The sequence below is a fragment of the Flavobacterium cellulosilyticum genome (assembly GCF_004349355.1).
In the GTDB taxonomy this organism is placed as follows: Bacteria; Bacteroidota; Bacteroidia; order Flavobacteriales; family Flavobacteriaceae; genus Flavobacterium; species Flavobacterium cellulosilyticum.
In genome coordinates this window covers 57672-113727 of record NZ_SMFK01000004.1, presented here as the reverse complement: position 1 = coordinate 113727, position 56056 = coordinate 57672, and the positions used below count along the sequence as shown (strand labels likewise).

Genomic DNA, 56056 nt, shown 5'->3' with positions numbered 1-56056 from the left:
ACTATCGAAGACGTTTCCATTACTATCTATTGCTGTAAATTTTGGGATTCTATCCCCTACTTGCAATGCCATTATTCTCCTTTATAGCTAACAAAATTTCGTGGGGTTTCATATAGCACCACTTCTAAATCAAATTCTGGATTAATTCTTTTTTTCATTTTATTCCAAATCACAACTACTATATTTTCGGCGGTAGGATTCAGATTTTCGAATTCAGGAACATCAAGGTTTAGGTTTTTATGATCAAAAGGTTTTTCTACTTCCTCTAAAATCAAATCGCTTAAATCTTTAATATCCATTACATAACCTGTTTCTGGGTCAATTTTTCCTGTTACACTTACAATTAATTCGTAATTATGTCCGTGGAAATTCGGATTATTACATTTCCCAAAAACAGCATCATTTTGCTCAAAAGTCCAATCTTTTCTGTACAATCGATGTGCTGCGTTGAAATGTGCTTTTCTTGAAATGGTTACTCTCATATTGATTAATGATTTTAGAATTTGGAGTTTGGATTTTAGATTTCTTTATTCTAAAATCTTAAATTGTATGTTCTTCTATAAAATGATAAAATTGATCAAAAATAATTTTAAACCAAACCGTATAAAATTCTGGATTTACAATCATATCTTTTTTGACTTCTTCAATATCCATCCATTTCCAACTTTCGACTTCATCAGGATTTATTTTTGGATCTTCATTATAATAACCTATCATAACATGGTCTAATTCATGTTCGGTCAATCCATTGTCAAAAGGCGCTTTGTATATAAAATGAAACAATTCTTTTAGTGGAGTTTTAAAGCCCATTTCTTCAAATAATCGTCGGCTTCCCGCTTGAATATTTGTTTCTCCATCACGCTGGTGACTACAACAAGTGTTGGTCCACAATAAAGGTGAATGGTATTTATGTTTTGCCCGTTGCTGGAGCATAATTTCATTTTTGTTATTTAACACAAAAACAGAAAAAGCTCGGTGCAAAGCGGCTTTTTCATGTGCCTCCAGTTTAGGCATCAAACCGATTTGTTCGTCTTTAGTATTAACCAATATTACACTCTCTTCTCTCATAATTTGTTTAGCTGGTCAAAAATACAAAAAAAGGAATTGATTTTAAGCCTTGAAAAAGTTTGTGAAAAGTTTAACGGCTGTTTAAATGCCAAATTGTTTAATTTTATACCTTTAAATTGAACTGTTTATTTTTAGATTTTATGTTTAAAATTATTCTTTATAATGTATCACTTTAGTTAAAACTCCCTTAAATAACCATTTGATGTAAAGTAAATGACATTTCGACAATCAAGCTCGAAATACATTTGTGGTATATAAAAATGACAATTATGAAAACGACAATTCAATTTCGAAGATTACTATTTATACTTGTATTATTTATGTTACAAGCTTGTGGGCAAACACCCAAAAAAATAAACGACACTCAAAATTCAACTACTATGGAAAACATCATCAACAAACCCGAGAATCCTTATTATTCCAATACAGACACCACTAAATTAAATGTTTCAGACGCTGAATGGAAAAAAGTATTGTCTCCGGATTTATACGCCGTTTCAAGAAATGCAGATACAGAAAGAGCATTCACAGGCAAACTTTGGGATTCAAACACTAAAGGAACTTATTATTGTGCTGCCTGTGGCAATAAATTATTTAAATCCGATCAAAAATTTGCAAGTAGTTGCGGCTGGCCTAGTTTTTTTGAACAAGACAACAAAAACAGCGTGGTATATAAAGAAGATAATTCCTATGGTATGAAAAGAATCGAAGCTCTTTGCGGAAGGTGTGACGGTCACTTAGGTCACCTTTTTGATGATGGACCAAAACCAACTGGAAAAAGATATTGTATGAATTCTATAGCAATGGATTTTGTACCGGATAAAATAATTTCAAAAAACAGCAGTGGCAATACCTTAGAAAAAATAACACTTGGTGGCGGTTGTTATTGGTGTGTTGAAGCCGTTTACGAGAAACTAGATGGCGTAAAATCAGTTGTTTCTGGTTTTGCTGGAGGAAAAAATGCAAATCCAACGTATGAGGAAGTGTGTACAGGGAGAACAGGACATGCTGAAGTAGTCGAAATTACTTATGACAATACTAAAACGAACCTCGACGAAATTTTCAAAGTATTTTTCACTGTACATGACCCAACGACGCTAAACCGTCAAGGCGCAGATGTAGGAACCCAGTACCGTTCTGCAATTTTTTATGCAAATGAAACTCAAAAACTAGCCGCTCAATCGATAATTAATCAATTAAATTCCGAAAAAGTATACGAAAATCCAATTGTCACCACATTGGAACCCTTAACTCAATTTTATAAAGCGGAAGATTACCACCAAAATTACTATCAGAACAATAAAAACCAACAGTATTGCCAAATGGTAATTCAACCTAAATTAGAAAAATTCGAAAAGGTTTTTAAAGCCAGATTGAAAGAATAATTTTCTCTTTTTTTTACATAATCAACAAACCGCGTATTGAAAAATAGGCGGTTTTTTTTATAGCCAAACTTTTTAAAAATCACCGCTTTCAGAGTGTAAAAGGTTAAAGAAATTTATTATATTTGGAATATTGATATCCAAATTTGGCATAGCAAGACACATCTAATTGTACTAAAAACTAAAAAAAAATTTCAAAAATGAAAATAGCTCTTTTTTCCAATGAATTTCCACCTAATATTTACGGTGGTGCTGGTGTACATATCGATTTTTTAAGTAAGGAACTGGCTAAATTAGGTAAAGTTGAAGTGCGTTGTTTTGGCGACCAATCTGTAAATAACGGAAACATGAATGTGCAAGGAATCACTTCTTCCTTAACGAAAATGGTTGACGACACCAATCCGCACATTAAGATGTTTCATAACCTGAGCAAAAATGTCGAATTATCACAAGCTACTCCACAAGCAGATGTAATACATTGCCATACTTGGTATACCCACCTTGCAGGTATTTTTACCCGTGAATTGCTGCAGGTTCCGCTTATTTTGACGACACATAGTTTAGAAACGCACCGACCTTGGAAAGTGGAACAATTGGGTAATGGTTATTTCCTGTCCCGTTGGATTGAAGATAGAGCCTACAATACCGCTGACGGAATAATTGCCGTGAGCAAAAAAATGAAAGATGATGTTATAGAAGCGTACGGTGTTGCTCCTGAAAAAGTAACGGTGATTCATAACGGTATTGATCCTGAATTTTACAAACCTACTTTCGATACTGATTTATTAGCCCAGTATAATATTGATCCAGCAATTCCTTTTGTACTTTTTGTAGGTCGAATTACGCGCCAAAAGGGAATTTCTCAATTGATTGCAGCAGCCAAATATTTCAATAAAAATTGCCAAATCGTACTTTGTGCTGGGGCTCCGGACACTAAAGAAATCGAACTAGAAACCGAAGCTTTGATTGCCGATTTGAAAAAAGATAGAGATGGTGTGATTTTGATTTCGGAAATGCTACCACGCGATAAAGTAAAAGTGTTGTACAGTCACGCCCGAGTTTTTGCCTGTCCTTCCTTATACGAACCTTTTGGAATCATTAATTTAGAAGCTATGGCTTGCGAAACTCCAGTTGTAGGAAGCCACGTAGGTGGAATTCCAGAAATTATAGTAGAAGGCGAATCGGGATATTTAGTTCCGCTTGAAAGTGTGTCCAGAACCGATTTTAATCCTGCCAATCCTGAAGCATTCCAGAAAGCTTTTGCAGCCAAAATAAACATCCTTTTAGATGACGAAGCCTTGGCAACAAAGATGGGAAAATCAGGAAGAGAACGCGTTTTGCGAATATTCAGTTGGGAATCTATCGCCAAAACCACCTTTGATTATTACCAAAAAGTGATTGATGAATTTGTGAAGGAGAAGGCATAAAATAAGAGTTAAAGAAAGAAATAAATATTTCATTTCAAAATTTAAAAAAACTGTTCGAAAATTACTTTTCGGACAGTTTTTTTTTATAAAATTACAACTAGTACTTAGCACCTCTACTCCATAATTATTAGTAATTAAAACACACTTGTGTAACTAAAGTTACAGTACAACTCTAAATGATCCCTTATTTTTGTCCTATACAAATCGAAATTCAGACTATTAAAAGTGTGACATAGATAGAAAAATTACAAAATGAATATAGCAACTTTAATCAAAGAAAATCAAGGAGTCATCGTCGACGTTCGATCTTACGGAGAATTCCAAGGAGGAAGTGTCGTTGACTCCATCAATATTCCATTAAATGAAATCCCAGAAAGAATAGAAGAAATAAAAAGACTTAAAACTCCATTAATTCTTTGTTGTGCTTCTGGAAACCGAAGCGGACAAGCGCAACATTTTCTTTCACAATATGGAATCGAATGTTACAATGGAGGTTCGTGGTTAGACGTAAATTATTATAAATCCCAAAACATTTAACATGATTAACTTACTCAAGAAATTATTCGGAATTGGACCAGCAGTAGACTATGCAACATTAGTAAAACAAGGAGCTACAATAGTAGATGTTCGTTCCAAAGGAGAATTCAATGGTGGTCATATTAAAGGTTCTGTCAATATATCTGTTGAAACATTAAGGAACAACTTAGACAAACTCAAAGACAAAAACAAACCCATCATCACTTGTTGTGCATCAGGAATGCGAAGCGCTTCGGCAAAATCTATTTTGAAAGCAAATGGATATACACAAATATATAATGGAGGTGGTTGGAACTCACTTCAAAATAAATTAACATAAAATGGAAGTACATAATTATAACGTAAATCTAAAATGGATATTAGGAAGAAAAGGGGGAATTTCGTCTCCAGAATTAGACAATTCCATCAAAGTAGCAACACCTCCACAATTTCCGAAAGGCATAGAAGGAATTTGGTCTCCTGAACATTTATTAACCGCTTCAGTAGTTAGCTGTTATATGACCACTTTTTTATCTATTGCAGAAAATTCCAAACTTGAATTTGATGAATTTACTTGTGCTGCAAAAGGAAAGTTAGAAAATATTGATGGTAAATACCTCATGACTGAAATTATTCTTGAACCAACATTAAGTATCTATAAAGAGGCTAATACCGCTAGAGCTGAAAGAATACTTCAAAAATCAGAAGCTGCTTGCTTGATTTCGAATTCAATAAAATCGAAAGTAACAATGACACCAACAATAAAAATTTCGGAAGTAACGTATTAAAAATCACTGATTCAAAATATTTTTTTTGAGCCCTTAATTGGGCTTTTTTTATTGGAAATCAATCCTAATAACTATTTATAAAATCATTTGTCTTACGCCAAAATAAAAATTACATTTGCAACAGTTTAACTTTTACACATAAAATGAAGCCTAACACACAACAATTAAGTGATTTAACTATCCAAGTAAGGAGAGATATTCTTCGAATGGTACATGCCGTAAATTCAGGTCATCCCGGAGGTTCTCTTGGCTGTACTGAGTTTTTAGTAACATTATACCAAAATATAATGGATAGAAAAGAAGGATTTGACATGGACGGAATTGGAGAAGATATTTTCTTTCTTTCAAACGGTCATATTTCTCCAGTATTTTACAGCGTCTTAGCCAGAAGTGGTTATTTTCCAGTTTCTGAATTAGCGACTTTTCGTTTAATTAACACGAGACTTCAAGGACACCCAACAACTCATGACAATTTACCAGGAGTACGAATTGCTTCCGGTTCATTAGGTCAAGGATTATCCGTTGCCATTGGAGCTGCTCAAGCAAAAAAATTAAATAATGACACCAATTTAGTTTTCACACTTCACGGTGATGGAGAACTACAAGAAGGTCAAAACTGGGAAGCTATCATGTATGCTTCAGCCAAAAAAGTCGACAATCTAATTGCTACCGTAGATTTAAACGGAAAACAAATCGACGGAACAACTGACGAAGTTTTATATATGGGAAGCATCCGTGCTAAATTTGAAGCTTTTGATTGGGATGTTTTAGAAATTACTGATGGAAACAGCATCGACGCTATCATTGCTGGTATGAATGATGCCAAATCAAGAACAGGAAAAGGGAAACCAGTTTGTGTTTTATTGCATACAGAAATGGGTAATGGAGTTGATTATATGATGTACAGTCATGCTTGGCATGGTAAAGCACCAAATGATGCTCAACTTGAAAACGCATTGACTCAAAATTATAATGTTGGAGGGAACTCAGATTACTAAATCAGATTGCAGATTTTAGATTGCAGATTTCAGATTTAAAACTAAATCCTTCAATTTTAAAATCATTTAATCTTTCAATTAAGAAAAATGAAAAAATATATAAATACAGGAAGTAAAGATACTCGCTCCGGTTTTGGAGTGGGAATGACTGAACTAGGTCAAAAAAACGAAAAAGTTGTGGCACTTTGTGCTGATTTAATTGGATCATTAAAATTTGATGATTTCAAGAAAAATCACCCAGAGCGTTTTTTCCAAATTGGAATTGCTGAAGCGAACATGATTGGAATTGCTGCAGGTTTAACCATTGGAGGAAAAATTCCTTTCACAGGAACTTTTGCTAATTTCTCTACAGGTCGAGTTTACGATCAAATTCGTCAATCCGTTGCTTATTCTGATAAAAACGTAAAAATTTGTGCCTCACACGCTGGATTAACGCTAGGAGAAGATGGAGCAACACACCAAATTTTAGAAGACATTGGATTAATGAAAATGTTACCAGGAATGACTGTAATTAATACTTGCGATCACAATCAAACTAAAGCAGCTACAATAGCATTGGCAGATCATCATGGTCCAGCTTATTTGCGTTTTGGACGTCCGGTAGTACCTAACTTTATGCCTGCTGACGAACCATTTGTAATTGGAAAAGCAATATTATTAAACGAAGGTACCGACGTAACTATTATAGCAACTGGACATTTAGTTTGGGAAGCATTGGTTGCTGCTGAAGCATTGGAAGCCAAAGGAATTTCTGCCGAAGTAATCAACATTCACACTATCAAACCTTTAGATGAAGAAGCTATTTTGAAATCTATTGCAAAAACCAAATGTGTGGTGACTGCAGAAGAGCACAATATGCTTGGAGGTTTAGGAGAAAGTGTTTCTAGAGTTTTGGCTTTAAACAATCCATCTCCTCAAGAATATGTTGCAGTAAACGATAGTTTTGGTGAATCTGGAACTCCTGAGCAATTAATGGAGAAATACAAATTGAACAATCAAGCCATTGTTGCAGCTGTAGAAAAAGTAATTAAAAGAAAATAAAATTTAGCTTGTACAATTATTTTCAACATTGTAAATAGTTACTTTTTAAAATAAAAAAATCCCGTCATGAATTTATTTTCAAGACGGGATTTTTATTGAACACTAATTTACTAATGGCAATTCTTATCTAAATACTTTTTGATTCTAGTTGGATTAGTTGTGTTACCACTACAATCTGGAATTAGAGCAAACGGATATTGCGATCCCGTTGTAGTATTTTTGAGTTCCAAAATAGTACTATATAAATCGCCATCATCATCAACATCAACAAAATCAGGAATTCCATCTTTATCTGTATCATCTGCATAACGGATAGCATCAGTAGGAGTAGTCGGATAGCTTATAGTATTCACATAACTGCGCACATATCCATCTCCATTGATATCTTCTAGATAAGAAGGTACACCGTCATTGTCTTGATCTAATCTTTGTATGTCATATAATTTAAAACTAAATACCAAAGGAGAATAACCTGGTATTAATCCTGAACCAGAATTATAATACGCCAAACCTGATGGAATAAACATTACACCCGCTCCAAAATTGTTATAAGTTGTTGTTCCATCGGGATTAGAAGAAAAGGTTCCAGTTTTAAATTGAGGGAAAATTTCAGACCAACCAGTAATTGTAGTTAACAAACTTAAATAAGACTGTGGGTATATCGACTCATCAAATTTAGTAGCAGTAAGCTCTGAATTAGTTGTAGTTGTTGCAACACTTCTATATAAATAATCCCCTCTATAGGATGCTAAAACACCATCTACATTACAAGGTGACGCACCAGTACCTGGTCTTAAGACCAAATAATACATTTCATAATCAACATCGTGTAGCTTTACATGATGAATTAAAAGCTTTGGAAAAGTTACTGCATCTAAGTAGGACATTATTGAAGGCTGATTTCCCCCAACAGGTATTTTTGTTATTGTAACATCTTGGTCATTTGGAAAACCAGGATTATTGTTAACTGTAATATAATTTGCTGTAAGATAATCTTTAATTAATGCAATATCAGTAACGTATTGTTCAGAATAAACTCGTGCTGGTTCAGCTACTATACTCGTATCATTTTTTGAACATGAAGATAATAGTAATGTTGTAATTGATAAAATAAAATAAAAGGTAACTTTGTTCATTATAGCAGATTTTTAGGTGCGCAAGATACAATTTTGATTTATTTTTGTAAACTATTTAACTTCGATTTTGGAAAAATTATGAGAATAGATAAATATTTATGGTGTGTTCGATATTACAAAACTCGCAACATGGTAACAGAGGCTTGTAAAAAGAATCACATTACCGTAAACGGCCTAGTTGCTAAGCCATCAAAGGAAGTTTTTCCTACAGACAAAATAACGTTTAGAAAAGATCAAATTACTCAAATAATAACCGTTTTAGACATTCCAGACAATCGTGTAGGAGCCAAATTGGTTGATATTTATCGTAAAAACGAAACTCCAGCCGAAGTTTATGCTCATTTAGAATTACTAAAATTATCTAAAGAGCATTATCGTAAAAACGGAACCGGTAGACCAACCAAAAAAGACCGACGCGATATTGACGAATTTGGCAATGAAATTAAAACTGACACTGAAGAAACTGAATAACTTAGTATTCTTTTTTTTATGGCAAGATACAGAAAGTTAAAAATAACATCTCCGTATAAAAAAACATGCTACTTTTAATTGATAAAAAACATAAAATAGAAAGAACTCTTTTTAACTTTGAAAAAAAAAATCCCAATGGACAAAAACAGTATCCTAACGAGTCAAGAAATTGAGCACACTATAAAAAGAATCGCTTACCAAATCTATGAGACTTTTGTAGAAGAAGAAGAAATTGTAATCGCCGGAATTGCATCCAATGGATATGTTTTTGCTAAAAAAATTGCAGAAGCATTAAAAAGTATATCCACTTTAAAAGTTTCATTATGCGAAGTTCATGTCAATAAACAAAATCCAGAATCAGCTATACGAACTTCTTTAACAAAGGATGAGTACAGCAACAAAGGATTAGTGCTTGTTGACGATGTTTTAAATTCTGGCACCACATTAATCTATGCAGTAAGACATTTTCTTGATGTTCCTCTCAAAAAATTTAAAACCGCTGTTTTAGTAAACAGAAATCATAAAAAATATCCTGTAAAAGCAGACTTTAAAGGAATATCTCTGTCCACCTCATCCTTAGAACACGTAAAAGTAGTTTTTGATGACAACGGTAACGATTATGCTTGTTTAAGCTAATAAATTTAGTATCTCATTTACGGTTTGTTCAATTGATCTACCATCAACATTAACTTTATGTTGTGCTTGATTGTAGTAATAACTTCTGTCAAAAAGATGTTTAGCTATAAATTCTTTCATTTCTTCCTCGCTTTTATCTGCTATTAGCGGACGCTTACTTTTATTAGCCACAAGCCTATCAAACAAGGTCGCTACCGATGCCTTTAAATAAATAGACAAAACAGCATCACCATTTAGTAATTCATGATTATTGGCATAACATGGAGTACCTCCGCCCAAACCGATAATTAAATCCTCAGGAGAGTTCAATAATTCAATAAAAATATCATGCTCTAGTTTTCTAAAATAGATCTCTCCATCTTGCTCAAAAATTTCATTTACAGTCAAATTAGCTCTTTCTTCGATACTTTTATCTAAATCTACAAATGGAATTTTGGTCGTATTTGATAATGTTTTGGCGATAGTAGACTTGCCACAACCCATATAACCTAATAAAATAATTTTTCTCATAAAAATAAAACCCTATATATTAAGGCATTAAGTGGTTTTGTTAAAAAAAGACAAATTTATAATAAAATACCTTTGAAAAATCAAAAATAACATCTTATATTTGCACCCGCATTCAAGGAACGAAATGACTCGATAGCTCAGTTGGTAGAGCACATCACTTTTAATGATGGGGTCCTGGGTTCGAGCCCCAGTCGGGTCACAAATTTGTGATCAACACATACGTTTCTTGAAGCATTGACTCGATAGCTCAGTTGGTAGAGCACATCACTTTTAATGATGGGGTCCTGGGTTCGAGCCCCAGTCGGGTCACTAAAAAGTCGAGCTTAACGCTTGACTTTTTTAATTTTAGGCCACGTGGAGAAACGGTAGACTTGCCAGCTTGAGGGGCTGGTGCTCGCAAGGGCGTGCGGGTTCAAATCCCGCCGTGGTCACTTTTAGAACAAAAATAAAATCATAACTACTTAATTTATAAGTAATTAGGATTTTTTAGTTTTAAATCTGTATTATTTCTTTATTCTAACTATTCAGTTCTCTAAAAAACTATCTTAATTCCAAACCGTTGACTGAATTCAACTATAATTGACTTTATTTCATTTCAGCAAATTAAATGATAATTGAGAAAAGAACTAAATTCCCCTTTTTAGATCTTACAATTTTAAATAATTAAAATTATTTCTTCTGTTTTTTTCTTAATATCATTTAAATTATAGTAAAAACAATTAATATCTGTAAAAAAAATTTGATTTTTAATTTCTAAATGATACATTAGCACCCCCCAAATATTAAATACCTATAATGTGAAAAACAAACATGACATATTACATATGAAAGCTTCAAGATTAATTATCTTGAATTTTTCATTATTGAGTATGTTCACTGCAAAATCACAAACGGTATATTACGATTCGATTAATAAACAAAAATATGCACTTGTAGAAATTCACAAGACTTATGAAAGAGTTATTGCAAAAGGATATGATTCAGTAGAAATGTTTGAATACCTTGGAAACTACTATTATGCCAATAGTGATTTTAAAAAATCCAAACAATATTTCGACTTATTATTCAAAAAATATAAAACATCACAAATTTCATCAAGAAGCAAAGAATTGTACAGCACTTTGTAGTGTTGCCAAATTACAAAATCAATTCACTAACTATATTATCCACAAATTATTTAATTCAAATTAAATGCCCCGAAATTCTTTTACGAGGCATTTTTTTATTTAGCTGAAGTGTTGTATCAAGATTTTTATTTTTTTTAGTTTTTGCAAATGCGTCTTTTTTTCTCCAATCTACAAGGTTATTGTCAATAGTTTGAAACTCGTGGATAACTCTTGTTTTGATTGCAGAACTTACAGCGTTTTGAATTTTACCACTTCCAATATTTTCAGGTTTCCACCATTTTTGTCCAAGGTTTTCTCTTGCTTCGTCATAAAAAGAATATTTGTAATTTTCGGCTGTGTCAATATATTTAGAACCGTTAAATTCTGTAAATGTCTTTTTGTCCTTTGTTGAAACAAATTTTGTGAATTTTTCAAAAAGTAATTCTAAATTTTCAGTCGATATTGTCATTTTTTGGTGTGTGTCGTTTTACAGTTACCACTAACTTATTAATATTCGAATAATCTCAACCACTTTAGTTTTGAAATGGCCTGTTATACGCAAGTGTATGATTGCATTCCTGCGTCCAATTTTTAATCGTGCATCACAAATATATAGATAATTATTTACAAAAATTAAATAGCAGATTGAAATAGTAAGACATCAATTTCTTAATATAAAGTATTCAGACATCGTCATTTTGAAAACAAAAAAGCTCTAAAATAGCCCTGATGGAAATGGAAATCCTCCCGCTGTCGCTACGAGGGACGAAGCAATGATGCGGGAGATTGTAATAAACAGCAGGACGAGAAGTTATTATGAAAACCAATTATTCTGCTCCTAAAAAAACTAAAAATCTATTGCATTACAAAATACCAAAAAATCAATGTAACAAAGGAAATGGGGATTCCGAAACCAATCATCATACTGCATAATTTTGGTTTCAAACCATAGGAAGACGCAATGATACTGGCGGAAATCATGGGTGCCATCGCGGCTTCCATTACGGATACTTGAATCATTTTGGAGTGTTGGTCCAGAATGACCACATACAAAAGATAGATTAAAGCCGGTGTGAACAGTAGTTTATAGGCCAGTCCCAAACGCAAGAATTTCCAATGTTGGCTCTTTTTGTCAAAATGCAATTGCAAACCTACAGAAAGCATGGCCAAAGGGGTCATTAGACTGCCTACTTTTAGCAAACCAAACTGAATGTAGTGATGGAAATCGAAATGGAAAACATTCATAAAACACGCCAATAAAAATGCAATAAACGGAGGGAAAAGAATGATTTTTTTAGCAATATAAAATCCGTTTGGGTTTCCGGTCGAATACAGGGTCGCCACTATAACTCCTAAAGTAGAAAGTACGACAAAGGTGCCCGGTTGATCCACAAGAATGGCCATTTTCAATCCTTCTTCTCCATATAAGGCTTGAATGATTGGAAAACCTAGAAACGATGTGTTTCCAAAACCAGCAGTTAAAATCAAACATCCCGTAAGTTTTTTGGACCATTTGAATCGCGCTCTCAAAAAACTAAAAAACAAAATCGCAGTGGTAAAACTTATCCATGTTACCCCTATTGGATACAATAAATGAGTATCTAGTTTGATTTTTGGAATGTAATAGAGTGCTAATGCGGGAAGACAAAAATAAATTACAATATTGTTTATTACTTTATAAATGTCCGACGGAAATCGTTTGACCTTTTGCAATACAATTCCAAGTAGCAAGAAAACAAAAATGAGAATAAGGTTGTACATAGTGCCGAATTGAGTGCAAAAATACCATTTAAATTGATGTTGAAAATAGTAAACCCCATATTTATCTCCAATAAATAAGTAAAAAACATTTGCATGTACATTTTAGTTACACATTTGTAACATATTTTATTACAGTATGGTTTCAGGTAAATTTGCAATTACGATTCATATCCTCACTTTACTCTCTAAATTTGCAGATGACTAATTATCTTCGGAATTTATTGCAGGAAGCTTGAACTTGCACCTTGCTTTTGTAAGAAAAGAGATAGCCAACCTGAAGAAAAACAATATTGTAGAAAGCCAAGAAGGCAAAAATGGCGGGACTAAATTAATGATCCCATCATCAAATATCACTTTAGACGGCATATACAAAATGACTTTTGAAACGATAACATTGGGTTTTTCAAAAAACACGCCGAACCCCAATTGCCCTGTAGGAAAAAAAATAAATGAAAATCTAGCAAATTTATACCATGACATCAACGAAAAAATTAGTGTGCAATTGAACAACATTTCACTCGAAGATTTTTCGAACCAATTTTAAATCTATTTTTTTATATTAAACTGTAACATTTTTTAGTACTCTTAAATACATACTATTCTGAAAATCGCAATTATTGGAGCCACAGGATTTATAGGTTCAACCATTCTGAACTAATTAGCAGGATGCAATCACGAAATAACTGCCATGGCCAGAAATCCGAAAACGAAGGAAACATCCAATATTAAATGGCAAAAAGCAGATGTTAGCAATATCGAAGCACTGGCAAAAATCATTTCTGGAAATGATGCCGTGATAAGTGCGTACAACGCTGGATGGACGAATCCAAACCTTTACGAAGATTCTATCAAGGGTTCCAAAACCATTCAAGAAGCAGCGAAGCAATCCGGGGTAAAACGATTTATTTTATTGGCGGAGCAGGAAGTTTGTTTGTCGCCCCCAATGTACAAGCGGCGGACACTCCTGATTTTCCAAAAGAATACCATTCCGTTGCATCTGCAGCACGAGATTACTTGAACTTCATCAATGAAGAAAAAGCATTGGATTGGGCTTTCTTTAGTCCTGCTTTCGAAATGCATCAAGGGATTACAACTGGGAGAACTGGAAAATACCGTCTTGGATTAGAAAACCCTGTTTTTGAGGAAAATCAAAGAAGCATTTTATCTGTAGAAGATTTGACCGTTGTCATCGCTGATGATATAGAAACACCCAAACACCATCAAGTTCGTTTTACGGTGGCTTATTAAAAAACAATTAAATTATTTGAAAAACAGTTTCATCAAGCCGTTGCTTTTTGAAACTGTTTTTGTTTTCACTACTTTTACTATTCAAATAAAACATTTTGAACCCAAAGAAGCAACATACAAAAAGCCTACATGAAATAGCTGGAATTTCTCTACCAGAAATTATCAATTCCAAAAGTGCGAACCAAGTCCAAAAGTGGCGAAAAAAACAAACTTCTTCAAAAGAATTGATTGACGGGATTTTGACTGGTGACATCGCAGTTTTGAGTCGGGCCATTACTTTAATTGAAAGCACCAATGTGAGCCATTTGGCGCAAGCCAATGAAGTAATTACGGCTTGCTTGCTGCACGCTAATAAATCAGTTCGAATTGGAGTTACAGGTGTTCCTGGAGTTGGGAAAAGCACTTTTATTGAAGCTTTTGGAAAACACCTAACCGCTTGCGGGAAAAAAGTGGCGGTACTTGCTGTTGATCCAAGTAGTACTATTTCGCATGGAAGTATTCTGGGTGACAAAACTAGAATGGAGGAATTAGTAAAAGATGCAAATGCGTACATTCGTCCTTCAGCTTCTGGGGAGACTTTAGGCGGGGTTGCCCGAAAAACTAGAGAAACCATTATCCTTTGTGAAGCTGCTGGATTCGACACCATTATTATAGAAACAGTTGGTGTAGGCCAAAGTGAAACTGCTGTTCATAGTATGGTCGATTTCTTTCTTTTGTTAAAAATTGCGGGAGCCGGAGATGAACTCCAAGGCATCAAACGGGGCATCATGGAAATGGCCGATGCTATTGTTATTAATAAAGCCGATGGTGATAATATCAAAAAAGCAAATTTGGCCAAAGTAGCATTCAACCGAGCCTTGCATTTATTTCCTGCAAAAAAATCAGATTGGACACCAACAACAGCAACTTGTAGTTCGATAACAGGCGAAGGAATTCCAGAAGTTTGGCAAACAATCGAAAAGTTTCTGGAACTCACCAATGAAAATAATTCTTTTGTTGAAAAACGGGCTGAACAAAACAACTATTGGTTATTAGAAACCATCAATGACCAACTGAGAAGCCATTTTTATAATCATCCTGAAATCGAAAATCTTTTGGCATCAACTCAGAAAGCGGTGCAAAAAAATGAAATATCCCCTTTTGCAGCCGCTCAAAAATTATTGAAAAAGTATTTTAAAGATTAATTTCTACTTACAAATGAAGTTAACGAATGTTTCCTACTGAATTTTTGGCTGTATCGTGTTTCGTTTTCAAAACACCATTTTCGACAGAAAAGCCAATACGAACTTGAGTTTTTAAGGTGTCTTTTAATCCAGAGGTAGAATTTTCTACAATTACAAAAGCTAATTCATATTCGCCATCTTGCAATTCTAATTTAGCATCATTTTCATCATCCTGTATCTTAAAAACCTGTTTTTCTGTCCTTGCATACGAGGCTGCAGCCGCTCCACCTCCAGCACCAGCTAAGCTGCCAACGCTAGAAACTGCCGCCGAAATAACAGCTCCTCCCGGTAAAGCTCCCCCTAATAATGATGCACCTGATGCCAATGCACCACCAGCAGCGTGTAAGCCATGATTTACTTTCTCTCCAAAAGCATGACTCTCACTTGGAGACAGTGTTTTGATGCTTAACCGAGATGTATTAACGTCATACCCTTCATTAGAAGGAAATAAAACCACACAACCACCATTTATAAGTGTAACATTTATTTTACCAGCACTTACTTTTTCGCCAAAAGTTGCGCCTTGAGTCTGTTTAGCTACAGTAACATTCATCGAAATTCTATTTGGCATAGTACTATTGATGTTATTGATGCTTTTATGAGAGGATTCTGTTTCCGTTTTACTCCCTCCTTTTACGGTTCCATCCCAGCCTTTTCTTTCTGCTGTAAGCGCTTGTGCTTGTACTAATGTAAAACTACAGCTAGTTAGAATTACAATCCCTATTGATTTTTTCATATTTTTCATTTTGATAAAATTATTGGTTTATGGTACTATATAAAGTTATGATGTTTTTTGTTACCCTTCATTCTTTTTTATTGAATAAAAGTTACTTTTCACCATATTAAAATTACACTATAAATCATTTGAAAGTATAGTTATTTTGAAAAAAAATAAAAAAACAATACGCATAAAAAAAGCGGCTGCAAAAGGTAGAAATTTCACCTTTTGCAGCCGCTTACAATTTATTAGAAAAGTAATAAAAGAGAAACTTACTCTTTCTCATAACGTTCCATTTCTCTATCGTAAAAGGCATTTGCTTGTTCTATCAAACCTTCCATTTCTACATTCAATTCGCCTTCATCAAGATCTTCGGCTTCTTCCATAAACTCCACCTCATCATCTTTAAGATTGATAATAAACCGTGGATAATCAAGATGAATGATGAAAATATCTTCCGGAAAATCCGTGTTGTCACCTAGTAAAAATTTTGGTAATTCCATTTTTGTTTGTTTAATTGATTATTTGTTTAATTGGTTAACTGGTTATTTGGTTAACTGAGTTAGTATCATCTTTTAGATTAAACTTTTATTAACCTTTCCTTAACCGATTAACAGAAAAAAAACTATTTATCGGAAAGAATCACTGGCGCACTCCCTTTTCCCATAAAGATAACTTTAGCATTGGCAGAAGTAGCGATTTCCTTTTGAGCTTTAATTTGTTCGTATTGCAATTGTTTATCTGTTAAACCAGTTGAAATAATTTTTTGATAATCCGCGATACCTTGGGCTTCCACTCTTTTTCGTTCTGCTTCTTGTTTTTCTTTTTGAAGTACGAAAGTCATTTTTTGGGCATCCTGTTCGGCATTAATTTTACTTTCGATAGATGCTTTTACTGACGTAGGCAGATTAATATTTCTAATCAATAATTGCTCTAAAATCAACCCTCTTGATTTGAAATCTGCTTCAATATTTTTAAAAATTCGATCTTGAAATTCATTTCTTTTGGTTGAATACAAAGCCACGGCATCATAATAAACAGCGTTGTCACGAATACGGGTTCTTGTTACAGGTCGAACAATTTTATCAGTATAATTTAAACCAATTTGTTTGAAAATTGTAGGTGCATCCATAGGGGAAATTTTATACAAAACAGTCAAATCTATAACTACTTCCAATCCGTCATTAGACAAAACTCGAATAGCATCATCTCCTTGTTGTGCACCTTCACTTTTATCAGCAGACATAGTGTAGTTTTGCGTTTGAATATCAAAATCAGTTACTTCCAAAAGTGGATTTATAATATGCAAACCGCTTTCTAAAACATCAGACTGCACACTTCCATATAAAGCTTTAACTCCAACTTTCCCAGCATCTATTTGCTTGAACATCGAAGAAAAAATACCTAATGCAATGATTAAAATTCCAACTATTTTAAAAATATTCGAAAATTTAGCAAGCGGATTTCTAACATCACTTTTTAATGTAAAACTCACAATCAGTAAAATAACCCCAATAATAATTAATAATATCATTTTTTATAATTTAATTTATTTACAGATTAAACGTTTGATTGTATTGGAAGTTTACAATTAAACAGGTCACACACTATTTTTGGACGTTTTCTAATATCAATTTTTTTGTTAATCTCGTGAAGCGAAGGTACAAAAATAAAGCGGAAGCAGTAAGTCCCGCCAAAAGTCCTATCCAAATTCCTACTGCACCTAGTTCTGTTTGACGACCTAAATAAAAAGATACTGGAAAACCAATAAGCCAATACGCCACAAAAGTAATATACATTGGAATTTTCACATCCTGTAAGCCTCGCAAAGCGCCTAAAACGACTACTTGAATTCCATCTGAAATTTGGAAAACCGCTGCTACTAAAAGCAATTGTGCCGTAATCCTAATGATTTCCTGATTGTCCACTGCTTGTGAAGCATCTGTCATATTCAAAAATAAATGAGGTAAGTAATTATGAAAAATCACAAAGAACAACCCAAAAAACGCTTCGAGTATAATGGCTAATAAAAATATCGATCGGGCCACAAGAATTAGTTTTTTATAATCTCGTAAGCCTTTCTGATTACTCACCCGTATCATCGATGTCACACTCAATCCCATAGCAAACATAAAAGTGGTAGAAGCCATTGTCAAAGCTATTTGATTTGCCGCCTGACTGTTTTTTCCCAGTGATCCTGACAACCAAATGGCCGCTGTAAACAAAGTTACCTCAAACAACATTTGCATGGCTGAGGGAAATCCAAGACTTACTATTTTTTTTAATATTGATTTTCGAATTTCTTGAAAACTAAAATCTTGAAAATATTTATTGATTTTTGGGTCCATTTTTAAAATAAAGTGCAGAAAAACCAGCATCATTATTCTGGAAATTACGGTTCCTAATGCCGCTCCTAGAATTCCTAATTTAGGGAAACCCCAAACTCCATAAATCAATACATAATTAAAAAATACATGTACCACATTGGCCAAATAAATCGCATACATCGAAGGTTTAGTTTGCGATAATCCATCAGCAAATTGTTTATAGCCTTGAAAAATTATTACCGGAATCAAGGAAAAGGCAACCCAATCAATATATGGTGTTGCCATTGCAACAACCGCTTCTGGTTGGTCCATTAAATTCATTAAAGGCTTTGCCAAAACAATCGAAAAGAAAACCGCTATTCCTAAAATAACACACAACAACAAGCCGTGATGAAAAGTAGTTCGAATAGTTGCATCGTCTTTTTCAGCATCTGCTTCAGCAATTAAAGGGGTAATCGCAGTCGAAAAACCAATTCCTAAAGACAATCCTATGAATATAAAACTATTACCTAATGAAACCGCAGCTAGTTCTGTAGAACCCAAATTCCCAACCATAAAATTGTCTACAATGCCTATTAAAGTATGTCCCAGCATGCCTAACATTACGGGATAAGCCAATCGCAGATTATAGGAGAACTCTTTTGTGTAAGCAGCTAATTTCAATTTATTTTTTTTGAGTGGGCAAAGGTATGCAATGGCAATGGCAATGGCAATGAAAAAAAAATAGCAATTTCAATGGCAAAGAAAATGAAAGAAAAGAAAGAAAAAGCACTACAATACCGATTTAGGATTCAAGATGGATTTAAAATTTGGTTCGGACGGATAAGTTGTGAACATATTTTTTTTAAAACATTACGTTATTTAAGAGGAATTAAGAAAAATCAAAACTTATTTTTCTCAACTAACTTAATGGTTTAATTTTTTTTATACTAAATTGTTTTAGCTCTTCTACACAAATACTTGTAAAACCAAAAATTTAAATTTGATATTTACATTAAAATATGCCATTTTCATTGTTATTGCCATTGAAATTGCCATTGAAATTGATATTGAATTTTGCCATTGCCTTTAATTATATAACAATCTCAAATAATTCTATAACAAATCAGCAAAGGCTCGGCGATACATTTGTCCAGGATGTTATGATAGTAATTACACATCATAAAAAAATCAAATAACCAAATTTAAACGATTATGAGAACTACAGGAAAAATTAAAATGGTCTTTCTATTTGCAATTGCACTATTATTTGCAAATAATTCAAATGCTCAAGAAGTTCAAAACGCCAAAAACTACGATCAAGGATTCAAAATGGGATTTGGCCTCAATGCTGGATACGCATTTGACGATCCCTACAAATTAGCTCTAGGTGCTGATGCGAGATTACAGTATGACCTTTCAAAAAGATACTCTCTTACCTTGACAACTGGATTCACTAATCTATTTGTAAGTAAAGCTGATGGATCTGATTTGGGATTTATTCCGGCAAAAGCAGGATTCAAAGCGTTTGTTTGGAATGATCAATTTTACCTAATGGGTGAAGCGGGTGCAGCATTTGCAGTAACGAACGGTTACCATGGCACTTCTTTAATCTTAGCACCAAGTATTGGCTATGCTACAAAATACGTCGATATCTCCTTGCGATATGAACATTATAATGACTTTGCACGTGTAAATAATGACGGTTCTCAAGGTAAAGGTGTTGGCCAATTAGGAGTTCGTCTAGCCTACGGATTCGATTTGTAAAAATTAAAAATATATTTAAAATGCGCTGAACTTCAGCGCATTTTTTTTAGCATTTTTTTGTCATTGCAATTGCTATTGAATCTTTCCATTGATATTGTTATTCCCATTGACATTGATATTGCCATTGACATTGCCATTGCCATTGAGTTTTCCGCATCCTCACTCCTTTTCCAATTGTTTTTTATAATCCTCAATATTAGCTTTCACTTTATCGTCTAATTCAGGTTCTTTAATATCGTCGTGTTTTTGCATTTCTTCCCATATAATTTTCGCTACAATATAACGCGCCATCTCTTTATCGTCAGAAGGAATAATATACCAAGGCGCAATTTCTGTCGAGGTATTATTGATTGCTTCCTCATAGTATTTCATATATTCATCCCAATACGCCCGTTCTTTCAGGTCACCAGGCGAAAATTTCCAGTTGTGATCTTCCTCTTTCAATCGTCTTAATAATCGTTTGCGTTGTTCCTCTTTACTCAAATGAAAGTAAAATTTCATCACAATCGTTCCGTTTTGCGAAATGTGACGTTCAAAATTATTAATCTGTTCCATCCTATTTTGCCAAAATTCAGGAGTAATATCTGCCACTTTTTCAATCCCAGGCAAATTTTCATTTAGGATATATTCGGGATGGACTCGGGTAACCAAAACATTTTCGTAATGTGTTCTATTAAAAACAGCAAATTTCCCTTTTTCTGGCAAAGCCAAATAATGCCGCCACAAATAATCGTGTTCTAGTTCATTCGAATTGGGCGTTTTAAAACTATGTACCACCACCCCACGAGAATTAAATTCCTTAAAAACTTCCCGAATCAAACTGTCTTTCCCCGAGGTATCCATGCCTTGCAAACAAATCAAAACCCCGTAGCGGTTGTGCGCATACATCACATCTTGCAATTTGCTCAACTTCACTTGCACCTTGCCTAGCTTCTTCTCCTTATCGTCATCACTCGCCTCATTAAACAAATTGGTTGAAATTTTCGACAATTCAATTTTGCCTGTAACTCTAAAATTATCTGGATTTATAGACTTCATACTGGGTTGGTATTAATTTATATATTATTTTCTAGGAGCAATCTCCTGCTATCCGCTGTATTTTTATGTTCTTAAAGAAAGAACATAAAAGATGCCGCTACTATCAGGGCTATCTGCTAATTTATGAAATTAAATCTAAAAAGAATTTCCTAAAACAGGAACTTACTACTTCTGCAAAAAAAAGGCTTTCAAATAGCAATAATTTGAAAGCCTTCCATGAGTATATTTTGTAATTATTTTAAACTTCCACCTTCAAAAAAGCCATTCGAACACTTCCATCTTCATCAATTTTAGTCAAATTAATATCGTGCAAACTGTTCACTAATTCTGGGTTCCAAGGCGTTTTTACACGAACATAATTTTCGGTAAATCCATGAATATAACCTTCTTTATTTTCACCTTCAAAAAGAACCGTTCTGTTCGTTCCAATCTGGCTTTCATAAAAAGCTCGGCGTTTTTTTACAGACAAACTGCGCAACATTTTACTTCTTTTGGCGCGAACATTAGCCGGAACTACACCTTCCATTCCAGCAGCTTCGGTATTATCACGCTCGGAATACGTGAAAACGTGCAAATAAGAAATATTCATATCATTCAAGAAATGATAGGTTTCCAAGAAATGTTCGTCGGTTTCACCAGGAAAACCAACAATTACATCTACACCAATGCAAGCATCAGGCATTACTTCTCGAATTTTATTCACTCTTTCGGTATATATTTCACGTTGGTAACGGCGTTTCATCAACTTCAGAATTTCATTGCTTCCGGATTGCAAAGGAATATGAAAATGAGGTACAAAAGTGCGACTTTTCGACACAAATTCTATGGTTTCATTTTTCAATAAATTGGGTTCAATAGAGGAAATTCGCAATCTTTCGATGCCTTCCACCGTATCTAAAGCTTGAACCAATTCCAAAAAAGTGTGTTCGTGTTTTTTGTTTCCAAATTCCCCTTTTCCATAATCCCCAATGTTCACACCTGTCAAGACAATTTCCTTGATGTTTTGGGCAGAGATATCTTTGGCATTTTTCAAGACATTTTCGAGCTCATCACTTCTCGAAATTCCTCTTGCCAAAGGAATCGTACAATAGGTACATTTATAATCGCAACCGTCTTGTACTTTCAAGAAAGCACGAGTTCTGTCGCCAATAGAATAACTGCCTACATAAAAATCGGCTTCTGCAATTTCGCAAGAATGCACTTCGCCAAAATCATTTTTGGACAAATCATTAATATAATCGGTGATTTTAAACTTTTCAGTGGCACCAAGAACTAAATCAACTCCATCAACATTGGCTAATTCTTCGGGTTTTAATTGGGCATAACAACCAATGGCAGCAACAAAAGCTTTGTTATTGAGTTTCATTGCTTTTTTTACAACTTGCTTGAATTGTTTGTCGGCATTTTCAGTTACCGAACAAGTGTTGATAACATACATATCGGCCACTTCTTCAAAATCGACGCGGTCAAAACCTTCGTCTTCAAAATTTCGGGCAATGGTAGAAGTTTCCGAAAAATTCAATTTGCAGCCTAGCGTGTAGAACGCTACTTTTTTTCTGTTTTCCATAAAAATAGCTCAATTAATGAAATCGTTGTCAAAAAATTGAGTGTGCAAATTTACATATATTTTACAAGATTTAAAATTGGAATAGCATTATATTTGTAAATAGCTTTTAAAATTAAAAAAGATGCAATCCACTAATTTACAAAAAGATAAACTAGACTTAATTGACAAAATCCTCCACACCGAAGATCAAAGCACTTTGGATTTTTTGAAAAGCATCTTAATTGATGAAAATCAAGAGTTTCAATTAAGTGACGAACAGAAAACGATTTTAGAAAAAGCCACAGAAAAATACTATTCAGGAGAAGAGCCTTCATTCACTTGGGAACAAGTAAAAATCAATGCTAGAAAAAGCCATAATGAAAAGAAATCTTAAATTTACTTTTCGAGCTAATGTTGATGCAATTGTTGCCTACGAATTTTATGAATCTAGGCGCAAAAATCTTGGAGAACGATTTCTAGACGAATTAAAAAATTACTACAAGTCAATCGTTTTGAATTACACAACCTATAAAGTTGTTCATAAAATATACAGACAAGCAGTAGTTAAAAAATTTCCATTTGTTATTTTAAATAGTGTTGACGAGAAATACATCATTAGTACTGCCATTTTCAATACCAGCAAAAACCCTGATGAAAAGTTTAAATAAATATGGATTGAAGTTTTGTGAAATTAGAATAGCTACAAAAAGAAACTATTTACTTTCTTCCTTTTGTTGCCTTCTTTAGATCAGCTGCACCAGGGATTTTCATTTTGTCAGTTAGAATTGAAATTTCATTTAAATCAAAATCACCCGTAAGCGACATTAATACCGTTTCATTTTGTTTCGTTCCATCTTCAATGAACATCAAAAGTTCTTTTACCTGACTATTATTTGTTCCCGATTTCACCATTATCCTTACATATTTCCCATTATCATTAACTCGCATCAATTCTTCTAAACCGGCACTTTTTATGTATTTTTCTGCAGACAGCTTCATATCTGCAGAAAACTTGTCACTTGAAGTTGTAAAAACCTTTAGATTATCGAGTTTTCGTATCAAATTTAAATATTGTTGCGTTTCTTTATCATTAGCATCTACTTTTACGCTTCCCATCATTTGAAACATTTTCTTGTTGACAATTATAGACGTAACTCCGTCTTGGCCATCAAATTTATCAAAAGCAGACTGGGCAAAAAATACATTTGAAACTAAAGCCAAAATTATTGTCAATATCATTTTTTCACTCACTCGTATCTGATTCTTAATTTTAGTATTGTACATCGTTGATTTCATGTTCTTAGTGATTAGTCTTGTTTAAAAATTAAGTTTTTTGAATACTCGTATTCGTTTATAAATAGCATGCTTTCATAACCTGTATTTATTTGGGTTGACAACATTAATAATGCTTTTTGCGTAGCTTTGAAAGCCACTTCAGGCTTATCGAAAGTTCCTAAATCTTGATTTTGGTTTTTAGTGTCAAAATTAAAATATCCGTAAGTTCCTATCCCTAACAAAATGAGAATCGAAGCTGCAATAGACTGCCATTTCAAGTTTCGGCTATTGGATTGAATTTGAATTTCTGGTTTAAATATTTTCGTTTCTTCATTCGAGAAATAAACAAATAGCGATTGATACTGTTCTAGCTCTGGCGAAATCTCCGATGATGAAAAATAATCCTTCAATTCTATTTCTTCTGCAATACTGGTATCGCCCAGAAAGTATTTATCTAATAGTAGTTTTATTTTATTTAATTCCATAATTGTTTGTCTTTATCATAAACTCCCTAACTGTTTTTCTTGCTCTGGAAAGCGCTACTCGAATAGCGGTTTCATTCATATTCAAAACTTTTGCTATTTCTTCAAATTCGTATTGTTCTACATCTCGCAACTGGATAATTATCCTTTGTTGTTCTGGCAATTTATTTATTATTTTTTCGACCCATTTTAAACTGTCAAAATTTTCCATTTTCTTATCCAAACTTGCATTGCTATCCTCATAATTCGTATGTGTAATTTTAAGATTTCCCGCTCTTTTTGATTTCAATTGATCCAAGCAATAATTTTTTGTTATTGTCATGGCAAAAGCTTCTAAATTTCTATAATCATCCAAAACATTTTTATTGTTCCACAATTTCACAATAACTTCTTGAGTGGCATCTTCAGCTTCATCAGTACTTAAGAGCAATCTTCTTGCCAATCTAAATACTTTGTCTTTAAAAGGCGTGATTAATTTCACAAACTCATTTTGACCCATATACGTTTTTTGTAAAAAGGTTACATTATAAAGACGAATCTCATTTATTTTTGTTACAAAGTATATAAAATAAAACTAAAGTGGCTATTTTTACGTTTATATTTTTAAAACCATAAAGATGTTCCCAAAAATAAAATACATTATTATTTTTTTTATAGCTGCATTAAGTTTTCAAAGTTGCCAAGACAATGACGATGTAGCAGCTCCAACTAACCTAGAAGTTCAAAATTTTATTTGGAAAGGACTAAATCTATATTATCTGTGGCAGGCAGATGTCCCTAATTTATCGGATACTAGATTTGCAAACCAAGCAGCTTTAAATACTTTTCTATCAGGTTATCCTGTCCCAGAAAATTTATTCAACGCCCTTAGAGTGAATAGTACTATAGACAGATTTAGTTGGATTGTAAGTGATTATTTAACTTTAGAAGGACAACTTCAAGGAAACACCAATAATAATGGAGTAGAGTTTGAATTAAATCTTAAATCCTCTGGTTCTGAAGAAGTAATTGGTTGGGTACGTTATGTAGTTCCAAACTCTGATGCATCAACTAAAGACATTCATCGCGGCGATGTTTTTTATGGTGTAAATGGAATCCAACTCACCAAAAGCAATTACAAAGAATTGTTATTTGGCTCTAATGACAATTACACATTAAGTCTAGCGGATATTAACGGAGGAGCTTTTACCCCAAATGGAAAATCAGTTGCATTAACAAAAAGGGTTTTATCTGAAAATCCAATATTAATAAACAAAGTTATTGTTTCTGGATCTCATAAAATTGGGTATTTGATGTATAACGGTTTTTATTCCGATTATGATACCCAATTAAACGATGCTTTTGGTGCATTAAAAACACAAGTAATAACGGATTTAGTTTTAGATTTAAGATATAACGGTGGTGGTTCAGTACAAACTGCAACTCGATTGGCCAGTATGATTACAGGTTCTTTTACAGGGCAAATTTTTGCAAAAGAAAAATGGAATGACAAAATACAATCCTATTTCGAAACTAACAATCCCGAGTCATTAAATAATTACTTTACTGATAAAATGGGAACAAATACAATAAATAGTGTTGGAATGAATAAAATTTACATTCTAACTTCAAAAAATACAGCATCGGCAAGTGAATTAGTGATAAACGGATTAAAACCTTACATAAGTGTTGTTCAAATAGGAGGCAAAACTGTTGGGAAAAATGTAGGTTCGGTTACTATATATGACTCTCCTACTTTTGGAAAAGACAACCGAAACCCCAATCATCGTTATGCCATGCAACCAATTGTTCTGAAAATTGTCAATTCAGTTGGCTTTGGAGATTATCAAAGTGGCTTAGAACCAACTTATTTACAAACCGAATTTATAAACTCTTTAGGCGTTCTTGGAAATTCAGACGAACCATTGTTAAGTTTGGCCATTGCCAAAATTACAGGAACGGGAAAATTAGCTAAACCTATTCCAGGAATTGAATTCGACTATTGGAATGATTCAAAATCAATAAATGGCATCCAAAACCAAATGTATCTTGAAAATGCTCCTGAAGGATTATTGAAATCTTTAGAATAGCAATCAAATAGGTTTAACACAAAAAAGCGAGGTTTTCAAATGATGAAAGCCTCGCTTTTTTATCTTAAATTCTACTTGTATTTTCCTAGCTTTGATTTAAAAAATGTGTGCTTAAATAAATTAATCAATGTAATCTAGTTAAAATAAAATCCAGCTGGAATCACTCCTACAGTGTAATCATGCTCTAATTGTCCAGATGATGAATAAACATATATTTTTCCATTAGAATTATAATCCCCTGCGTCACCAACATAAAATTTATTATTATTCACTGCAAAACTATACACACCATAAACTCCTTGTGCAGTAGTTGTAAACAATGGAGTTGTAGGCAATACCGTTGCTGATAAACTGGATTTAAAAATAGAAGAACCTACTGTATAAAAAACAGCATCATCATTAATTACCAAATTAGATGGGTGTGTCGCTGTTGCAAAATTAATAGTATTAGAAACAACATTATCAGCTACATTTATTTTCACAAGACTTCCTGCTGTTTGAACAGGAGCATAACTTGGTTTTCCTCCACAAATAACATACAATGAACCACTATTAATTGTTAAAGAATTAGGAACATCTCCAACATTTATAGTAGTAGACAACGTATTTGTTATAGCGTTTATTACAGAAATTGTTTTTCCGTAACCATATCCACCTTGATGCGCAACATATAATTTATTATTAGTTTCAACTATTTTTTCTGGTCCTTCGGCAACAGGAATAGTACTTGAAACAGCGTAGGTAGAAAGATTTAAAACGGCAACATAATCATCCGTTGCACTTCCTCCGTCGCCCCAGTTGGTCACAAAGCCTTTTCCATTAGAAAAAGCAATATATCTTGGATTTTTCAATCCTGTAGAAACAGTAGCAACATGCTCCATAGTATAGCGATTAACTACTTCTATTTTATTAGACCCATTTAATACTATGAATGCAAAATTTTGATACAAACCTACGTCTTGACCTGTGTCTCCAAGTGTAATTGTTGGATTTACGAGCGAAAAAATATTGTTTTGTTGTGTTAAAACATCTTCCGACAAATATGAAACCGAAGCGTTTCCTTTCAAAAAACCTCCTTGGTTCAAAATCAAAGTTCCATTGTCATAACTACCTAAAGGCATATCGTTATTGTCATTATTATCACTACAAGAGAATAAAAACACCGAACTTACAAAAGCGACTAAAACTAATTTACTGAATTTCATTGTATTAAAAATTAAAGATTAAATTTATTGAGTAATTTCTTCCTGGCAGTGGTCGCATACTTACACTTTGATAGTTTTCATTAAAAAGATTAAGGATATCAAAACCAACTTGCAGGAATTTCTTTTTTCCAACTTGATAATTAATTCCTAGATTTGAAACTAAATAATCATTCAGGGAATAAAAATTATCGGACGAAGTAAAAACTTTGCCATTATATAAATACTGATAATGAGCAGTGAATTTATCTATCGAATAAGCCAATGAAGCCGTGAATTTATGAAAAGGAACATAAATTAATTGCTTCTTTTTCACTTCATCTTCAGAAATCGTATAAGCATAAGTTGCTGTAAAATCCAACTTATTTTTAGCACTTTTTTTACTATAATTAAACAAAATCTCAGCACCGTAAGTGGAAACTTTACCAATATTATTGGGACGCCAATTTCCATTAGCACTTGGTGACCAAAGTATTAAATCTTGAATTTTCGAATAATAATTGGTAATCGATAAAGTAGTATTTTTGAACGCAAATGCGTGACCAACTTCAAGTTGATACGAACTTTCGGGTTTCAATTCCAAGTTGCCGCTGCCCTGCCAATACAAATCATTAAAAGTTGGAACCCTAAAATTTCTAGAACCATTTATCTTAAATTGATAAAAAGAAAATGGACTGTAATTTGTTCCAACCGAAAACAATACTGGACTAGCATAAACGTTCGAAATTTCTTTTCTAACGGCAATTTCATATAGAAAATCAGAAAAAAGTTTGTGTTTTAATAGTAAAACTCCCGAAGCTGTTTCTCTATCGTTTTTCCCAATATCACTACCTAAACCACGCGTATGTGTATAATCTAAAATAGAATTTAGTTCTATTTTAGCATTTATTTTATATAATAAATCATACTTACTAGTCAGTGTTTTTGCACTACCATAGCTAAAAACTGAGGTTGCAGCATTTTCAAAATAAGTATACTTTTCAGATAAAAAAGCTAGTTTCAAATTAGATTTAACCTTATCATTATGACCAGACCATTCCAATAAATTTCTAGAATTCAAATCCAGATATTTACTTTGCGAAGGAGCAGCAAGAGTTCCCGAAAAATGCCTGTCACCATCAAACAAATAGCTGTAAAATTTTAAACTATTCTTAGAATCAATTTTATAGCCTAAACTCACATTCAAACTAGTGTTCTCAAATTGACCATTTTCATTCTTTTTATCAGTATCCAAATAAGCATAATCATTGTCTGAACTTATATGAGACACACTAATTTGGGTACTAAAATTGGCAACAGCCATTTTTACTTTATAGTTTACTGCAAGTGTATTAAAACTACCATAGTTAACTTGAATAGTATTGTCAAACTTATTTACAAAACTCAAATCAGTATTCAAATGCACACTCCCTCCCATGGCACTGCTCCCGTAAATGGCACTACCACCGCCAGAACGAATAGAAACTGAATTAAAATCTTTGGCTGAAAGTGTATTAAAATCGGTCTGACCATTGAGCTGGGAATTAATATTGATACCGTTCCAAATTACTGCTGTTTGTTGCGCAGTTGTTCCTCTAAAAGAAGGAGAAGAAACCATTCCTAACCCATTTTCTTTAAAATAAATAACCGAATTGTAATTGAGCAATGAAGTTAAAGAGGTTCTATTCTTAACAATTACTGAATCTGTTAGTTTTGAAACTGATTGTGAATCAGAAAAATCCTTAAGTTGATGATCTGAAATTAAAACTTCCTCTAATTTAATAATAGTATCCTGTTGCGCACAAATATATTGGCACAGCAACAACAAGCAAAAAGCAAAGTATTTCTTTAAAGTCATAATTTCTGAATTTTTCTTCCCGAAAATTCGATATTTATTAAATAATAGGCAGGTCTCCTGGCTTGCGTCTTGTTGTTTACCTTCTCATTCCTGATTAAGGATTAAGGATTTTTGATTAAGGATTTCTACAATCCTAATTCTCTAATCACTAATTCCTATATTTTGGAACAATGGTTTTGTAGATAACAACGAGCTTAATAGCTTACAGTTGCGGGTACAGCCCAGGATTATAATTTCGATTTAGGACTTTCGATTTAGGATTTTTTACAACCTGAAATCTATATTCTGAAATCTGAAATCTTTACCTGATTCCCTTTTAATGCGGTTTAAAAAATATAAACAGCAACCTCAATACGGCGGCAAATGTAGTTCTAAGTTTTGAATAAAAAAATAAAATCAATTCGCATTGTCTACTTTCTTTTTTGAAAGTTTGATAATTATCCAATACAATCCAACCAAAAAATGCAGTAAAATGATTCCTGCAATCCCCTAATTAAAAGGGTTTGAATTGTCTCTCATTTTATCAAGTTATATTGTCAAAATTATATGATCCCAATAAAATAAAATACATCAAATATTACACAAATTAGGTTTTATAGTAATCTAAATTATACTTTTGTAAAAATTTACACAATGAAATTGGTTCCAAAATATTTGTTTTTTTGCTGTTTATCCCTATTCTTTATTCAATGTAAAAAAGAATCAAAAGAAGTCGAATCGATATCAAATTCAAAAAATGAAATTCGGTATGCAAAAGGTTTAGAATTATACAAATACAAAGGTTTTTCAATAATTAAAATCACAAATCCGTGGCCTGATTCCAAAAAAGTTTTTACCTATATTCTCAAAGAAAAAAACGGACAAATTCCTGATAGTTTAAGGCAATACAATCAAATTTCAGTTCCCATAAAATCGATTGTAGTGACTTCGACAACTCACATTCCGGCTTTGGAATTATTGGGAGTCGAAAACACTTTGGTTGGTTTTCCCAATACCGATTATATTTCATCCGAGAAAACCCGGAAATTAATTGATAGCGGCAATGTTCGTGAAGTAGGCCAAAATGAAAGTCTAAATACCGAAGTTTTAATCGATTTGAAACCAGATGTAATTGTGAGTTTTGGTTTAAACAACAGCAATCCAACTTTGGACAATCTACAAAAAAGCGGTTTACAAGTACTGCTCAACGGCGATTGGACAGAGCAATCTCCACTAGGAAAAGCCGAATGGATTAAATTTTTTGGTGCACTGTACGGCTTGGATTCCAAAGCCAATACCCTTTTTACTCAGATTGCAAAGGAATTCAATACTACTTTGGATTTAGCCAAAAAAGCAACAACAAAACCAACTGTTCTTTGTGGAGCAATGTATCAAGAACAATGGTATGTACCCCAAGGTGAAAGTTGGGCAGCATTATTCCTGAAAGAAGCGCAATCCAATTATTTATGGGCTGATACCAAAGGAACCGGAAGTCTATCTGTGCCTTTTGAAGCTGTTTTAGAAAAAGCACAAAATGCTGAATTTTGGATTGCTCCAGGTGATTTTTCATCATTGCAACAAATGAGCGACAGCAACCCGCATTACAATCAGTTTGCGGCATTTAAAAATAAAAAAGTATATTCGTATGCGGCGAAAAAAGGAGCAAAAGGAGGAATTGTCTATTTTGAATTGGCTTCTACACGCCCCGATTTGGTATTGAAGGATTTGATTAAAATTACACATCAAGAATTATTGCCAAATCACAAACTTTTTTTCTTTCAGAAATTAGAATGAAAATTAACAAAATTTAAAAAAAATTAGTTCGTCTCTTCGAGTGATATTGCTTTTTTGCGGAATTGTATCGAGAAGCCTTTCAAAGGTTCTCGATACTTCACAAAGGTTTTCTATCGCAAATCTTTGCTCATCTCGAACAGACGGTGTAATAAACAAATTAAAACTTGCAAAACAAGAACCGAAATACAATTATTTTCACGCTATTGACTGTGTCATTGCTATTGCTATTGTTAGTAAACATCAGTTTGGGTTCTATTTCAATCCCGTTAAAAGAGGTTTTCAAAAGTTTAATTGGAGAAAATGCAAGCAAAGAAACATGGCAATACATCATCATCAATTTTAGATTACCTAAGGCTATTGCGGCCATTTTAGTAGGAATGGGATTATCTATCAGCGGATTGTTGATGCAAACTTTATTCCGAAATCCATTGGCTGGACCAGATGTTTTAGGATTAAGTTCGGGTGCGAGTTTAGGTGTAGCAACAGTTGTTTTAGGCGTTGGATTCTTACCTTCGTTTTTAGCTTCTTATTTACTTTCCACTTATGGAATAATTTTGGCTTCTAGTCTGGGTAGTTTTTTGGTTTTATTGGCCGTTTTATCCGTTTCCCAAAAATTGCGAGACACCATGGCTATCTTAATTGTGGGCTTGATGTTTGGGAGTTTAACCTTCGCCATTGTTGGAACACTCACCTATTTTAGCACTGCCGAACAATTACAAAAATTTACTTTTTGGTCCTTAGGTAATCTTGGGAATTTATCTTGGGAATCGATTCTCATTTTATTCCTTTGTGTAGCAATTGGCTTGCTTTTAAGTCTCATTAGCATCAAACCATTGAACGCTTTGCTTTTAGGAGAAAACTACGCACGAAGTTTAGGTATGAATTATAAAAGATCCCGATTAATTATCATAATAGCGACAAGTATCTTAACAGGAAGTATCACTTCATTTGCTGGACCAATTGCCTTTATTGGATTGGCCGTACCACATATTGCTAAATTGGTTTTTCAAACTAGCAATCACACTATTTTATTTTGGAGCACACTGCTATTAGGCACCATTATTATGCTCATTTGTGATAGTATATCGCAACTTCCAGGTAGTGATTTAACATTGCCGATCAATGCAGTGACTTCAATTTTTGGAGCACCAATCGTGATATGGTTACTAATTAGAAAACGTAAAATGATGAACTAATGGAAAATAAAATCATATTACAAACTACAAATCTAAGCATTGGTTATAAAACCAAAAGCGCCACAACAATCCTTGCCGAAAAATTAAATTTAAATTTACACGAAGGAAAACTTATTGCTTTAATTGGCGCTAACGGAATTGGAAAATCGACCCTTTTGAGAACTCTTACTGGAATCCAAAAACCACTTTCGGGTAAAGTACAATTGAATAATAAAGACATCCATCAGCTCGAACCTTTAATTTTAGCTCAAAATCTAAGTGTAGTTTTGACCGAAAAATTACCACCAAGTAATTTGACTGTTTTCGAACTCGTTGCATTAGGCAGGCAACCCTATACTAATTGGATTGGAAAACTGACCGCAAAAGATGTAGCTAAAATCAATGAGGCTATCGAATTAACCCATATTAGTCATTTAGTAGAAAAAAAACATTACGAAATAAGTGACGGACAATTGCAAAAAGTGTTAATAGCAAGAGCTTTGGCACAAGACACTCCATTAATAATTTTAGACGAACCCACTACACATCTCGATTTATTACACAAAGTTTCAGTATTTAAATTATTGAAAAAATTGACCAAAGAAACTCAAAAATGCATTTTGTTTTCAACTCACGACATTGATTTGGCAATTCAATTAAGTGATGAAATGATTGTAATTACGCCTAAAAATGTGGTTCAAGACGAACCTTGCAATTTGATTAAAAAAGGGACTTTCAACACCATCTTTAAAGATGAAAATATAATTTTTGATGGAGAAAAAGGAAGATTCTTTTTCACATAACTGATTTGTAAATAGTAATGAATCATTTTTTTTATCTAATTTAATTTATCATTACATCAGTCAAATTCTTAAAATATATTTTATTGTATAAATTACAACTCTAATTATCAGTACTTTAAATAATTTATTGTACTTTTACTTTCTTGATTTTTTCCCCAAAGCTTCACTTATCTACATTATTAAAAACAATCTTTTAAACTTTTTTAATTATGGAAAATTTGCTTAGAATGTCAAAAAAAATTATTTTATTGGGGGTCTTATTATTTCTATTATCCTGTAGCAAGGACGAAATGGTAAATAATTTGCCAGAAAGTGCTTTGAATTCGTTAACCGCAAAAAAGAGTGCTAACAAACTTAATGTTTTTAAAGGTCCACAAGTTGCACTTGGATACGGAAAAGTACGGTCGTGGATTAGTGTGGATGTAAAAAATGGACTTCCAAGTGAAATAGGTATCGAAATAACACCTGAAGCCTTTAAGAATCTTTCTTCAAGCAACAGCAAAACCGTTCCGCCAAACGGTGAAACTATTGTAATACCTTTGCATTTAAAAGCAACACAACTAACCCCATTTGACCACATTGGACTCAACTGGAATCCGAATGGACATGAGCCTAAAGGGATTTTTGACGTTCCCCATTTTGACATGCATTTTTACATGATTTCTCTCGCAGAGCAAATGGCAATTCCAGCTTGGTCTCCAAGCACCGATGCTGCTTTCAACCTTTATCCACCTATGGGCTATATGCCTGCAGATTATGGAACTCCTCCCGGCCCAGCTACTGCCGAACCTCAAATGGGAAAACATTGGCTAACTAATAATTTAGGTGATTTTCTTCCCTTTTCTAAAATTATGGTGTATGGTTCTTATAATGGCCAATTAATTTTTGTTGAGCCAATGATTACATTGAGTTACCTACTTTCAAATGACAATTTTAGTATGGAATATTCACAACCTGTACATTTTGCAAAAGCTGGAAATTATCCAACAAAATACAACATTTATCATGATGCTATAACAGGAAATACGTATGTGACATTAAGTGATTTTGTTTCCAGAAATTAATTCTAAATGAGGAAGTTGATCCAACAACTTCCTCATTTTTTTATTAAAACATACTTCTTTCAGAGCGATTATGTTTCAAATCCGATCACTTAGATTTTATTATTAATTTGTCTTTTTGCTTCGCCAATAACAAAGGCTACCGAATTTGCGATGTTGTAACTTCGGATTAAATTCGACATTGGGATGGTCAAATGGTACTCAAATTGATTTAAAACTTCCTCACTTAAACCTACGCTTTCTTTGCCAAAAACCAACCAATCGCCATCTTGAAAATGAGTTTCATAAATAGATTTTGAAGCATGGGAACTCATTAAAAAAACGCGCGATTTATCTGGAATTTGGGCCATCCATTCTTCCGTATTTTGATATTCAGTAACATCCAAATGTACCCAATAATCCAATCCTGAACGTTTCAAGTTTTTGTCATTAATAACAAATCCAAAAGGATGAACAAGATGCAAACGACTTTTGGTACCCACACACAAACGACCAATATTTCCAGTATTATTGGGGATTTCTGGTTCTACTAAAACAATATTAAGCATAGTTATTTGTTTATTCTGTTTATGGTTTATTCGATTATTGTAAAATCAGAAACTTCTAAAACTTCTCCCGCATTCAAATCATTCAAATATACTTTTCCTATTCGAACTCGGATTAAGCGTAAAGTGGGAAAGCCAACCGCCGCGGTCATTTTACGTACTTGGCGAAACTTTCCTTCATTGACCGTAATTGAAGCCCAAGAGGTTGGTCCATGGCGTTCGTCCCTTATTTTTTTCCCTCTAGCTCCAAAATTTGGAATATCTGTAACGATAAAGGACTCGCATGGTTTGGTGCTATATTTCGTACCATTGAAACCAATTTCAACACCATTTTTCATTCTGTCAATAGCGTCTTGAGTAATAATTCCATCTACTTGAACGTAGTATTCTTTATCTACTTTTTTGGATCGAACTTTTTCGCTCATTTTCCCATCTGTGGTAAGCAGCAGCAAACCTTCAGAATCTTCGTCTAATCGTCCAATGGCCATGGTTCCTTGCGGAAAATTATGCAATTCTCCCAAAAGTTTCTTTTTTCTTTTGAGCTCGTAAATAAACTGACTTAAATAGCCATAGGGTTTGTGTAGGATGAAATGACGGTGAGACATTATTATAAAATATAAAAGTCAAAGATAGCGTTGTTTTTTCAAACATCTAAAACGGATTAGGAAAACCATTAATACTTATTTAACCAAAAACTATGTTAAATGATTAATTTGCTCTCGTAAATTAAAATATCTTTATAAAACTGATATTATAAACACTAAAAAAAATAGTATGGAAAATAATGATTTAGGTTCAAAAAAAACGAACAATAAGCAAAGTCCCGCAGAAGAATTCACTTCTGAAAACCTACCTGAAAGTCATAATCCTGAGCCAACTAAACTTGTACCAGAAATAGAAACAAACAGTCATGGAGAGCAAAAAATAGTTCACAGAGCACGAAATGTTGATACAAATCCAGAGCAAAATACCAGCAAAAAAAATGAAGACCCAAGTTGCAGTATTGAGATCTTTTCAGACAAAGAAACACAAAGAATGATTGAGAATAAAGACCATAACTCCGATATTACCGCACACCGATATCCCAATTCAAATCCCGATAATCACGAGGATAGAGGAAATATAAAATTAGACGAATAATCTCGATAATTTAATTGTAATAAGCCAATAAGAATAGGTTTTCTTGTTGGCTTATTTTTTGCTTGAGTTTTTAATTTTAATAAATAAAATAAAATAACACAAACAATCCAATTGGAGATATTAATTTTGGTTTAAATGCTAAAAATCCTTACTAAATCGCTACTTAAGTATTCTTAGATTGATAATATTCCTTACTTTTACTTTCTAAAAATAAACCCTGTTATGTCAAATATGTTTTCGTTTTTATTGCTTTTTATTGTTGCTCTCGCTATTGGTTTTTTTATTGGGAAACTCCTGTTTTCGGCACAATTTCAAACTGAAAAAATAAGTTTAGAGGAAAAACTAATCGCATTAAATACTCAATTGACCCAACAAAAAGAACAGTTTTCAATCGATAAAATCGCATTCGAAAAGCAATTAGCACTTTCAAATTCCGATAAAGAAAGCATCCGAAATGAGAAAGACAGCTTGGCGATACAACTTTCTAAAAAAGAAGTTGATTTTATAAATCTTTGGGAACGCAACAAAGAGCAAAAGGAAGAAGTTGAAAAACTACAAGAAAAGTTCACCAAAGAATTCGAGAATTTAGCCAATAAAATCTTGGATGAGAAATCAAGTAAATTCACCGAGCAGAACAAAGAGAATATGAAAAATATCTTGTCGCCACTACAAGATAAAATTCAATTATTCGAAAAGAAAGTCGAAGATACTCACAAGGAAAGTATTGATTATCACGCGGCTTTGCGCCAACAAATTTTGGGCTTACGTGACATGAACATCCAAATGAGCAAAGAAACTTTGAACCTAACCAAAGCTTTAAAGGGCGATAGCAAAATGCAAGGTAATTGGGGGGAGTTAATTCTGGAAAGAGTGTTAGAGAAATCAGGATTGGAAAAAGACAGAGAATATTTTGTGCAACAATCCCACACTAATACTGATGGTAATCGGGTTTTTCCAGATGTAGTGATCAATCTTCCTGATGGTAAGAAAATGATTGTCGATTCGAAAGTTTCTTTGACTGCTTATGAAAAATTTATCAATGAAGAAGAGGATAGTCTAAAAATTGGCTATTTAAAAGAACACGTTAATTCGATAAAACGTCATGTGGAGCAACTAGGAGACAAAAATTACCACGATTTGTACCAAATTGAAAGTCCTGATTTCGTGTTGCTTTTCATCCCGATGGAACCTGCTTTTGCATTGGCATTGAATGAAGACACGACATTATATAATAAAGCATTCGAAAAAAACATTGTAATCGTAACCCCTTCTACCCTTTTAGCTACTTTGCGAACAATTGATAGTATGTGGGCCAACCAAAAACAGCAAGAAAACGCTTTCGAAATTGCTCGTCAAGCGGGAGCTTTATACGATAAATTTGAAGGTTTTGTAACTGATTTAATTAAAATTGGTAAAAAAATTGATGAAAGCAAAGTCGAATACCAAGGAGCTATGAATAAGCTAGTAGATGGAAAAGGCAATCTTATCACCAGTGTCGAAAAATTAAAAAAAATGGGGGCCAAAGCCAAAAAAGCACTTCCGGAAAACATATTAAATCGAGCAGAAAAAGACGAAAATTAATACCTTTTCCTCCTTTAAAAAACTCTAACCAAATTAAATCCAAAGGCAATTTCACCTTTACCCCAGTCACCCGTTGTTTTACCTAGGTAACCTGCCTCATGCATAGCACGAGAATTTGTAAAATGCATTTGAAAAACATGCCCTCCTGTTTCTAAATCAACACCGACGGAAAGTGGGTTCTTGTAGATGGATTGTTTTGCTCTATTTAAATGAGCTCCATAATCCATATTTACAGACCATCGTTTTGCCAATTTATACCTACCTCCCACTCCAATGGCGAATTGATTATTAGATTGTGGATTTGGTGATATTATATTATTATTTTTATCTAATAGATCTTTTACTGTATTTTCATGAAAATAACTCGGCGCAATTTCTAAAGACAATTTATCTGAAAACTTCCTGGAAATTAATAATTGCGTCACATAACTCAACCTATTCTTAAATACTAGTTTTGGGTAAATTACTTTTTTCATTTCAGCATTCACAGCAATGCTATTAAAGCCTACAATTGTAAATGGAAACCCTTCCCGATCTTGTGAAATAAGACTATACTTCACTCCCAAATCTATAGTTTCTTCAAAGCCACTTCTAGCAATTTGAACAGTCAACCAATTTTTGATACCGTAGACAAATTTAATTTGGGTATTTGCATTATCAATGCCGAAAAAATCATCAAACCCTTTATTTACATAATCAAATCGATGTGCAATAACTAAATAAAAGTCACCTTTACCAGCAAGTTTAGTCGATTCTAAATTTACAATTTTCAATGATTTAAAAGCCGATTCAACTTTAGTATCAGCTTTAATTGTATCTATTTCAGATAATAAATCATTTTGCGCTAAAACACAAAAAGGAATTAATAAAATTAGTACTATTATTTTCATCTAAAAAATTAGTTTGAAACTACTATTTTTTTCCACGTTTTTTCATTTCTATTTACTAGTTGAATTAAATAAACTCCTGTTTGCATTCTGTCTAAATTTACTTCAACATTTTGATCATTATTTTTAACTACAATAGTTTTTATGAAAGCACCTGTTTGAGTATAAATATTTATTTTTTCAAGATTAGTATTTGTTTTTATAATAAATTCCCCCGTATTTGGATTTGGATAAATTTGAGTTGCACTTAAGGAAGTATCAGCAAGACCAAGAGTATTTAAAGAAATAGTCCCCGCATTAAATCTATTATTACCATGATATTGCAAGGACGAACTAATTGCAGAGTTAGCATGAGCTCCCGCTAAACTAATTGAATTATCTGAGTAATTAAAAGTATAATCATTAACCTCAGCAACAAATGGTCTTGTAGCAATGATTGTTCTTGTACCAGATAAAATTGAATTGCTAGAAACGGTCCAGTTATTAATTGCATCAACAATTGGAGTATTTCCTTGTCCATCATGTGTAGCATCAATTAAAGTGGTCCCGTTAAAATAAACAACGTCATTACCGGCATCCATTGCTCCTCCGTTAGCAAACACTCCAATTGTTATTGCAAACCATCTATCAGAAGGTCCCTTTATAGTTAAAGTAGCTGTTGAATTTGAATTATTAAGCGTTAATTTTGCTGAGAGATTTGCCAAAAAAACAACATCACCAGTTGTTTTCTGTTGAGAAAATCCAATTGTACTCATAAATAAGATTAAAAAAAAAGTAATTCTTTTCATAATATATTATTTAAAAAGGTTAATAATTTCATCATTATTCGAAAAAACAGCATACTCGAAAGCGGTCTTTCCTTTATCGTCAATTTTTGATTTGTCTGCTTTATAACTTAAAAGTAATTTTATAATATCCACGTTTTTAAACTGTACTGCATATATTAAAGCTGTAGTTCCATTGGCATCTGATAAATTTGCATCAGCATTATTTTCTAAAAGGGCTAAAACTATTTCCTTATTTCCTTTTACTACTGCTGCCATTAATGGAGTTCCCATTGGGCCACTTCCATTGATATCCTTTACATTTTGGATTAAAAAATTGACCACAGACACGTTTCCTCTATAACTTGCCAAAATTAAAGGTGAATATCCTTCATCATTTAATGAATTTATAATATCAGGGTTTTGTTTCATTGCTTCTTTAACCTCTTCAACCGAACCTTTGCGGGAAATATCAAAAATATTCTGTTGCGAAAACCCAATTTGAAATAGGAATAAGAAAAAAAATAATTTAAAATAACTCATAATAAATAATTTATTGGGTTATTAAAACACATTGATCCATCTTTAATTCTTCCAACAAAGAATCATAACCGATAAATCGACCTTTAATTTTTACAGTTGATTTTAGCTGAAAAGATTTAGGCAACTTATCTTTTAATGCAACAAATAATTTATCATCAATTAGTATAGAATTTGAGTTAATATTAGCACTTGAAACAATTCCAGTAACTTGAATTGTTTTGTCAAGATATTTAGCATTTGATAAAACTTCATTTTCTTGAAATTCAGAAAAAATATCCGTTACAGTGATTGTATAACTCTCTTTCTCAGTAGATATATCTCTATGGCCTTTATATACATACCGATATGTTATTATGATGATTAATATTAGAACTAAAGAGAATAATATTATTATCTTTTTCATATATTTGAAATAAACAATCAAATTTAATCAAATTAATTGTTAATATTCTTTTTTTTTCTTAGTTATTTCACTTATAAAGTAAGAATATGAAATCAAAACTTTTTCTTCTAGCAACTATTAGTGTATTATTATCGGGTTGTTTCAATAATTCTGAATCGGACTTAATTGCAATCAATGTTCCTAATACGACAACATATACCAAATCCATAAAAGCAACAATCGATACTTATTGTATTTCCTGTCATGGAAACATACCTTCAAGTGGTGCTCCAATGTCTCTAACGACCTATCAAAACGTGAAGGATGCAGTATTAAATAGGGGATTAATAGACCGGATATCAAAGAATCAAGGATCTTCGGGAATGATGCCACTAGGCGGAACCAGATTGTCTCAAAGCAGTATTAACCAAATTATCGATTGGAAAAATAATGATTTTTTACAATAAACTAAATTTCTACAAATGAAACGAATATTATTATTATCAGTTATTTTGTTTTTATCCTGCTTTTACACTTTTTCGCAAAACAAAAAAATCACTAGAACCGGAACTGTTCAATTTGAGGCTTCAGTCCCTTCATTTGAAGAAGTGAATGCTAAAAATGAATCGGTAACCTGCATATTAAATATAAAAACAGGGGAAATCGCTAGTTTAGTTTTAATGAAAGGTTTTCGATTTAAAATCGCACTTATGGAAGAACATTTCAATGAGAATTATTTAGAAAGTGATAAATATCCAAAAGCGACCTTTAATGGTAAAATTCAAGATTTTAATTGGAACACAATTGGAACCTCCGTCCAAGAATTTATGATGAATGGCAAATTGGGATTACATGGAAAATCAAAGGAAATTAACACGCCTGTATTTCTACGAAAAATTGGCAATGATTTAGAAATCATCACTAAATTTAGTTTAAATTATGATGATTTTAACATTGAAATCCCAAATATATTAACCAAAAAAATATCCAAAATTGTAAATGTAAAAGCTGATTTTTTAGTCAAATAAATTTAAATACCTAAGCTTTTTTTTGAGAAGATAAAAATATAATATACAGATGTAGAATTCTATTTTTAAATATATAAAATCATTCTTAATCATAGCTCATTAGTAAAGTTAACTATTTGTGGCACAATGAAAAAAAAAAAAAAAAAAAAAAAACAAGAAAACAATTTTTAAATCGCGATACAAGTAGGAACTTTATAGAATAAATGTGCAGGTTTTGAAAATGATTTAATTAAAATATTGATAAAAGTGCAGTCGAATACCAAGGAGCGATGAACAAGCTTGTAGATGGAAAAGGAAACCTCATCACCAGTGTCGAAAAATTAAAAAAAATGGGTGCCAAAGCCAAAAAAGCACTTCCAGAAAACATATTAAATCGAGCCAAAGCAGACTCAGAATAAAATTTATACTATTTAAGAATATCGATAATAATTACATGATTTATATTTAAATCTTTGTATTTTACTCCCACAATTCTTGGGAAATTGGCTTAAAAAATGTAACTTTAGATAATAAAATTCGTATCCTGATATGAAAAAAATTATCCTTCTATTAGTACTGTTTTTATCCACTATTATTGTTGCTCAAAATAAAATGATTACTGGTTATGGAATCATAACTTTTGAAGCTTCAGTGCCTTTATTTGAAGAGGTAAAAGCATCAAACGAAACTGCACAATGTGCTTTAAACACGAAAACTGGTGAAATATATAATACAGCCTTTATAAAAGATTTTCATTTTAAAATTGCTTTAATGGAAAAACATTTTAACGAATATTATTTGGAAAGTGAACGTTATCCAAAAGCTGTTTTCAAAGGTAGAATTATAGGCTTTAATTGGTATATAGTAGGAACTACTCCCAAAGAATTTAAAATGAAAGGCAAATTGGAAATTCATGGAAAGAAAAAAGATATCGATACTTTAGTTTTGCTCAGAAAAGTAGATAACACTTTGGAAATTAATTCAAATTTTACTGTCACTACAAATGATTTCAAAATTAAAATACCCACTGTTCTAAGTATGAAAATTGCAGAAAAAGTTAATATTAATTCGGCTTACTTAGTAAAATAAAACTATTATTCCACACAATCTCTCAAAGCCAAATCTAAACTTTTGTACTTGAAATTAAATCCCAATTTTTCAATCTTTTTTGAAGTAGCCCTTCTTCCTCGAAGAACCAATAGCGCCATCTCTCCCATGGCAATTTTGATTAAAAAAGATGGTACATTGGGTAGCCAAATCGTATAACCATATATTTTGGCAAGAGTTTTAGAAAAAATAGTATTAGTTGTATTATCAGCAACAGCAGCATTATAAGCTCCAACAATATCAGAGTCGTTTATAGATTTGAGATAAATTGCACACAAATCATCAATATGAATCCAAGGCATATATTGCTTGCCAGATCCTAAAGCCGAGCCAAATTTCCATTTAAAGATAGGGGACAGCTTCTTTAAAAAGCCATCACCTTTCCCTAGCACTAATCCAGTTCTAATTTTAACAGTACGAATTCCTAAATTGGCAATTGGATCTGTGGCTGATTCCCATTTTTGACATGTTATACCCAAAAAATCATTGGCTGGAGGAGTATTTTCATCACATACTTCCTCTCCATTTATCGCTCCGTAAATCCCGATTCCAGATGCAGATATAAAAGCTTCTAACAGTTTCTTGCTGTTTTTCAAAACAGCATAAATTAAGCTAATAGAATCTACTCTACTGGCTATAATTTGTTTTTTTCGGGAAGAAGTCCATCTAGCTCCTGCAATATTCTCTCCTGCGAGATGAATAATATAATCTGCATTCAGCACAGCCTCTTCATCAATATATTGTTTTGAAACATCCCATTTATAATAGGAAATATCTGCTGTATTCTGCCTTTCGGAACGACTGAGAATTGAAACTGAAAACCCGTTCTTGACCAACAAATTAGTCAAATGCTGCCCAACAAATCCCGACCCTCCACTTATTAATACATTCTTTTTCATAGTACTATAAATTTAAGGAATTAAAATAAAAAATAAAACTTTAACTTTTATTTTTGTTTAACTTATTACAAATATAGTTAAACATTATCTACCTTTATACTTTAATTCAAAATAATAAATAAAATGGCTACTAAAAAAGCAATCCTTACCAAAGATACAATAGTTTCAATGTATATGAATTATCGATTAGAAAACAACGAAAAACCGAAATCAGTTTATCAATTTGCAAAAACAAATGACTTTGATGAAACGGAATTTTACACCTTCTTCGGAAATTTAGAAAGTATCGAAAAAGAAATTTTTAAAATGTTCTTTGATAAAACAATTGAATTAATTCACAAAGACAGCAATTATGAAAATTACGATATGAAAAGTAAACTTTTGAGTTTCTACTTTACCTTTTTTGAGATGTTGTCAGCCAATAGAAGCTATGTAGTTTTGAGCCTAAAAGAACATCAAAACCAACTAAAAAACATCATGCTACTAAGTAGTTTTAGAAGTGGATTCAAAAGCTACATTGCTGAAATTTTCTCAGAAACTATTAAAACAGAAAATGAAAAATTGCAAAACATTCAAAAAAACACTATTCAGGAAACGGCATGGATTCAACTGTTACTGACATTAAAATTCTGGCTAGAGGATGCATCTGCTTCATTTGAAAAAACAGATATTTTTATTGAAAAATCAGTAAAACTCAGTTTCGAATTAATGAATACTGCCCCTTTAGATAGTTTAATCGATTTTGGAAAATTCCTTTTCAAAGAAAAAATAAAAAATACCTAATGAAAACAATAGACTATATACCTACATCAAAAATTGAAAGAGCAACCAAATTGGTTCAAACTGGCGCAAAAATTGGTGTTAATTATCTAAAACATTACGGAGAAAAAATGGTGAATCCAGATTTGAGCCGTGACAAACTCAACGAAAACAATGCCGAAGACATTTATGACGGCCTAAAAAGCCTGAAAGGAAGTGCCTTAAAAGTTGCCCAAATGTTGAGTATGGACAAGAGTTTTTTGCCTCAAGCCTATGTAGAAAAATTTTCACTTTCTCAATTCTCAGTTCCCCCACTTTCAGCTCCTTTGGTACTAAAAACATTCAAGACCAACTTTGGTAAAACACCTTTTGAACTTTTTGACACTTTTGATACCAATGCTTCAAATGCAGCTAGCATCGGACAAGTTCACCAAGCCATAAAAGACAATAAAAAACTAGCAGTCAAAATTCAGTATCCTGGAGTTGCTAATAGTATTTCGTCAGACTTAGCCTTAGTAAAACCTATTGCAATCAGAATGTTTAACCTACAAGGCAAGGACTCCGATAAGTATTTCAAAGAAGTAGAAGACAAATTAATCGAAGAAACAAATTACTTATTAGAACTCAAACAAAGCCAAGAAGTTGCAAAAGCCTGCAAAAAAATAAAGCATTTGGTGTTCCCAAACTATTATCCAGCCTATTCTTCTGATAAAATTATCACAATGGATTGGATGAGTGGCATTCATTTATCCGAATTCACTAAGCAGAATACAAACCAAAAAACAGGCGATCTAGTAGGACAAGCTCTTTGGGATTTTTATATGTACCAAATTCATGTCCTAAAAAAAGTACATGCCGATCCGCATCCGGGCAATTTCTTGGTCAATGAAAACAAACAGTTAGTAGCACTTGACTTTGGTTGTATGAAACAAATTCCAATGGAATTTTACACTCCTTATTTCGAATTAATCAACAAAGAAGTCATTGATAATAAAACTATTTTTAAAGAAAAATTATTCGAATTAGAAATTCTAAGAATCGATGACACAAAGAATGAAATAGAATATTTTACAAAAATGTTTTATGATTTATTATCTCTTTTCACGAAACCTTTTCAAACAAAAACCTTCGATTTTGCAAATGCAGCCTTTTTCGAAAGTATAGCCCAGTTAGGTGAACGCTTTTCTAAAGACACCAACCTCAAAAAAATGAATGGGAATCGAGGTTCCAAACATTTCATTTATATGAATAGAACCTTTTTTGGTTTATACAATTTAATGTTCGATTTGAAAGCTAAAATTGTAGTGAATGAATATCAGCAATACAAATAAACATGAAAAACATAGTAATCATTGGCGGAAGCAAAGGAATTGGAAATGCTATTTTATTGCAGCAAGTAGAAACAAACTATGTGTACAATATTAGTAGAAACGCTCCAGCTATCGCACACAAAAACCTAAAACATTTTTCTATTGATATTTTAAAAGACGAATTACCTGAGATTGAAAATGTCGACGTGCTAATTTATTGCCCTGGTTCCATCAATCTAAAACCGATTGGGAGTTTGAGTATTGATGATTTCCGAAATGATTTCGAAATTAATGTCATTGGAGCGATAAAAGCCATTCAGAAATATTTGCCAGCCCTAAAAAAAGGTACCAATCCTTCCATCATATTATTTAGTACTGTTGCTGCTAAGTTGGGAATGCCGTTTCACTCTAGTATAGCCACTGCAAAAGCTGGAGTTGAAGGCTTAGTAAAATCGCTTGGCGCAGAACTGGCCTCAGTCGTACGTGTGAATGCCATTGCTCCTACCATCACTGAAACTGCACTTGCTGCCGGAATTTTACGCAATGATCGAATGAAAGAAAATATGGCCGAACGCCATCCCATGAAAAGTTATTTAAAACCAGAAGAGGTTGCACAAATGGCAAATTACCTGATTTCTGATCACGCAAAGTCGATTTCAGGGCAAGTATTCGAAATGGATTATGGAATAGTGAGTTTTAAAATCTAAAAAAATAATATGGGCGTGACCCTTCAGATGGCTTTGTCCTGCGTCCTCGCCACTTTGGGTCGGGCTATCCGTTCCCGCTTTTTTGGGAGCGACAAAAAAAATGCCGCTCCCAAAAAGAGCTCCACTTTTATCCCTCACGCGAGCAACAAACCATTAAAAAAAAAAACAAAAATAAAACCATACAATGATAACAAATACAATAAAAAACTACAATAAAACCGAAGAATATCATCGTGAAATCACTGAAATATTATCCGACAATTACCGCAATATAATTGCCAATTTAGGTGAAGATATTTATCGAGAAGGACTAGAAAAAACACCCGAAAGAGTGGCAAAAGCCATGCAATTCCTCACACACGGATATGGTCTGGATCCCTTAGAGATATTAAAATCGGCACTTTTTACAGAAAATCACAAACAAATGATAGTTGTAAAAGACATCGAAGTTTATTCAATGTGCGAACACCACATGTTACCCTTTTTCGGAAAAGCACACGTAGCTTACATCCCAAACGGAAAAATCGTAGGTTTAAGTAAAATCCCCCGAATTGTAGATGCCTTTGCACGAAGAATGCAGGTACAAGAACGACTTACCGACCAAATAAAAGATTGTATCCAAGAAGCATTAAACCCATTAGGTGTAGCCGTTGTGATAGAAGCACAACACATGTGCATGCAAATGCGAGGCATCCAAAAACAAAATTCTTCAACAACAACATCATCATTTACAGGTGCTTTCGAAAAAGATAAAACCCGAAAAGAATTTATCAGCTTAATTTCCAATAAATTAAGTTAAAAATAAAACATTTATGTTTTTTTCAAACCATTACGTAATATAAGTAAAACTAAACTTAATTTTTCTTATATTACGTAATGGTTTGAAATCTCAATTATAAATCAATATACTTAATGAAAATTCTCTTAACAGGCGCAACAGGTTATATCGGAAAACGACTCTTGCCTATTTTAATAGAGCAAGGTCATGAAGTGGTTTGTTGCGTGAGAGATAAAAATAGGTTTTATTATCCTAAAGAATTGCCTTCTAAAATCGAAGTAATAGAGGTCGACTTTCTAAAAGCAGAATCATTAACCGCTATTCCATCTGATATAAATGCTGCCTATTACTTAATTCATTCTATGTCAGGTTCAGAAACTAATTACGATGAGTTGGAAAAAAAATCTGCTGAAAATTTTGTCAATAGCATCAACCAAACAAAATTGATTCAAGTAATTTATTTGAGCGGAATTGTTAATGACAAATCCCTTTCTAAACATTTATCTTCTAGAAAAAAAGTAGAAGAAGTTTTAAACACTGGGACGTTTGCATTGACGACCTTAAGAGCAGGAATTATTGTAGGTTCTGGCAGTGCTTCATTCGAAATCATCAGGGATCTCATTAATAAACTTCCAGTGATGATTACTCCCAAATGGCTAAACACAAAATGCCAACCCATTGCCATTAAAGATGTCCTCGAATTTTTATCAAAATCACTATTAAACTCCATTACTTACGGTAAGAGTTTTGATATAGGAGGGCCAGATATTCTCACTTACAAAGAAATGCTTTTAGGCTTTGCAAAAGCAAAAAAACTAAAAAGATGGATTATTACTGTCCCAGTAATGACTCCTAAATTATCGTCGTATTGGTTGTATTTCGTGACTTCCACTTCCTATAAATTAGCCTCAGCCCTAGTAAGTAGTATGAAAGTGGAAGTAGTTTGCAGAAACAATGAAATCAACGAATTATTAGGAGTAAAACCCATTACATACGAACAGGCTTTATCAAGAGCTTTGATAAAAGTTGATGAAGACAATGTGACATCAAGTTGGAAAGATTCCTTAGTTAGCGGACGTTTTAACAGCAATATTTCAGAACATTTAAAAGTCCCAAAAAAAGGTTGTTTTATTGATCGACGAAAAAAAGAAATTATCAATAAAGATTTTACCATCGATAGAATCTGGTCTATTGGAGGACAAACGGGTTGGTATTATGGTGATTGGCTCTGGAGTTTTCGTGGATTTATTGACAAACTATTTGGTGGTGTAGGTTCCAGAAGAGGACGTACCCACAAACATGAAATTCATTCTGGTGATGTACTAGACTTTTGGCGCGTTTTGTATGCCAATAAGGAAGAAGGAAAATTAGTATTATATGCAGAAATGAAATTACCAGGTGAAGCATGGCTCGAATTCAAAATAATTAATAATACACTTTACCAATCGGCAACATTCAAGCCAAAAGGGATTTGGGGAAATCTCTATTGGTATTCTGTATTGCCTTTGCATGGTTTTATTTTCAATGGTATGCTGAATAAACTGATTCAGTAATTATAAATCACTTTTGAACTAAACACTATTTATAGTAATGTAATTCCATTTTATGCAATTGAGGTAAGTTCTCTATTGGGTTTTGCATAACTCAAACGATCTAATTTTATAGTTTTATGATAACTATCTAAACCAGAACAAGTAATGGTTTGTGCTTTTTCGATATTCAAAAATCCATCTTCTCCTATACAATTATCGGGAAAATAAACACTTTTTACTTCTCCAATAATTAGGGCAGTATTGTTAATTATAATATCAATTTTTTCTTTGAATTCTAATGCTAGTTGAACGTAACTTTCTTTTACAAATGGTGCAAAAAAATCATTTTTATATTCAGAATTTAAACCCGTTTGATCAAATTCTGACATTTTTCTTTCGTAGCGAGCAGAAGTTTGATGAGCTTGCTTATAGATTGTTTCATTGATGTGATTTACGGTATAAAATCCAGTTTGCAAAATATTTCCTAATGTATGGCGCTCTACAACTCCCGGTCGAAAAATGATTCCAAACAAAGTGGATGACTTCCAATATGAATTAGAGAAGAAATAATTGACAAATTTGTTTGATTAAATTTGTTTTTTGTTCCAATAAGGCAAACGCTTTTGAAAACACCCAAGCTATTTATAAAATGAACACGCTCCAGCGATTCGATTGCCATAATAGCTTCAAAAGAAATATGTTTTTGCATCAAGTATAGATTTAAATTTAGTAGAAAATAGGGTTTTTTTGACATACTAAAATCCACTTTTTTTCACGATTCAGTTTAAAAGCGCCGACATGTTCTTTGAACCATTCTTGTGGAGAAATTAATGACAAAAAATGGATTCCATCATCACCTTGATATAAATGATTAGTTTCGCCAACAACAGGTTCAAATAAAAACCTAGCATTATATAGTACATCATTCCATTCGAATTCTTCGATTAACTTTTGGTATTGTAATTTAAGTTCGTTGAACTTATTTTCAAATTATTTATTAACACTATGAATACCTCTGCTTTTCAAAGAAACCACATCATCAATTTTAAGTACAGGTGCTCCAACATTTGTTGCATAAGGCAGCCTACTTGCGTTGTATCCGTTTTCTTTAGAGAACACAATATTATCGGGTTTTTCTTTTTCCATTACTTTTTGAATTATTTGAATAGGTAATTTCAATTTGTAAATTATTGTGGCATCCATTTTTGCCTTTTCACGGATTTATTTTCAATGGAATGCTGAATAAATTAATTAAATGATTTTCCAAATACAAATGTTTCTTTCCGTCTCCTCTATTGATCCCACATTTCACGGGGATTGTATCGAGAAGTTTCAATACAAAAGTTCTCGATACTTTTTTTTCAAACCCTTAAGTCAGTTGTGGTTAGTTAAGACATAAAACTTAATTTTTCTTAACTTTCTTAATGGTTTAAACTAATCATTTCAAAATTCCTGCTTTATACGTTGCAATCGCTCTATCTCTTGCAAAAGCATGTTCCACCATGGGCTCACCGTAACCTAAATCGAACTCTGGAATCCATTTTCGAATATAAATTCCTTTTTCGTCGAATTTCTTGAGTTGAATTTCAGGATTAAAAACTCGGAAATAAGGCGCCGCATCACAACCTGTTCCAGCAGCCCACTGCCAGTTTCCAACATTGGCAGACAATTCGTAATCCAATAATTTTTCGGCAAAATAAGCTTCACCCCATTGCCAATTAATCAATAAATGTTTGCATAAAAAACTGGCTACGACCATGCGAACACGATTGTGCATATAACCCGTTTCGTTCAATTGTCGCATTCCGGCATCAACCATGGGATAACCTGTAGTTCCGGTACACCAACGTTTAAAATCATCTTCGTTATTACGCCACTGAATCCCATCATAAGCCGACTTGAAATTATGGCTTACTACTTTTGGAAAATAGAAAAGAATTTGCATAAAAAATTCTCTCCAAATTAACTCACTTAAAAAAACTTGATTTTTATTCGCTGCCCAATTTACTAATTTCCGAATGCTTACCGTTCCAAAACGCAAATGGGGTGACAAGTAGGATGTGGTATCCATAGCGGGAAAATCTCTGGTTTCTTGATAATTGGAAATTTGAGTTAGATTGTGGGGTTTGACTTTTATAGTATTTTCTTCAAAACCGATTTGTTCTAAAGTTGGAAATATATAATCACTTTTGTAAAAATTAGAAAGCAATACTTCACAATTGTATTCCTTTACAGGTTTGTTTAAAGTGTATTTTTCAAGCCATTTATTTTTATAGGGAGTATAGACCGTATACGGCAATCCATCTGCTTTTGTAATTTCTAATTCTTCAAATATGACTTGATCTTTATAGGGAAAAGAAGCAATGTTTTTTGATGCTAAAAATTCAGCAACTGCTAAATCACGGCTAATAGCATAAGGTTCATAATCTTTGTTATAGAAAACGGCTTTGATAGTGTATTCCTCAATAAGTTGTTTCCATATTTCCTGGGTCTTCCCTTTTTTGATGAGAAGAGAAGATCCAAACGTATTCAAATTTATATTTATATTCGAAAGACATTCATGAATAAAACCAACTCTTGCATCATTTTTTGGTAAACTATCCAGAATATCTTCATCAAAAATAAACAAGGGAATCACTGGGTATTTTGATTCCAAAGCAAAATAAAGGCCGGCGTTATCTTCTAAACGTAAATCTCGCCGAAACCAAAATAATGATACTTCTTGCCTGCTCATATTTTAGCATTGAAAATTTCATCCACTTTTTTGACTCTATATTCAAAAATGGTATTCAATTTATTTTTCACAACAAGTGCATTCATCATTCGCCCAAGAAACCCAAGCGGCAAAGCATAATGAACAACATCGGTCATTTTTACTCCATTTCCATCCGCTTCAAAAAAATGTTTGTGGTGCCAAAACGAATAGGGTCCAAAACGTTGTTCGTCGATGAAATAACTATTGTCTTTCACAAAAGTAATTTCAGTGGTCCAACTCAATTTCAAACCTGCAAGCGGAGAAACAGTGTATTGAATAATTTGTCCAGGATACATCGATTTCCCATCAAAATCAGTGATATTAAAGCCCATTGTTTCCGGAGTAATTTTTTGCAAATTTCTAGGGCTAGAGAAAAATGCCCAGCATTCTTCGATACTTGCATTGACATGTTGTACCGTTTCTTTTTTATATACTTTCATTAATGTACTGTATTATTATTGTTGTAAAATCGTTCTAGAGTTGCATTTTGTGTTTTTCTAATAGCGACCATTTAATATTAAAACAATCAAAAAAACCGGTCTAATCCATTAGTGATTTTCTCGATTTTTGTAATCAAAACCAAACTCATTAATAACATGGTAAAAGCATATCCCACATCTTCAATCGGGATAGTACCCAACCGAATACCTAAATTTTCAGCATTATTGTAAATCACAACGGGTTCATCAATAAAACTTCCAGTCAATATTCCGTTTACAATAGCAAATGGAACTAAGATGATCAAAAAGCTAATAAAAAAGGTATTTAGCACCTTTGTAACTTTAAAAAAAGTATAAGTCAAAACTAGTAAGAATACGCTATAATTGATTGAAGTATATAATTTATCATAATTAAGCATCGTAGTTGGCAAAAGGATTATCAATAGAATCCAATATATTTTTTTTACAGTTTTGTCAGTCAAAGTAACTTTTGGATAGAAATATTGAAAGGCAAAATGTATAAAAATACTGGCATACGGAATACAAATAAAAAATAGCCATTCTTCAATAGGCAAACCAAAAAACTCCAATCCAGAATGGTATCGCGGATTAAAACTCCAAACCCCAATTTTTGTGAAAATAATATCCCAAGCTATAAAAAAAACAGCCGTCATTGCAATTGAAGTAAAAACAGCTTTCCATCGTTTAATATACTTCATTCTACTTTCGAAACTATACAGAAACGGAATGATAAAGGAGGTTATATTTAAAATTAGGTATAATGACATATTTTTTTGAATGTTCGATATGAAAACTGTGTTTTTTTTAAACAATTAAGTCAATTAAGGTTAGTTAAGAAATAAAACTAAACTTAATTTTTCTTGACTTTCTTAATAGTTTAAAGCCATACACAATATTGTAATTTTTTTAATACAATTAAGTTAGGCAAGGTTCGGTAAGAAATAAAACTAACTTAATTTTTCTTACATTTCTTAATGGTTTAAAAAAAAGTATTAATTGTTGTTATCACTTACTAATCCGAAGTAAATCTTAAATTTTAAAATATTTAAAAGGTACGAATAACATTCCAAAACATTCCCCATCTTCTTTACCTAAATGTTTGTGATGCATTTTATGAGCTTTTCGCAAACCAATTAAATACTTATTTTTTGTGTTTTTAAACCATTTAAATCGTTGATGAATGATAATATCATGAACAAAAAAATAAGCCAAACCATAAGCAAGAATTCCTAAACCGATATAGAATTTATAATCAAAACCAGCCTCGGAGCCAAAATAAAAAAGCAAAATACTAGGGGTGGCAAAAATGACAAAAAAGACATCATTCCTTTCAAAAACAGCAGCATACTTGGGTTGATGATGGTCTAAATGAAAATACCACATCAAACCATGCATCAGGTATTTATGAGTACACCATGTGACACATTCCATGATTAAAAATGTAACTATAAAAATTAAAAAAAACATCATAATATCTTAAATTTATTAACTTATAAATAGCCTTACAATTACAGCATATTCAGTTTGTAAGTTACAAAAGAATTGGCAAACAATCTCGCTTTGGCATAATTCGAAACCCGAATTCTCTCGGTGCCAATTTTATGACAGGGTGTTTTTTCGAGCTTTTTTAATAACTTTTTATAATAGACATAAGCCGTATATACTCCGAATTTTGCTTCTAAAGGCAACTTTTTAATTCCTTGCAATGCGACTTTAAAATCCTCTTCTATTTCTTTGATAATTCTGTTTTTAGCATTTTCATCAAAAGAGTTCAAATTGACTCCTGGAAAATAATTACGGTTTAGCATTAAATTATCATCTTTTAAATCACGCAAGAAATTCACTTTCTGAAAAGCAGACCCCAAACGCATGGCTTCGGGTTTTAACTCATCATATTTTTTACCATTGCCTTTTACAAAAACTTTCAAACACATCAAACCAACCACATCCGCCGAACCATAAATATAATCATTATAGTCCTTTACATGATTGTAATCCGTTTTTACCAAATCCATTTTCATGCTTTTTAAAAACGACTGAACTAAATCATCTTCGATTTTATTTTTTTTTACAGTATGCTGAAAAGAATTCAAAATTGGATTCAAACTAATTCCCAATTTTTGAGCTTTATAATATTCATTTTCAAAATCCGTAATCAAACTTTCTTTATCATATCCATGAAAAGAATCGACAATTTCATCTGCAAAACGCACAAAACCATAAATATTATAAATGTCTTCCCGAATACTAGGTGCAAGCATTTTAACAGCCCAAGAAAAAGATGTACTATAACTCTTTGTCACCAACTCGCTGCATTTAAAAGACACATCATCAAATAGTTGTTTCATAGTTTTCGTTTTTAAGTTGTTTTAGGATTAAGTCAGATACAATTTTTCCTGAAATTATTGAGGGCGGAACACCGGGACCTGGTACCGTTAATTGACCTGTGAAATATAAATGTTGCACTTTTTTACTGATAATTTTGGGTCTTAAAAAAGCGGTTTGAGTCAAAATATTAGCTAATCCATAGGCGTTCCCTTTGTATGAATTGTAATCATTGACAAAATCATTAACACAATAACTTTCTTTAAAAATAATATTCTCAGCCACTTTTTGATTGGTCAATTTTTCAAATCTTGCAATAATGTTTTCAAAATAAGTTGCCCTGATTTCTGGAGTATCTTCAATTCCTGGCGCAATAGGAATCAGAAAAATTCCTGCTTCTTTGCCATCTGGAGCCACAGTTGAATCTGTCTTACTTGGAAAACTGGCATAAAAAAGTGGTTTTTCAGGCCATTTAGGATTGTCATAAATGTCCTTTGCGTGGACATCAAAGTCCGTATCAAAGAATAATGTATGATGGGAGACATTCTCTATTTTTTTGTCGAAAGCAACATAAAATAATAATGACGAAGGTGCGAAAGTTTTTGAATCCCAATACTTCTCAGAATAGCCTCTGTATTTTTCGTCTAATAAAGTTTCTGTGTGATGGTAATCGGCACCACTCAATACAAAATCCGATAAAATTAGTTTCCCGTTTGAAATAACGTTTTTTACAATTCCATTCGCGACATTGATTTTCTCGACATTTTGATTGGTTTCAATCTTCACGCCCAATTCGATTGCCAATGTTACCATCGCTTTAACGACCTCATACATTCCTCCTTTGGGATGCCAAGTACCTAAACCAAAATCGGCATAATTCATAAAACTATAAAACGAAGGTGTATTGGATGGTTTTGCACCAAGAAACAAAACCGGAAATTCCATTATTTGCTGCAAGCGATTGTTTTTTATTTTTTTTCGGACACTTGTTCGAATTGTAGAAAAAAATTGATTGGCTTTTTTAATCGTTACGGGCGTTATCAATTCAGTAATTGAGATGCCAGGACGATACACCAAATCCTTAATAGCAACGTCATAATTGTGTTTGGCATTATCTAGAAATGACTCTAAATGCTGGGCACTACCTTTTTCTTCTTTTTCAAAAATAGACACAATTTCGGGCAAATTATCTGGAATTTTAATGGAATCTAACTCATTATAATACACTTCATAGGCTGGGTTAAGCTTATCTAAATGATAATAATCAGAAGGTTTCTTGCCAAAATCGGCGAAGAATTTTTCGAAAACATCAGGCATCCAATACCAAGTTGGACCAATATCAAAAGTAAAACCTTCTTTAATAAATTGTCTGGCACGACCTCCTACAGTTTTATGTTTTTCGAGTATCGTCACGTCAAAACCACTATTCGCTAAATAGCACGAGGCTGACAAAGCAGAAAATCCAGACCCGATAATTGTAATTGTTTTTTTCATTTGTTTAGCAAATATACAATAAGTTTAAACAAAAAATAGTTTTTAACAGCAAATTATAATTCACAAACCAAATCTGAGATAGAACTAAAAACAGAAATATTACTAGAAAGGTTTTCAGTATCAATAAATTCAGTCATTTTACCAATAAACCAAATTTTAGCATTTCCTACTATAATACTATCGGAAACATCTTTAATATAATCCTCAATTTCATCTTTTGTTGGCTTTACAGTCAAGTACGATATATATACAATATTATCGAAGTGTTTTTTCATATCCATTAAACTCTCCAGAGGAACACTTTCGCCTAAATATACTGATTTATACCCATGTAACAAAATTTCATAGTTCAAATACATCAAACCTAGCTCATGTATTTCATTTTCTGGTAAGTATAAAACAAAAACTTTATCAGTTTTTGTTAGTTCCAACATTTGTACTTTCTCAGTATTAATTAGTAATTTTTGTTTAATTAAAAAAGAAATAAAATGTTCTTGAGCAGGGCTAATAGTGCTTGACTGCCACAACAAACCTATTTCGTTCATAAGTGGAATAAATACTTCATAAAAAACTTCTCGAAATGTTTTTTCTGAAAGTAAACTATTATAAGTAGTAACAAATAAATTTTGATCAAAATTCACCATCGCCAACTTAAAAGTATTCAATGCGTGATTATTAGCGTTTTTTTCGGAAACAATTTCGCGAACAATTAGAGAG

General features: G+C 32.7%; 65 protein-coding genes, 3 tRNA genes, 3 pseudogenes and 1 riboswitch (2 of these 72 only partly in view). Of the genes and pseudogenes, 35 read left to right on the top strand and 36 right to left on the bottom strand.

All coding sequences use genetic code 11. The annotated features are described in order from the left end of the window. The 3 genes in view from E0F76_RS08720 to idi are tightly spaced (at most 58 nt apart) and all read right to left on the bottom strand, a layout consistent with a single transcriptional unit that may run on beyond the window. On the bottom strand, positions 1–72 hold the 5' end (the start) of the coding sequence (locus tag E0F76_RS08720) for a peroxiredoxin (protein ID WP_132004347.1). Its footprint begins 387 nt before the window's first position; 72 of the gene's 459 nt are visible here — the first part of the coding sequence; it begins with the start codon at positions 70–72; its stop codon lies off the left edge, out of view. Next, a complete protein-coding gene (locus tag E0F76_RS08715) occupies positions 72–482 on the bottom strand; it encodes a 6-pyruvoyl trahydropterin synthase family protein (RefSeq protein WP_132004344.1) in 411 nt (136 codons plus the stop codon). Before E0F76_RS08715 ends, E0F76_RS08720 begins: the two co-directional genes overlap by 1 nt. Before the next feature lie 58 nt (positions 483–540). Next, the gene (idi, locus tag E0F76_RS08710) at positions 541–1068 is read right to left on the bottom strand and encodes an isopentenyl-diphosphate Delta-isomerase (RefSeq protein ID WP_132004341.1); all 528 of its coding nucleotides are present in this window, start codon (positions 1066–1068) and stop codon (positions 541–543) included. Positions 1069–1337: 269 nt separating this feature from the next. On the opposite strand from idi, the gene E0F76_RS08705 reads away from it, so the two are divergent. From E0F76_RS08705 to E0F76_RS08675, 7 genes are all read left to right on the top strand, one after another. Continuing rightward, positions 1338–2453: a bifunctional methionine sulfoxide reductase B/A protein gene (locus tag E0F76_RS08705; RefSeq protein ID WP_132004338.1), complete on the top strand. Its 1116-nt coding sequence runs from the start codon at positions 1338–1340 to the stop codon at positions 2451–2453. 197 nt (positions 2454–2650) lie between these two features. After that, positions 2651–3877: a glycogen synthase gene (gene glgA / locus E0F76_RS08700; RefSeq protein WP_132004335.1), complete on the top strand. Its 1227-nt coding sequence runs from the start codon at positions 2651–2653 to the stop codon at positions 3875–3877. Between the two features lie 252 nt (positions 3878–4129). Beyond that, on the top strand, positions 4130–4414 hold the full coding sequence (locus E0F76_RS08695; protein WP_132004332.1) for a rhodanese-like domain-containing protein: 285 nt from the start codon (positions 4130–4132) through the stop codon (positions 4412–4414). 1 nt (position 4415) lies between these two features. Next, complete coding sequence (locus tag E0F76_RS08690) at positions 4416–4733, top strand: rhodanese-like domain-containing protein (protein ID WP_132004329.1); 318 nt, start codon at positions 4416–4418, stop codon at positions 4731–4733. Between the two features lies 1 nt (position 4734). Beyond that, positions 4735–5181, top strand: a complete 447-nt coding sequence (locus E0F76_RS08685; RefSeq protein ID WP_132004326.1) for an OsmC family protein — start codon at positions 4735–4737, stop codon at positions 5179–5181. Between the two features lie 143 nt (positions 5182–5324). Further along, complete coding sequence (locus E0F76_RS08680; RefSeq protein ID WP_132004323.1) at positions 5325–6179, top strand: transketolase; 855 nt, start codon at positions 5325–5327, stop codon at positions 6177–6179. A gap of 87 nt (positions 6180–6266) precedes the next feature. Then, complete coding sequence (locus E0F76_RS08675) at positions 6267–7220, top strand: transketolase family protein (protein WP_132004320.1); 954 nt, start codon at positions 6267–6269, stop codon at positions 7218–7220. Between the two features lie 110 nt (positions 7221–7330). Here E0F76_RS08675 and E0F76_RS08670 read toward each other — a convergent pair whose 3' ends face one another. Continuing rightward, positions 7331–8356, bottom strand: coding sequence for an FKBP-type peptidyl-prolyl cis-trans isomerase (locus E0F76_RS08670; protein WP_132004317.1), 1026 nt, complete (start codon positions 8354–8356; stop codon positions 7331–7333). Positions 8357–8434: 78 nt separating this feature from the next. Here E0F76_RS08670 and E0F76_RS08665 point away from each other — a divergent pair, with 78 nt between their 5' ends. Continuing rightward, positions 8435–8827, top strand: a complete 393-nt coding sequence (locus E0F76_RS08665; RefSeq protein ID WP_132004314.1) for an RNA-binding S4 domain-containing protein — start codon at positions 8435–8437, stop codon at positions 8825–8827. Positions 8828–8962: 135 nt separating this feature from the next. Continuing rightward, entirely contained in the window at positions 8963–9463 is a 501-nt protein-coding gene (locus tag E0F76_RS08660; RefSeq protein ID WP_132004311.1) for a phosphoribosyltransferase family protein, read from the top strand. On the opposite strand, the gene E0F76_RS08655 is transcribed toward E0F76_RS08660, so the two are convergent. After that, positions 9455–9973, bottom strand: coding sequence for a shikimate kinase (locus E0F76_RS08655; protein WP_132004308.1), 519 nt, complete (start codon positions 9971–9973; stop codon positions 9455–9457). The genes E0F76_RS08660 and E0F76_RS08655 overlap by 9 nt on opposite strands. A gap of 126 nt (positions 9974–10099) precedes the next feature. On the opposite strand from E0F76_RS08655, the gene E0F76_RS08650 reads away from it, so the two are divergent. The 4 genes from E0F76_RS08650 (at position 10100) to E0F76_RS08635 (ending at position 11100) form a co-directional block, all read left to right on the top strand. Beyond that, positions 10100–10172 (top strand) — tRNA-Lys (locus tag E0F76_RS08650). Positions 10173–10209: 37 nt separating this feature from the next. Further along, positions 10210–10282, top strand: a tRNA-Lys gene (locus E0F76_RS08645). A 39-nt stretch (positions 10283–10321) separates the two neighbouring features. Beyond that, positions 10322–10404: transfer RNA gene (locus E0F76_RS08640), tRNA-Leu, on the top strand. Between the two features lie 366 nt (positions 10405–10770). Continuing rightward, positions 10771–11100 (top strand): hypothetical protein, encoded by a 330-nt coding sequence (locus E0F76_RS08635; protein ID WP_132004305.1) that lies wholly within the window; start codon positions 10771–10773, stop codon positions 11098–11100. Positions 11101–11155: 55 nt separating this feature from the next. Here the strand turns inward: E0F76_RS08635 and E0F76_RS08630 are convergent, their stop codons facing one another. Continuing rightward, complete coding sequence (locus E0F76_RS08630; protein WP_132004302.1) at positions 11156–11548, bottom strand: hypothetical protein; 393 nt, start codon at positions 11546–11548, stop codon at positions 11156–11158. Positions 11549–11934: 386 nt separating this feature from the next. Continuing rightward, positions 11935–12840 carry an AEC family transporter gene (locus E0F76_RS08625; RefSeq protein WP_132004299.1) on the bottom strand — a complete coding sequence of 302 codons (906 nt, stop codon included), beginning with the start codon at positions 12838–12840 and terminating at the stop codon, positions 11935–11937. A 220-nt stretch (positions 12841–13060) separates the two neighbouring features. Here E0F76_RS08625 and E0F76_RS08620 point away from each other — a divergent pair, with 220 nt between their 5' ends. The 3 genes and pseudogenes from E0F76_RS08620 (at position 13061) to meaB (ending at position 15272) form a co-directional block, all read left to right on the top strand. Next, positions 13061–13384, top strand: coding sequence for an RrF2 family transcriptional regulator (locus E0F76_RS08620; RefSeq protein ID WP_281275276.1), 324 nt, complete (start codon positions 13061–13063; stop codon positions 13382–13384). Positions 13385–13441: 57 nt separating this feature from the next. Next, positions 13442–14088, top strand: a pseudogene (locus tag E0F76_RS08615) (NAD(P)-dependent oxidoreductase). A gap of 95 nt (positions 14089–14183) precedes the next feature. Continuing rightward, positions 14184–15272 carry a methylmalonyl Co-A mutase-associated GTPase MeaB gene (meaB, locus tag E0F76_RS08610; protein ID WP_132004296.1) on the top strand — a complete coding sequence of 363 codons (1089 nt, stop codon included), beginning with the start codon at positions 14184–14186 and terminating at the stop codon, positions 15270–15272. A gap of 19 nt (positions 15273–15291) precedes the next feature. On the opposite strand, the gene E0F76_RS08605 is transcribed toward meaB, so the two are convergent. The 4 genes from E0F76_RS08605 to E0F76_RS08590 all read right to left on the bottom strand — a co-directional run bounded on the left by E0F76_RS08605 (position 15292) and on the right by E0F76_RS08590 (position 19019). Next, positions 15292–16047, bottom strand: a complete 756-nt coding sequence (locus E0F76_RS08605) for a hypothetical protein (RefSeq protein ID WP_132004293.1) — start codon at positions 16045–16047, stop codon at positions 15292–15294. A gap of 254 nt (positions 16048–16301) precedes the next feature. After that, on the bottom strand, positions 16302–16532 hold the full coding sequence (locus tag E0F76_RS08600) for a hypothetical protein (RefSeq protein ID WP_132004290.1): 231 nt from the start codon (positions 16530–16532) through the stop codon (positions 16302–16304). Between the two features lie 122 nt (positions 16533–16654). After that, positions 16655–17563, bottom strand: coding sequence for a prohibitin family protein (locus E0F76_RS08595; RefSeq protein ID WP_132004287.1), 909 nt, complete (start codon positions 17561–17563; stop codon positions 16655–16657). 73 nt (positions 17564–17636) lie between these two features. Beyond that, positions 17637–19019, bottom strand: a complete 1383-nt coding sequence (locus E0F76_RS08590; protein ID WP_132004284.1) for an MATE family efflux transporter — start codon at positions 19017–19019, stop codon at positions 17637–17639. A 531-nt stretch (positions 19020–19550) separates the two neighbouring features. On the opposite strand from E0F76_RS08590, the gene E0F76_RS08585 reads away from it, so the two are divergent. Beyond that, entirely contained in the window at positions 19551–20102 is a 552-nt protein-coding gene (locus tag E0F76_RS08585; protein ID WP_132004280.1) for a hypothetical protein, read from the top strand. A gap of 159 nt (positions 20103–20261) precedes the next feature. Here E0F76_RS08585 and E0F76_RS08575 read toward each other — a convergent pair whose 3' ends face one another. Both E0F76_RS08575 and mtaB read right to left on the bottom strand, forming a co-directional pair. Beyond that, a complete protein-coding gene (locus E0F76_RS08575; protein WP_132004277.1) occupies positions 20262–21140 on the bottom strand; it encodes a PPK2 family polyphosphate kinase in 879 nt (292 codons plus the stop codon). Positions 21141–21378: 238 nt separating this feature from the next. Continuing rightward, on the bottom strand, positions 21379–22707 hold the full coding sequence (gene mtaB, locus E0F76_RS08570; protein ID WP_132004274.1) for a tRNA (N(6)-L-threonylcarbamoyladenosine(37)-C(2))-methylthiotransferase MtaB: 1329 nt from the start codon (positions 22705–22707) through the stop codon (positions 21379–21381). 121 nt (positions 22708–22828) lie between these two features. On the opposite strand from mtaB, the gene E0F76_RS08565 reads away from it, so the two are divergent. Together E0F76_RS08565 and E0F76_RS08560 are read left to right on the top strand one after the other, a co-directional pair. Then, complete coding sequence (locus E0F76_RS08565) at positions 22829–23080, top strand: addiction module protein (protein ID WP_132004271.1); 252 nt, start codon at positions 22829–22831, stop codon at positions 23078–23080. Further along, the gene (locus E0F76_RS08560) at positions 23064–23354 is read left to right on the top strand and encodes a type II toxin-antitoxin system RelE/ParE family toxin (RefSeq protein ID WP_132004268.1); all 291 of its coding nucleotides are present in this window, start codon (positions 23064–23066) and stop codon (positions 23352–23354) included. Before E0F76_RS08565 ends, E0F76_RS08560 begins: the two co-directional genes overlap by 17 nt. Positions 23355–23403: 49 nt before the next feature. Here E0F76_RS08560 and E0F76_RS08555 read toward each other — a convergent pair whose 3' ends face one another. The 3 genes from E0F76_RS08555 to E0F76_RS08545 form a co-directional block, all read right to left on the bottom strand. Then, positions 23404–23925 carry a DUF4252 domain-containing protein gene (locus E0F76_RS08555; RefSeq protein WP_132004755.1) on the bottom strand — a complete coding sequence of 174 codons (522 nt, stop codon included), beginning with the start codon at positions 23923–23925 and terminating at the stop codon, positions 23404–23406. Positions 23926–23993: 68 nt separating this feature from the next. Continuing rightward, positions 23994–24446, bottom strand: coding sequence for a hypothetical protein (locus tag E0F76_RS08550; protein WP_132004265.1), 453 nt, complete (start codon positions 24444–24446; stop codon positions 23994–23996). Continuing rightward, positions 24433–24942, bottom strand: coding sequence for an RNA polymerase sigma factor (locus E0F76_RS08545; protein WP_132004262.1), 510 nt, complete (start codon positions 24940–24942; stop codon positions 24433–24435). The genes E0F76_RS08550 and E0F76_RS08545 overlap by 14 nt, the downstream gene beginning before the upstream one ends. Before the next feature lie 118 nt (positions 24943–25060). Between E0F76_RS08545 and E0F76_RS08540 the strand changes: the two genes are divergently transcribed. Then, complete coding sequence (locus E0F76_RS08540; RefSeq protein WP_132004259.1) at positions 25061–26512, top strand: S41 family peptidase; 1452 nt, start codon at positions 25061–25063, stop codon at positions 26510–26512. A 134-nt stretch (positions 26513–26646) separates the two neighbouring features. Here E0F76_RS08540 and E0F76_RS08535 read toward each other — a convergent pair whose 3' ends face one another. Continuing rightward, on the bottom strand, positions 26647–27717 hold the full coding sequence (locus E0F76_RS08535) for a YncE family protein (protein ID WP_132004256.1): 1071 nt from the start codon (positions 27715–27717) through the stop codon (positions 26647–26649). Positions 27718–27721: 4 nt separating this feature from the next. Further along, the gene (locus E0F76_RS08530) at positions 27722–29551 is read right to left on the bottom strand and encodes a TonB-dependent receptor plug domain-containing protein (protein WP_132004253.1); all 1830 of its coding nucleotides are present in this window, start codon (positions 29549–29551) and stop codon (positions 27722–27724) included. A 29-nt stretch (positions 29552–29580) separates the two neighbouring features. Then, positions 29581–29917, bottom strand: a riboswitch (cobalamin riboswitch). Positions 29918–30184: 267 nt separating this feature from the next. On the opposite strand from E0F76_RS08530, the gene E0F76_RS08525 reads away from it, so the two are divergent. The 4 genes from E0F76_RS08525 (at position 30185) to E0F76_RS08510 (ending at position 34366) form a co-directional block, all read left to right on the top strand. Further along, a complete protein-coding gene (locus E0F76_RS08525) occupies positions 30185–31324 on the top strand; it encodes an ABC transporter substrate-binding protein (RefSeq protein WP_132004250.1) in 1140 nt (379 codons plus the stop codon). A 164-nt stretch (positions 31325–31488) separates the two neighbouring features. Next, entirely contained in the window at positions 31489–32520 is a 1032-nt protein-coding gene (locus E0F76_RS08520) for an iron ABC transporter permease (RefSeq protein WP_132004247.1), read from the top strand. Beyond that, positions 32520–33302: an ABC transporter ATP-binding protein gene (locus tag E0F76_RS08515; protein WP_132004244.1), complete on the top strand. Its 783-nt coding sequence runs from the start codon at positions 32520–32522 to the stop codon at positions 33300–33302. The genes E0F76_RS08520 and E0F76_RS08515 overlap by 1 nt, the downstream gene beginning before the upstream one ends. 227 nt (positions 33303–33529) lie before the next feature. Continuing rightward, positions 33530–34366 (top strand): hypothetical protein, encoded by an 837-nt coding sequence (locus tag E0F76_RS08510; protein WP_132004241.1) that lies wholly within the window; start codon positions 33530–33532, stop codon positions 34364–34366. 89 nt (positions 34367–34455) lie between these two features. Here E0F76_RS08510 and E0F76_RS08505 read toward each other — a convergent pair whose 3' ends face one another. Both E0F76_RS08505 and E0F76_RS08500 read right to left on the bottom strand, forming a co-directional pair. Beyond that, entirely contained in the window at positions 34456–34911 is a 456-nt protein-coding gene (locus E0F76_RS08505) for a tRNA (cytidine(34)-2'-O)-methyltransferase (RefSeq protein ID WP_132004238.1), read from the bottom strand. Between the two features lie 26 nt (positions 34912–34937). After that, positions 34938–35513: a pseudouridine synthase gene (locus E0F76_RS08500; protein ID WP_132004235.1), complete on the bottom strand. Its 576-nt coding sequence runs from the start codon at positions 35511–35513 to the stop codon at positions 34938–34940. 169 nt (positions 35514–35682) lie between these two features. Here E0F76_RS08500 and E0F76_RS08495 point away from each other — a divergent pair, with 169 nt between their 5' ends. Together E0F76_RS08495 and rmuC are read left to right on the top strand one after the other, a co-directional pair. Continuing rightward, positions 35683–36048, top strand: coding sequence for a hypothetical protein (locus E0F76_RS08495; RefSeq protein ID WP_132004232.1), 366 nt, complete (start codon positions 35683–35685; stop codon positions 36046–36048). Between the two features lie 222 nt (positions 36049–36270). Then, on the top strand, positions 36271–37629 hold the full coding sequence (gene rmuC, locus E0F76_RS08490) for a DNA recombination protein RmuC (protein ID WP_132004229.1): 1359 nt from the start codon (positions 36271–36273) through the stop codon (positions 37627–37629). 14 nt (positions 37630–37643) lie between these two features. On the opposite strand, the gene E0F76_RS08485 is transcribed toward rmuC, so the two are convergent. The 4 genes from E0F76_RS08485 to E0F76_RS08470 are packed head-to-tail and all read right to left on the bottom strand — an operon-like array spanning position 37644 to position 40226. Then, on the bottom strand, positions 37644–38519 hold the full coding sequence (locus tag E0F76_RS08485) for a DUF5777 family beta-barrel protein (protein WP_132004226.1): 876 nt from the start codon (positions 38517–38519) through the stop codon (positions 37644–37646). An 8-nt stretch (positions 38520–38527) separates the two neighbouring features. Continuing rightward, a complete protein-coding gene (locus E0F76_RS08480; protein ID WP_132004223.1) occupies positions 38528–39304 on the bottom strand; it encodes a T9SS type A sorting domain-containing protein in 777 nt (258 codons plus the stop codon). A 6-nt stretch (positions 39305–39310) separates the two neighbouring features. Then, positions 39311–39823 carry an ankyrin repeat domain-containing protein gene (locus E0F76_RS08475; protein WP_132004220.1) on the bottom strand — a complete coding sequence of 171 codons (513 nt, stop codon included), beginning with the start codon at positions 39821–39823 and terminating at the stop codon, positions 39311–39313. Positions 39824–39833: 10 nt separating this feature from the next. Continuing rightward, the gene (locus E0F76_RS08470; RefSeq protein ID WP_132004217.1) at positions 39834–40226 is read right to left on the bottom strand and encodes an OB-fold protein; all 393 of its coding nucleotides are present in this window, start codon (positions 40224–40226) and stop codon (positions 39834–39836) included. Between the two features lie 86 nt (positions 40227–40312). Here E0F76_RS08470 and E0F76_RS08465 point away from each other — a divergent pair, with 86 nt between their 5' ends. From E0F76_RS08465 to E0F76_RS08455, 4 genes and pseudogenes are all read left to right on the top strand, one after another. Then, the gene (locus E0F76_RS08465; protein WP_132004214.1) at positions 40313–40672 is read left to right on the top strand and encodes a hypothetical protein; all 360 of its coding nucleotides are present in this window, start codon (positions 40313–40315) and stop codon (positions 40670–40672) included. 15 nt (positions 40673–40687) lie between these two features. Next, positions 40688–41233: a YceI family protein gene (locus E0F76_RS08460; protein ID WP_132004211.1), complete on the top strand. Its 546-nt coding sequence runs from the start codon at positions 40688–40690 to the stop codon at positions 41231–41233. A 254-nt stretch (positions 41234–41487) separates the two neighbouring features. Beyond that, positions 41488–41631, top strand: a pseudogene (locus E0F76_RS19970) (DNA recombination protein RmuC); the annotation flags it as partial. A 130-nt stretch (positions 41632–41761) separates the two neighbouring features. Next, complete coding sequence (locus E0F76_RS08455; RefSeq protein WP_132004208.1) at positions 41762–42301, top strand: YceI family protein; 540 nt, start codon at positions 41762–41764, stop codon at positions 42299–42301. A gap of 5 nt (positions 42302–42306) precedes the next feature. On the opposite strand, the gene E0F76_RS08450 is transcribed toward E0F76_RS08455, so the two are convergent. Next, on the bottom strand, positions 42307–43218 hold the full coding sequence (locus tag E0F76_RS08450) for a TIGR01777 family oxidoreductase (RefSeq protein WP_132004205.1): 912 nt from the start codon (positions 43216–43218) through the stop codon (positions 42307–42309). A gap of 123 nt (positions 43219–43341) precedes the next feature. Between E0F76_RS08450 and E0F76_RS08445 the strand changes: the two genes are divergently transcribed. From E0F76_RS08445 to E0F76_RS08425, 5 genes are all read left to right on the top strand, one after another. Next, the gene (locus tag E0F76_RS08445; RefSeq protein ID WP_132004202.1) at positions 43342–44001 is read left to right on the top strand and encodes a TetR family transcriptional regulator C-terminal domain-containing protein; all 660 of its coding nucleotides are present in this window, start codon (positions 43342–43344) and stop codon (positions 43999–44001) included. Beyond that, complete coding sequence (locus E0F76_RS08440; RefSeq protein WP_132004199.1) at positions 44001–45308, top strand: ABC1 kinase family protein; 1308 nt, start codon at positions 44001–44003, stop codon at positions 45306–45308. The genes E0F76_RS08445 and E0F76_RS08440 overlap by 1 nt, the downstream gene beginning before the upstream one ends. 2 nt (positions 45309–45310) lie before the next feature. Further along, on the top strand, positions 45311–45994 hold the full coding sequence (locus E0F76_RS08435) for an SDR family NAD(P)-dependent oxidoreductase (protein ID WP_132004196.1): 684 nt from the start codon (positions 45311–45313) through the stop codon (positions 45992–45994). A gap of 184 nt (positions 45995–46178) precedes the next feature. Beyond that, positions 46179–46793: a GTP cyclohydrolase I FolE gene (folE, locus tag E0F76_RS08430; protein ID WP_132004193.1), complete on the top strand. Its 615-nt coding sequence runs from the start codon at positions 46179–46181 to the stop codon at positions 46791–46793. Positions 46794–46906: 113 nt separating this feature from the next. Then, positions 46907–48325, top strand: a complete 1419-nt coding sequence (locus E0F76_RS08425; protein WP_132004190.1) for an SDR family oxidoreductase — start codon at positions 46907–46909, stop codon at positions 48323–48325. Between the two features lie 50 nt (positions 48326–48375). On the opposite strand, the gene E0F76_RS08420 is transcribed toward E0F76_RS08425, so the two are convergent. The 11 genes and pseudogenes from E0F76_RS08420 to E0F76_RS08380 all read right to left on the bottom strand — a co-directional run. Next, the gene (locus tag E0F76_RS08420; RefSeq protein WP_246022018.1) at positions 48376–48837 is read right to left on the bottom strand and encodes a flavin reductase family protein; all 462 of its coding nucleotides are present in this window, start codon (positions 48835–48837) and stop codon (positions 48376–48378) included. Continuing rightward, positions 48804–49013 (bottom strand): hypothetical protein, encoded by a 210-nt coding sequence (locus tag E0F76_RS19625; RefSeq protein WP_246022017.1) that lies wholly within the window; start codon positions 49011–49013, stop codon positions 48804–48806. Before E0F76_RS19625 ends, E0F76_RS08420 begins: the two co-directional genes overlap by 34 nt. Positions 49014–49030: 17 nt before the next feature. Beyond that, a pseudogene (locus E0F76_RS19620) lies at positions 49031–49267 on the bottom strand (DUF2452 domain-containing protein); the annotation flags it as partial. 27 nt (positions 49268–49294) lie between these two features. Then, on the bottom strand, positions 49295–49507 hold the full coding sequence (locus E0F76_RS19615; protein ID WP_246022016.1) for a hypothetical protein: 213 nt from the start codon (positions 49505–49507) through the stop codon (positions 49295–49297). A gap of 235 nt (positions 49508–49742) precedes the next feature. Further along, on the bottom strand, positions 49743–51038 hold the full coding sequence (locus E0F76_RS08410) for a cryptochrome/photolyase family protein (RefSeq protein ID WP_132004187.1): 1296 nt from the start codon (positions 51036–51038) through the stop codon (positions 49743–49745). Then, positions 51035–51499: an SRPBCC family protein gene (locus E0F76_RS08405; RefSeq protein ID WP_132004184.1), complete on the bottom strand. Its 465-nt coding sequence runs from the start codon at positions 51497–51499 to the stop codon at positions 51035–51037. Before E0F76_RS08405 ends, E0F76_RS08410 begins: the two co-directional genes overlap by 4 nt. A gap of 86 nt (positions 51500–51585) precedes the next feature. Continuing rightward, positions 51586–52287, bottom strand: coding sequence for a lycopene cyclase domain-containing protein (locus E0F76_RS08400; protein WP_132004181.1), 702 nt, complete (start codon positions 52285–52287; stop codon positions 51586–51588). 262 nt (positions 52288–52549) lie between these two features. Then, positions 52550–52990 (bottom strand): sterol desaturase family protein, encoded by a 441-nt coding sequence (locus tag E0F76_RS08395; protein ID WP_132004178.1) that lies wholly within the window; start codon positions 52988–52990, stop codon positions 52550–52552. A gap of 38 nt (positions 52991–53028) precedes the next feature. Then, positions 53029–53868 carry a phytoene/squalene synthase family protein gene (locus tag E0F76_RS08390; RefSeq protein ID WP_132004175.1) on the bottom strand — a complete coding sequence of 280 codons (840 nt, stop codon included), beginning with the start codon at positions 53866–53868 and terminating at the stop codon, positions 53029–53031. Then, positions 53852–55339, bottom strand: a complete 1488-nt coding sequence (locus E0F76_RS08385; RefSeq protein WP_132004172.1) for a phytoene desaturase family protein — start codon at positions 55337–55339, stop codon at positions 53852–53854. Before E0F76_RS08385 ends, E0F76_RS08390 begins: the two co-directional genes overlap by 17 nt. A gap of 53 nt (positions 55340–55392) precedes the next feature. After that, positions 55393–56056, bottom strand: the 3' portion of a protein-coding gene (locus E0F76_RS08380; protein ID WP_132004169.1) for a MerR family transcriptional regulator. It continues 233 nt past the right edge of the window; 664 of the gene's 897 nt are visible here — the last part of the coding sequence; its start codon lies off the right edge, out of view — the gene reads right to left on this strand; it ends in the stop codon at positions 55393–55395.

Coding starts and splice junctions, on each gene's coding strand:
- E0F76_RS08595 (WP_132004287.1), bottom strand. CDS start 17,563: ATGATATTATTAATTATTATTGGGGTTATTTTACTGATTGTGAGTTTT.
- E0F76_RS08435 (WP_132004196.1), top strand. CDS start 45,311: ATGAAAAACATAGTAATCATTGGCGGAAGCAAAGGAATTGGAAATGCT.
- E0F76_RS08405 (WP_132004184.1), bottom strand. CDS start 51,499: ATGAAAGTATATAAAAAAGAAACGGTACAACATGTCAATGCAAGTATC.
- E0F76_RS08395 (WP_132004178.1), bottom strand. CDS start 52,990: ATGATGTTTTTTTTAATTTTTATAGTTACATTTTTAATCATGGAATGT.
- E0F76_RS08460 (WP_132004211.1), top strand. CDS start 40,688: ATGAAACGAATATTATTATTATCAGTTATTTTGTTTTTATCCTGCTTT.
- E0F76_RS08485 (WP_132004226.1), bottom strand. CDS start 38,519: ATGAAAATAATAGTACTAATTTTATTAATTCCTTTTTGTGTTTTAGCG.
- folE (WP_132004193.1), top strand. CDS start 46,179: ATGATAACAAATACAATAAAAAACTACAATAAAACCGAAGAATATCAT.
- E0F76_RS08575 (WP_132004277.1), bottom strand. CDS start 21,140: ATGAAGTCTATAAATCCAGATAATTTTAGAGTTACAGGCAAAATTGAA.
- E0F76_RS08510 (WP_132004241.1), top strand. CDS start 33,530: ATGTCAAAAAAAATTATTTTATTGGGGGTCTTATTATTTCTATTATCC.
- E0F76_RS08440 (WP_132004199.1), top strand. CDS start 44,001: ATGAAAACAATAGACTATATACCTACATCAAAAATTGAAAGAGCAACC.
- E0F76_RS08545 (WP_132004262.1), bottom strand. CDS start 24,942: ATGGGTCAAAATGAGTTTGTGAAATTAATCACGCCTTTTAAAGACAAA.
- E0F76_RS08475 (WP_132004220.1), bottom strand. CDS start 39,823: ATGAGTTATTTTAAATTATTTTTTTTCTTATTCCTATTTCAAATTGGG.
- E0F76_RS08625 (WP_132004299.1), bottom strand. CDS start 12,840: ATGTACAACCTTATTCTCATTTTTGTTTTCTTGCTACTTGGAATTGTA.
- E0F76_RS08670 (WP_132004317.1), bottom strand. CDS start 8,356: ATGAACAAAGTTACCTTTTATTTTATTTTATCAATTACAACATTACTA.
- E0F76_RS08390 (WP_132004175.1), bottom strand. CDS start 53,868: ATGAAACAACTATTTGATGATGTGTCTTTTAAATGCAGCGAGTTGGTG.
- E0F76_RS08540 (WP_132004259.1), top strand. CDS start 25,061: ATGTTCCCAAAAATAAAATACATTATTATTTTTTTTATAGCTGCATTA.
- E0F76_RS08495 (WP_132004232.1), top strand. CDS start 35,683: ATGGAAAATAATGATTTAGGTTCAAAAAAAACGAACAATAAGCAAAGT.
- E0F76_RS08675 (WP_132004320.1), top strand. CDS start 6,267: ATGAAAAAATATATAAATACAGGAAGTAAAGATACTCGCTCCGGTTTT.
- E0F76_RS08410 (WP_132004187.1), bottom strand. CDS start 51,038: ATGAGCAGGCAAGAAGTATCATTATTTTGGTTTCGGCGAGATTTACGT.
- E0F76_RS08535 (WP_132004256.1), bottom strand. CDS start 27,717: ATGAAATTCAGTAAATTAGTTTTAGTCGCTTTTGTAAGTTCGGTGTTT.
- E0F76_RS19615 (WP_246022016.1), bottom strand. CDS start 49,507: ATGGATGCCACAATAATTTACAAATTGAAATTACCTATTCAAATAATT.
- E0F76_RS08505 (WP_132004238.1), bottom strand. CDS start 34,911: ATGCTTAATATTGTTTTAGTAGAACCAGAAATCCCCAATAATACTGGA.
- E0F76_RS08530 (WP_132004253.1), bottom strand. CDS start 29,551: ATGACTTTAAAGAAATACTTTGCTTTTTGCTTGTTGTTGCTGTGCCAA.
- E0F76_RS08565 (WP_132004271.1), top strand. CDS start 22,829: ATGCAATCCACTAATTTACAAAAAGATAAACTAGACTTAATTGACAAA.
- mtaB (WP_132004274.1), bottom strand. CDS start 22,707: ATGGAAAACAGAAAAAAAGTAGCGTTCTACACGCTAGGCTGCAAATTG.
- E0F76_RS08695 (WP_132004332.1), top strand. CDS start 4,130: ATGAATATAGCAACTTTAATCAAAGAAAATCAAGGAGTCATCGTCGAC.
- E0F76_RS08665 (WP_132004314.1), top strand. CDS start 8,435: ATGAGAATAGATAAATATTTATGGTGTGTTCGATATTACAAAACTCGC.
- E0F76_RS08445 (WP_132004202.1), top strand. CDS start 43,342: ATGGCTACTAAAAAAGCAATCCTTACCAAAGATACAATAGTTTCAATG.
- E0F76_RS08400 (WP_132004181.1), bottom strand. CDS start 52,287: ATGTCATTATACCTAATTTTAAATATAACCTCCTTTATCATTCCGTTT.
- E0F76_RS08655 (WP_132004308.1), bottom strand. CDS start 9,973: ATGAGAAAAATTATTTTATTAGGTTATATGGGTTGTGGCAAGTCTACT.
- E0F76_RS19625 (WP_246022017.1), bottom strand. CDS start 49,013: ATGCAAAAACATATTTCTTTTGAAGCTATTATGGCAATCGAATCGCTG.
- E0F76_RS08465 (WP_132004214.1), top strand. CDS start 40,313: ATGAAATCAAAACTTTTTCTTCTAGCAACTATTAGTGTATTATTATCG.
- E0F76_RS08425 (WP_132004190.1), top strand. CDS start 46,907: ATGAAAATTCTCTTAACAGGCGCAACAGGTTATATCGGAAAACGACTC.
- E0F76_RS08690 (WP_132004329.1), top strand. CDS start 4,416: ATGATTAACTTACTCAAGAAATTATTCGGAATTGGACCAGCAGTAGAC.
- E0F76_RS08455 (WP_132004208.1), top strand. CDS start 41,762: ATGAAAAAAATTATCCTTCTATTAGTACTGTTTTTATCCACTATTATT.
- E0F76_RS08660 (WP_132004311.1), top strand. CDS start 8,963: ATGGACAAAAACAGTATCCTAACGAGTCAAGAAATTGAGCACACTATA.
- E0F76_RS08470 (WP_132004217.1), bottom strand. CDS start 40,226: ATGAAAAAGATAATAATATTATTCTCTTTAGTTCTAATATTAATCATC.
- E0F76_RS08630 (WP_132004302.1), bottom strand. CDS start 11,548: ATGACAATATCGACTGAAAATTTAGAATTACTTTTTGAAAAATTCACA.
- E0F76_RS08515 (WP_132004244.1), top strand. CDS start 32,520: ATGGAAAATAAAATCATATTACAAACTACAAATCTAAGCATTGGTTAT.
- E0F76_RS08680 (WP_132004323.1), top strand. CDS start 5,325: ATGAAGCCTAACACACAACAATTAAGTGATTTAACTATCCAAGTAAGG.
- E0F76_RS08600 (WP_132004290.1), bottom strand. CDS start 16,532: ATGGAATTACCAAAATTTTTACTAGGTGACAACACGGATTTTCCGGAA.
- E0F76_RS08715 (WP_132004344.1), bottom strand. CDS start 482: ATGAGAGTAACCATTTCAAGAAAAGCACATTTCAACGCAGCACATCGA.
- E0F76_RS08480 (WP_132004223.1), bottom strand. CDS start 39,304: ATGAAAAGAATTACTTTTTTTTTAATCTTATTTATGAGTACAATTGGA.
- E0F76_RS08525 (WP_132004250.1), top strand. CDS start 30,185: ATGAAATTGGTTCCAAAATATTTGTTTTTTTGCTGTTTATCCCTATTC.
- E0F76_RS08585 (WP_132004280.1), top strand. CDS start 19,551: ATGAGAACTACAGGAAAAATTAAAATGGTCTTTCTATTTGCAATTGCA.
- E0F76_RS08705 (WP_132004338.1), top strand. CDS start 1,338: ATGAAAACGACAATTCAATTTCGAAGATTACTATTTATACTTGTATTA.
- E0F76_RS08605 (WP_132004293.1), bottom strand. CDS start 16,047: ATGAAAAAATCAATAGGGATTGTAATTCTAACTAGCTGTAGTTTTACA.
- E0F76_RS08450 (WP_132004205.1), bottom strand. CDS start 43,218: ATGAAAAAGAATGTATTAATAAGTGGAGGGTCGGGATTTGTTGGGCAG.
- idi (WP_132004341.1), bottom strand. CDS start 1,068: ATGAGAGAAGAGAGTGTAATATTGGTTAATACTAAAGACGAACAAATC.
- E0F76_RS08500 (WP_132004235.1), bottom strand. CDS start 35,513: ATGTCTCACCGTCATTTCATCCTACACAAACCCTATGGCTATTTAAGT.
- E0F76_RS08560 (WP_132004268.1), top strand. CDS start 23,064: ATGAAAAGAAATCTTAAATTTACTTTTCGAGCTAATGTTGATGCAATT.
- E0F76_RS08555 (WP_132004755.1), bottom strand. CDS start 23,925: ATGATATTGACAATAATTTTGGCTTTAGTTTCAAATGTATTTTTTGCC.
- E0F76_RS08385 (WP_132004172.1), bottom strand. CDS start 55,339: ATGAAAAAAACAATTACAATTATCGGGTCTGGATTTTCTGCTTTGTCA.
- E0F76_RS08550 (WP_132004265.1), bottom strand. CDS start 24,446: ATGGAATTAAATAAAATAAAACTACTATTAGATAAATACTTTCTGGGC.
- E0F76_RS08685 (WP_132004326.1), top strand. CDS start 4,735: ATGGAAGTACATAATTATAACGTAAATCTAAAATGGATATTAGGAAGA.
- rmuC (WP_132004229.1), top strand. CDS start 36,271: ATGTCAAATATGTTTTCGTTTTTATTGCTTTTTATTGTTGCTCTCGCT.
- glgA (WP_132004335.1), top strand. CDS start 2,651: ATGAAAATAGCTCTTTTTTCCAATGAATTTCCACCTAATATTTACGGT.